At 46.9% G+C, this 44,360-nt stretch carries 28 protein-coding genes and 1 pseudogene; 16 read left to right on the top strand and 13 right to left on the bottom strand.

Annotation, left to right across the window (positions count from 1 at the left end):
* Positions 1-349: 349 nt before the first annotated feature.
* From nrdA to ACZ2XM_RS14885, 5 genes are all read right to left on the bottom strand, one after another.
* Complete coding sequence (nrdA, locus tag ACZ2XM_RS14865; RefSeq protein WP_490589792.1) at positions 350-2,629, bottom strand: class 1a ribonucleoside-diphosphate reductase subunit alpha; 2,280 nt, start codon at positions 2,627-2,629, stop codon at positions 350-352.
* Positions 2,630-3,320: 691 nt separating this feature from the next.
* A complete protein-coding gene (locus ACZ2XM_RS14870; protein ID WP_490589794.1) occupies positions 3,321-3,632 on the bottom strand; it encodes a YbeD family protein in 312 nt (103 codons plus the stop codon).
* A 194-nt stretch (positions 3,633-3,826) separates the two neighbouring features.
* The gene (gene rpoD / locus ACZ2XM_RS14875; protein ID WP_490589791.1) at positions 3,827-5,713 is read right to left on the bottom strand and encodes an RNA polymerase sigma factor RpoD; all 1,887 of its coding nucleotides are present in this window, start codon (positions 5,711-5,713) and stop codon (positions 3,827-3,829) included.
* A 627-nt stretch (positions 5,714-6,340) separates the two neighbouring features.
* The gene (locus tag ACZ2XM_RS14880) at positions 6,341-8,623 is read right to left on the bottom strand and encodes a DNA primase (protein ID WP_490589790.1); all 2,283 of its coding nucleotides are present in this window, start codon (positions 8,621-8,623) and stop codon (positions 6,341-6,343) included.
* A gap of 311 nt (positions 8,624-8,934) precedes the next feature.
* Positions 8,935-10,071 carry an outer membrane protein assembly factor BamD gene (locus tag ACZ2XM_RS14885; RefSeq protein WP_490589789.1) on the bottom strand — a complete coding sequence of 379 codons (1,137 nt, stop codon included), beginning with the start codon at positions 10,069-10,071 and terminating at the stop codon, positions 8,935-8,937.
* 512 nt (positions 10,072-10,583) lie between these two features.
* Between ACZ2XM_RS14885 and ACZ2XM_RS14890 the strand changes: the two genes are divergently transcribed.
* The 3 genes from ACZ2XM_RS14890 to ACZ2XM_RS14900 all read left to right on the top strand — a co-directional run bounded on the left by ACZ2XM_RS14890 (position 10,584) and on the right by ACZ2XM_RS14900 (position 13,483).
* Positions 10,584-11,789: an RluA family pseudouridine synthase gene (locus ACZ2XM_RS14890; RefSeq protein ID WP_490589788.1), complete on the top strand. Its 1,206-nt coding sequence runs from the start codon at positions 10,584-10,586 to the stop codon at positions 11,787-11,789.
* Between the two features lie 68 nt (positions 11,790-11,857).
* Entirely contained in the window at positions 11,858-12,832 is a 975-nt protein-coding gene (locus tag ACZ2XM_RS14895; protein WP_490589787.1) for a purine nucleoside phosphorylase YfiH/LACC1 family protein, read from the top strand.
* 87 nt (positions 12,833-12,919) lie between these two features.
* Complete coding sequence (locus ACZ2XM_RS14900) at positions 12,920-13,483, top strand: flavodoxin family protein (protein ID WP_490589786.1); 564 nt, start codon at positions 12,920-12,922, stop codon at positions 13,481-13,483.
* A 473-nt stretch (positions 13,484-13,956) separates the two neighbouring features.
* On the opposite strand, the gene ACZ2XM_RS14905 is transcribed toward ACZ2XM_RS14900, so the two are convergent.
* The gene (locus ACZ2XM_RS14905) at positions 13,957-14,955 is read right to left on the bottom strand and encodes a M20/M25/M40 family metallo-hydrolase (RefSeq protein ID WP_490589785.1); all 999 of its coding nucleotides are present in this window, start codon (positions 14,953-14,955) and stop codon (positions 13,957-13,959) included.
* Between the two features lie 660 nt (positions 14,956-15,615).
* Between ACZ2XM_RS14905 and ACZ2XM_RS14910 the strand changes: the two genes are divergently transcribed.
* From ACZ2XM_RS14910 to ACZ2XM_RS14920, 3 genes are all read left to right on the top strand, one after another.
* Entirely contained in the window at positions 15,616-17,145 is a 1,530-nt protein-coding gene (locus ACZ2XM_RS14910) for a c-type cytochrome (RefSeq protein ID WP_490589784.1), read from the top strand.
* A 130-nt stretch (positions 17,146-17,275) separates the two neighbouring features.
* Positions 17,276-18,877 carry a flavin monoamine oxidase family protein gene (locus ACZ2XM_RS14915; protein WP_490589783.1) on the top strand — a complete coding sequence of 534 codons (1,602 nt, stop codon included), beginning with the start codon at positions 17,276-17,278 and terminating at the stop codon, positions 18,875-18,877.
* Between the two features lie 35 nt (positions 18,878-18,912).
* Complete coding sequence (locus tag ACZ2XM_RS14920; protein ID WP_490589782.1) at positions 18,913-19,608, top strand: c-type cytochrome; 696 nt, start codon at positions 18,913-18,915, stop codon at positions 19,606-19,608.
* A 113-nt stretch (positions 19,609-19,721) separates the two neighbouring features.
* Here the strand turns inward: ACZ2XM_RS14920 and ACZ2XM_RS14925 are convergent, their stop codons facing one another.
* The 5 genes from ACZ2XM_RS14925 to tolQ all read right to left on the bottom strand — a co-directional run bounded on the left by ACZ2XM_RS14925 (position 19,722) and on the right by tolQ (position 24,583).
* Positions 19,722-20,390 carry a class I SAM-dependent methyltransferase gene (locus ACZ2XM_RS14925; RefSeq protein WP_490589781.1) on the bottom strand — a complete coding sequence of 223 codons (669 nt, stop codon included), beginning with the start codon at positions 20,388-20,390 and terminating at the stop codon, positions 19,722-19,724.
* Between the two features lie 189 nt (positions 20,391-20,579).
* Positions 20,580-21,905, bottom strand: a complete 1,326-nt coding sequence (locus ACZ2XM_RS14930; protein ID WP_490589780.1) for a translocation protein TolB — start codon at positions 21,903-21,905, stop codon at positions 20,580-20,582.
* Positions 21,906-22,178: 273 nt separating this feature from the next.
* Positions 22,179-23,198: an energy transducer TonB gene (locus tag ACZ2XM_RS14935; RefSeq protein ID WP_490589779.1), complete on the bottom strand. Its 1,020-nt coding sequence runs from the start codon at positions 23,196-23,198 to the stop codon at positions 22,179-22,181.
* A gap of 204 nt (positions 23,199-23,402) precedes the next feature.
* Positions 23,403-23,858, bottom strand: a complete 456-nt coding sequence (gene tolR, locus ACZ2XM_RS14940) for a protein TolR (RefSeq protein ID WP_490589778.1) — start codon at positions 23,856-23,858, stop codon at positions 23,403-23,405.
* Complete coding sequence (gene tolQ / locus ACZ2XM_RS14945; protein ID WP_490589777.1) at positions 23,855-24,583, bottom strand: protein TolQ; 729 nt, start codon at positions 24,581-24,583, stop codon at positions 23,855-23,857. Before tolQ ends, tolR begins: the two co-directional genes overlap by 4 nt.
* 562 nt (positions 24,584-25,145) lie before the next feature.
* Between tolQ and ACZ2XM_RS14950 the strand changes: the two genes are divergently transcribed.
* From ACZ2XM_RS14950 to ACZ2XM_RS14995, 10 genes are all read left to right on the top strand, one after another.
* Positions 25,146-26,441 (top strand): NCS2 family permease, encoded by a 1,296-nt coding sequence (locus tag ACZ2XM_RS14950; RefSeq protein ID WP_490589776.1) that lies wholly within the window; start codon positions 25,146-25,148, stop codon positions 26,439-26,441.
* 711 nt (positions 26,442-27,152) lie between these two features.
* On the top strand, positions 27,153-30,326 hold the full coding sequence (gene putA / locus ACZ2XM_RS14955) for a bifunctional proline dehydrogenase/L-glutamate gamma-semialdehyde dehydrogenase PutA (protein ID WP_490589774.1): 3,174 nt from the start codon (positions 27,153-27,155) through the stop codon (positions 30,324-30,326).
* A gap of 52 nt (positions 30,327-30,378) precedes the next feature.
* Positions 30,379-31,065, top strand: a complete 687-nt coding sequence (locus tag ACZ2XM_RS14960; RefSeq protein WP_490589773.1) for an aldehyde dehydrogenase family protein — start codon at positions 30,379-30,381, stop codon at positions 31,063-31,065.
* A 286-nt stretch (positions 31,066-31,351) separates the two neighbouring features.
* The gene (locus tag ACZ2XM_RS14965; protein WP_490589772.1) at positions 31,352-32,386 is read left to right on the top strand and encodes an alpha/beta fold hydrolase; all 1,035 of its coding nucleotides are present in this window, start codon (positions 31,352-31,354) and stop codon (positions 32,384-32,386) included.
* Positions 32,387-32,701: 315 nt separating this feature from the next.
* The gene (locus tag ACZ2XM_RS14970; protein WP_490589771.1) at positions 32,702-33,304 is read left to right on the top strand and encodes a DUF1543 domain-containing protein; all 603 of its coding nucleotides are present in this window, start codon (positions 32,702-32,704) and stop codon (positions 33,302-33,304) included.
* Positions 33,305-33,317: 13 nt separating this feature from the next.
* On the top strand, positions 33,318-33,623 hold the full coding sequence (locus tag ACZ2XM_RS14975) for a hypothetical protein (RefSeq protein ID WP_490589770.1): 306 nt from the start codon (positions 33,318-33,320) through the stop codon (positions 33,621-33,623).
* 161 nt (positions 33,624-33,784) lie between these two features.
* Positions 33,785-34,624 carry an HAD family hydrolase gene (locus ACZ2XM_RS14980; RefSeq protein ID WP_490589769.1) on the top strand — a complete coding sequence of 280 codons (840 nt, stop codon included), beginning with the start codon at positions 33,785-33,787 and terminating at the stop codon, positions 34,622-34,624.
* 421 nt (positions 34,625-35,045) lie between these two features.
* On the top strand, positions 35,046-39,227 hold the full coding sequence (hrpA, locus tag ACZ2XM_RS14985; protein WP_490598341.1) for an ATP-dependent RNA helicase HrpA: 4,182 nt from the start codon (positions 35,046-35,048) through the stop codon (positions 39,225-39,227).
* 276 nt (positions 39,228-39,503) lie between these two features.
* On the top strand, positions 39,504-41,879 hold the full coding sequence (locus ACZ2XM_RS14990; protein ID WP_490589834.1) for a sensor histidine kinase: 2,376 nt from the start codon (positions 39,504-39,506) through the stop codon (positions 41,877-41,879).
* 92 nt (positions 41,880-41,971) lie between these two features.
* Positions 41,972-42,889: a response regulator gene (locus ACZ2XM_RS14995; RefSeq protein ID WP_490589835.1), complete on the top strand. Its 918-nt coding sequence runs from the start codon at positions 41,972-41,974 to the stop codon at positions 42,887-42,889.
* A 327-nt stretch (positions 42,890-43,216) separates the two neighbouring features.
* On the opposite strand, the gene ACZ2XM_RS15000 is transcribed toward ACZ2XM_RS14995, so the two are convergent.
* Together ACZ2XM_RS15000 and ACZ2XM_RS15005 are read right to left on the bottom strand one after the other, a co-directional pair.
* Positions 43,217-43,513: a hypothetical protein gene (locus ACZ2XM_RS15000; protein WP_490589836.1), complete on the bottom strand. Its 297-nt coding sequence runs from the start codon at positions 43,511-43,513 to the stop codon at positions 43,217-43,219.
* Positions 43,500-43,785 (bottom strand): annotated as a pseudogene (locus ACZ2XM_RS15005) (BrnT family toxin). Before ACZ2XM_RS15005 ends, ACZ2XM_RS15000 begins: the two are co-directional and overlap by 14 nt.
* Positions 43,786-44,360: the final 575 nt, after the last annotated feature.

Below are 44,360 nucleotides of genomic sequence, written 5' to 3' on the forward strand. Positions count from 1 at the left end.
TAAAACACCAAATGCCTTATCAGCCTCAAGTAGCCCATATCACCACTTGATTCTGATTTAACAAGATGGTATCTACAGAAACCTTATTACAGGCGCTAATCACTTAAAAGTCTTTGCTGTTTGTCGAGGGACGAGGCACGGTCATAGTCATTAAGGATAGACTGCCCATGCCTCGCATATTTCTCAAGGTTTAAAAAGCTGCGATGTTAAGGCTAGCAAATCCCTCTAAATCTCCCTTTACAAAAGGGAGACTTCAAAGACTAAGAAATCCATCCCCAACCCTTCCTTTGATAAAGGAAGGGGGCTTTAAAGCAAGGGAGACTTCAAAGCAAACCTCTACAGCGACTGCTTAAAGCTTACAAGCGCCACCAGCACAGCCATCATCTTCCATATCTGCTTGCGCATCGTTAGCACCATCACGAGTGTTGTGATAGTACAGAGTCTTCACGCCCAGTTTATAAGCAGTCAATAAGTCTTTCAGCAAGACTTTCATTGGCACCCGTGAGCCTTCAAAGCGGCTTGGGTCATAGTTAGTATTGGCCGAGATACTCTGATCGATGAACTTCTGCATGATAGCAACCAGCTTCAAGTAACCGTCATTATTCGGCATTTGCCACAGCAGCTCGTACTGACCTTTTAAGTTTTCGATATCGGGCACGACTTGCTTAAGGATACCGTCTTTTGACGCTTTGATAGACACTAGCCCGCGTGGCGGCTCAATGCCGTTGGTCGCGTTTGCGATCTGGCTAGAGGTCTCAGAAGGCATCAAGGCTGACAGGGTAGAGTTGCGCAGACCATGAGTAGTGATCTCAGTACGTAGCGTTTCCCAATCAAGATGCAATGGCTCAGCGCAAACTTTGTCCAAGTCGGCTTTATACGTATCAATCGGCAAGATACCTTGCGAGTAGGTAGTATCGCCGAATGCTGGGCAAGCGCCTTTCTCTTTCGCCAATTTGTTTGACGCTTTTAAGAGATAGAACTGCAAGGCTTCAAAAGTCTTATGCGTTAAGCCAAGAGCGGCTTCTTCAGAATACTTCGTGCCATTTTTGGCTAGGTAATAAGCATAGTTGATTACGCCGACGCCTAGGGTGCGGCGCTTCATGCTGCCATTTTCAGCGGCTTTGACTGGATAGTCTTGGTAGTCGAGTAGGGCATCTAGCGCACGCACGATTAGCTCGGCAGGCTCTTCGATGTCGCTCACGTCTTCCACTTTACCTAGGTTGACAGCAGATAGCGTACAAAGGGCGATTTCGCCTTTTTCGTCATTGATGTTATCAAGAGGACTGGTCGGTAGCGCGATTTCCATGCATAGGTTGGATTGGCGAATCGGCGCAACCTTAGAGTCGAATGGACTATGCGTGTTGCAATGGTCAACGTTTTGGATATAGATACGACCGGTACTGGCGCGCTCTTGCATCATCATGCTGAACAGTTCGGTCGCTGGGATATGGCGCTTGCGAATGTTGCTGTCTTTCTCATACATTTCGTACAGACGCTCAAACTCGTCTTGGTCTTCAAAGAACGCGTCATAGAGACCAGGCACATCAGACGGTGAGAATAGGCAGATATCTTGGCCTTTGATCAGACGGGTATACAGCAGTTTATTCAGCTGCACGCCATAGTCCATTTGACGGACACGGTTGTCTTCAACGCCGCGGTTATTCTTAAGGACCAATAACGACTCAACTTCGAGGTGCCACAATGGGTAGAATAAAGTCGCTGCACCACCACGGACGCCGCCTTGTGAGCAGCACTTAACGGCAGTTTGGAACAGCTTATAGAAAGGAATACAGCCGGTATGCTGGGCTTCGCCGCCACGGATAGGGCTGCCTAGCGCACGGATACGTCCGGCGTTAATACCAATACCGGCACGCTGAGACACGTAACGCACGATGGCGCTAGTGGTCGCGTTGATAGAGTCTAGGTTATCACCACATTCGATTAAGACGCACGAGCTAAACTGACGCGATGGGGTGCGCACGCCCGACATAATAGGCGTAGGTAGGGAGATTTTGAATTCAGAGGTGGCATCGTAGAAGCGTTTGACATAGTCGAGGCGCTCAGACTTATCATAGCTAGCAAATAAGCACATGCCGACCAGCATATAAAGGAACTGCGGGCTCTCGTAAACGGTTTTAGTAACGCGGTCTTGTACGAGATATTTACCAGCCATTTGCTCGACAGCAGCGTAGGCCAGGTTCATATCGCGCCAGTGGTCGATATAGTCATCTAACTCTTCAAACTCTTCACGGCTGTAATCGGCCAAGATATGTTCGTCATATTTGCCAGCAGCAGTTAGCTTACTGACTTGGTCAAATAGGTGCGGAGGGGTAAATTGATTGTAAGCAATCTTACGCAAATGGAAGATAGCTAAGCGCGCAGCTAAATATTGATAGTCTGGCGTGTCTTCAGAGATGAGGTCGGCAGCAGCTTTGATGATAGTCTCGTGGATGTCACGAGTACGGATGCCTTCATAAAACTGAATGTGTGACTTAAGCTCGACTTGCGATACTGAGACATTGTCTAACCCATCTGCCGCCCAAGCGATAACTTTGTGAATTTTATCTAAATCGATTGGCTCTAGGCGGCCGTCACGTTTGGTAACTTGGATTTTATCAATATGGGTCATGGTAGTCCTCAGTAGCTGTCAAAATATATTGAGTAAACTTGTGGCTAGGGCATGGACCGGCAGCAATTAAGGCAGGTCATGAGCACGCTGAGCCGCTAAACAAGCTTACCAACACACTCTCGGCAGATAGTAGCGTAGTGGTAGTGGTGGTTTTAACGTTAACTATAAAAAGCAAAACAAAGGTCAAAACGAAAAATTATTAATAATACAAATCACTTGTCCGATATCTAGCACTCAGCGCTGGCATTATCTCTATTTAGCGAGTCGATAACGATGTTGCAAGGCCACCAATGGGTACCGCAATGCGCTAATAAGTCGCCAACCCTAAAGCATAAAATTTGCGCAATAGGAAGCCCAGAACCAATAGCATGATTTTTGCCTTGGACACAAGATATAGGGGATGTTTGATTTGGTAGACACAATATAGCGGTAAAATACTTGAAAAGCTAGATTGATTTTCAATTCTATTTATGTTTGCTAGGGTCACTTTTAGAGGGTAAAAGTGGGTAGCGCAGAGCTGATGGGGACTGGGTAAAAGTCAATAGGAGACAAAAAAAATATTAAATTAATATCTGGGCAGTATTCTATCAGCTTAGGCCTAAAAAGCATAAAAGAACTGCTCAAAATGACAGAGCAGTTCTCCTAATTGCCAAGCATCAAAAAAAGAGAGTAGGCGAATTTTTAAAGAAAGTTATACCACCATACGCACTGTTTTGGCAGCATCAAGTGCCGCATACAGCTCGTTGACTTGTTCAAGAGCCGTTAGATGCACGTTGACACGGGCAGAGTGAAAGCGGCCGGTCTTTGACGGAACCAATTGAATCGAGGCCAAATCAAACTCAGGGAACTGGCTACCCAAAATCAGCTTTAATTCATTAAGCAAAGTCTCTTGTTGGCCTTCGTGACCGATGATGCTCATCGGGTAGTCCATCGGGAACTCCCAAAGCTCAGGGTTCTGAATATCTGTCTTTTTGCCTTTGATGGGTTGGTCTTCGTTGGTCAAAGTACCAAAGTTTACTTCTTTGTCGGTATTGTTGTTATTGCTCATAAAAATCCTTAGTAGGTTGAGATATGTTTGGTTGCTTAGCGTTGTCTGCACCAGTAGGTAGCCAATATATAAATAGTCATACAGCCACAAAAAAGCTGAGACTAGCTCAGCTTCTTAGGTTTAGCCTTTATATCACTATAAGGTCGCGATTAGTCATTTTCAAGGAATGAGCGTAGGTGCTCAGAGCGTGATGGATGACGTAATTTACGCAGGGCTTTCGCTTCAATCTGACGAATACGCTCACGGGTCACGTCAAACTGCTTACCCACTTCTTCCAAAGTATGGTCGGTCGGCATATCGATACCAAAGCGCATTTTTAGGACACGGGCTTCACGCTCGGTTAGATTGCCCAAGACATCTTTGGTCGCTTCACGCAAGCCGGCAGCCGTCGCATCTTCAACCGGACTAGAGATCGTCTGGTCTTCGATGAAATCGCCCAAGTGTGAATCTTCATCATCACCGATTGGGGTCTCCATAGAGATAGGCTCTTTAGCAATCTTAAGCACCTTACGGACTTTGACCTCGTCCATCTCTAAACGTTCGCCTAATTCCTCAGGCGTTGGCTCACGGCCCATCTCTTGTAATAACTGACGCGAGACGCGGTTTATTTTGTTAATAGTCTCAATCATATGCACAGGGATACGAATAGTACGCGCCTGATCCGCGATAGAGCGGGTGATGGCCTGACGAATCCACCAAGTCGCATAAGTTGAGAACTTATAACCACGACGGTATTCAAACTTGTCTACCGCTTTCATCAAGCCGATGTTACCTTCTTGAATCAAATCTAGGAACTGTAGACCACGGTTGGTGTACTTTTTCGCAATAGAGATAACCAGACGTAGGTTCGCTTCTACCATTTCTTTTTTCGCACGACGGGCTTTGGCTTCACCGATAGCCATACGACGGGCGACGTCTTTCATATCGCGGATTTCCATGTCGAGCTGTTGCTCGTAATCACGGATTTTACGTTGTAATAGAATGACGTCATCGACGACTTTTTCGAGATGGTCCGCAAAGCCAGGCTTGCCTTTTAGGCGTTCGGTCAACCAATCGACGTTGGTCTCATTGCTTGGGAAAGTCTTACGGAATTCGGTACGTGGCATACGACCACGGCGAATTACCAAGCGCATAATTTGACGCTCTTGCTTACGCACATCATCGTAGACATCATGCATGATGGCCATAACTTGGTCAGACAGACGGTTATTTAGCTTCAGCATCATAAAGCGCTCAGCCAACTGGGCATAAGCCTCATCGGCTTGCGGGCTGCCACGACCAAAGTCTAATAAAGCTTGCTTGGCCGTATTAAATAAGCCTTCAATCTCTTCTAGACGTGCACGTACTTCTTCAGGATCGATACCCGTCGTTTCTTCTGCTTCGTCATCTTCGCCTTCGACGTCTACATCATCGTCGTCTTCATCATCATCGTCTTTTTCTTTGCTGTTTTTAGCTTTGGCTTTGATGACTGGGGCTTCTTCTTTTTCTTCCACGACCGCAGGCGTGCTCATATCTTCTGGGTCTAAAAACCCAGTGATGACGTCAGACAATTTCTTATCGCCATCTAAGACTTTTTGATACTCATCTAAGACGAACTGTACCGTACCTGGCCAGTAAGACATGGCATGCTGCACATCACGGATACCTTCTTCGATACGCTTAGCGATAGCAATCTCGCCTTCACGCGTCAATAGGTCAACGGTACCCATCTCACGCATATACATACGCACAGGGTCAGTGGTGCGACCCGGCTCAGTCTCAACCGCTGCCAATACGGCTGCCGCTTCATCGGCTGCCATATCATCATCGCTTGAGTCATCATTCATCAAGATATCATCAGCATCGGGCGCTGACTCAAATATTTTGATGCCTACATCGGTGAGCATCTGGACGATATCTTCGATCTGATCACTTTCGGTGATAGAGTCCGGTAGCTGATCATTGACCTCAGCATAGGTCAGGTAGCCTTGTTCTTTACCCATCTGGATGAGGGTCGCTAGCTGAGAGGTAGACTTGGAAACTGACTTATCGCTCATAAATACTCGCTTTGGTGAAGTCGGACACTAGACAATAAGGCACCGCGTTAAGAGCTATCAGCACAGCGATAAGACCCGCTGCGCGGCGTAACAAATAAGCTCAATAGGCTAGGGTGCGCCATTGCATAATGTGAGATTATGGGTTTATAAACTTGCTAATCATAGTCAAACGATAGTAGACAGCGGTCAAGCGTCAGAGAGTTGGGATTGCTTTATGCTGGCGTATCGCATGGATAGCCTAGCAGGAAGATAGCAATAAGGGGTCAGCTCTGACCGGCAGCTCAAATCGAAAAAATCAAACAATAACGCAAAAATTATCCAACTGATTATTTTAACATATTCTCTCAGCCCGAGCGCCTATAAAATCTAAATAGCGTGGCATTAGCGCTGAAAAAAATAATCTGTGTGCTAAAAAATAATCTGTGTGCTACGGAAGCCACGGATTAACAAATTCTGATATATATAAATTCACATATATAAAGACTCTTAGGTCTTATATATACGGTTACTGACTGTATGGGGGCTACGGGTTAATTTTTAAAGGCGCCGCTTAGACAATCTTAAAGATATAAGCGGGTTAGCCCAATAAAAATAGACTATATGCGCGATTAACCTATAGCCGCTGGCCTAACTGGGTCGTTCTGGCGCTGCGGGAATAGGCGCGTTTAATAAGGCAGCCTGCTCAGCCTCGCGGCGTTTATTCCAGTCTGAAAGCGTGTTCCAACGTCTGATTAGAATCTCTTTAACGAAGAAGTTTTTAGCTTGGCGGTGCTGCTGTTTAAGGGTGCGATAGAGCAATTGAATCATCAGCTCTTCAAACAGAAACTCAAGATCGAGGACCCCACGAGCGACCATATTGCGATAGAACTGCTGCCACTGCGCGGCGAGTAAGCTTTGCAAGTCTGCCGGCAGGTTGGCCAAGATAAAATGGCTGGCAGCATTGGTATCGTTCGGCAAATAAGGCAATAGCTTTTCTATCGTCGCTACCAACGTAGCTAAGTGGTCATCGTTAATGTCATTCCAAGAGGGCAGCGCAGGGACTTGCAGGCCGCTTTGCTCAATACGGTCAATCAGCTTGTCAGGAATCTGTAATTCGGCGACCCCAGATTTTTGCCATAAGCGCTGTAAGGGGCGATGGTCTAGGATAGTCGGTTGATACAGCAAGGACAGGTACAAGTTCATATTGAGCGTGAGCGTGCTATCAAAGTTTAATAACGCATCGTGCGCCGCTTTATTTTGTTCGCGTCGACCGCCCAGTTTTTGGTAGATATCGTTATTTAATAGCGAGCGGAAACTGCTGCCTTTGGGCAATTGATTGGTCAGCGCCCGCACCTGTGACATGAGCTTGGCTTTACCTTCGGCTAGGCTTAGGTCATGGCGCTCGCTCAAATAGGCAAACACATATTGCGACAGCGGCATAGCGTCACGGATTTGCTGGCGCATGGCATCGGCACTATTGGCTTTGATATAAGTATCGGGGTCATGTCCGCCCGGAAGGGTCAAAAAGCGCAGTTCTTTATCATCGCTCAGGATGGTCATGCTTAGCTCTAAGGTACGCCAAGCGGCTTTTTGCCCGGCACTATCGCCATCAAAGCATAACGTTAATATAGGGTTCATCGTCAGCAAGCGCGAGATTTGTGCTTCGTTAATGGCTGTGCCCATCGAAGCGACTGCGCCATAGATGCCCGCTTGATAGAGGGCGATAACGTCCATATAACCTTCGACGACCAGCCAATCATTGGCCCGCTGCTGGCGAGCTTCATAGTAGCCATAAAGCACATGCTGTTTATGAAAGACCGGTGAGTCGGAAGAGTTGATATATTTAGGTTTGACCGTGTCATCCAAGGCTCGGCCACCAAAGCCAATAGTACGGCCTTGATTGTCTCGAATAGGGAAGATGACCCGGTCGCGCAGTAGATTATAATCGCGCCCCGAATCAGAGCGGCGTACCAACCCTAAAGCCTTTAGCCCTTCGACATCGCGTGGGAATTGCTCTTCTAAATGCTGCCAGCCTGAGGGAGCGTAACCTAGCCCAAAAGTGTCTAAAGTTTGCTGGGTTAGCCCGCGCGAAGAAAAGTAATTTTTAGCCGCATTATTGTTGGCAAGGCAGCGTTGATAGTATTGCTGAATTTGCGTAAGCAGCTCGTATAAATCGCCTTCTTGCTTGGCCGCTGGCAGGTTATAGCCCCCTGTGGACTCGCCACCGAAGCTTGGCGGTGCAAAGCTCTGCTCATCGTATCCTTGACCACTGAAGCCTTGCCCGTCAAAACTTGGCCCACCAAAGCTCTGCCAATCGTCATAGGGAGGATTGTCGTCATCTGGAATATAGTAATCAGCAGGATAGTCGTCATAGCCATCGTTTATAGGCAAATTGGCTGACGCAGCCTCATTATTGCCCACAAAGTTATTGTTATTTTGTGCAGGCGAGTTGGCCTGTTGAGAGCTATTAGTAGGTTGGTTATTGGCAGTGTTATTAGTTGCTGGCGGGTTAGATGACGAATTAGCGGTTGGCTTAGTCTGTTGATTAGCAGACGGCTGACGGTTTTGTCCCCGTTGCTGCGAGGCAGGAGCACGCGCAGGTACGGAAGAACGCTGATATTTCACCGCCCGTTGTTCTTCTTGTGGGACTTCGATACCGGTCTGTTGTGACAGCTCTTTGACGGCTTCTAAAAAGGTTAGGTTTTCATACTCACGCAAAAAATTAATGGCATTGCCACCCACACTGCAACCAAAGCAGTGGTAAATGTTCTTTTGGGGATTGACGTAAAAGGAGGGCGATTTCTCACCATGAAACGGACAGCAGCCTTTATATTCTCTACCGGCGCGCTTGAGCGTGGTATGGCGGCCAATAATAGCGACCAAGTCGGCTTGAGAATTGAGTTGGTCGAGAATATGACTGGGAATGCTCATAAATCAACCATTTTTAGAGGCCAAAGGAAAAGACTTTAAAAATAACAGCCCTTAACACTAACAGGCATAAAGTCAAAAGGTTTGAATATAACAATTATTTTTAGCTATAGCGCAACAAACCTACCCTGAGACAGAGTAGGTTTGCATAATATTTTATATTATATAGAGTGCATTGTGACAAATAAAATCCGGTATAGGGTTTTTATTAGACTCACTGGCTATTATAAATCAACTAGTATAAATCAACTGGTTTATCTGTTTTTTACTAAGCAAGTTTTTTACTGAGCAGGTTTTTTTACTAAGTAGGTTGCTTACTGAGCAGGCACCATGCGTGTATCGGCACTGGCTTCTTTAGCCGCAGCGCTAGCGCTACCTTGACCAGAGACTTGATTGGTCGCGCTTGGCGGTAATCCTAGGCCGACATTGACGCCACGACCCGCATTATTCATAGGACCAGTAGCGGCAGCTGCGTCTGCAGAGGTTTGCGTGGTAGCAGGCAATTGCAGTTGAGCCGCATTACGGATGACCTGAGTCTTGGTCGCACCATTGTACTGAGTCGGGGTGTAGCTCTCAACGTTTTTACCATTACGGCCAAGTTTACCAAAAGTAATCTTGTTAATTAAGGAGCGATCACGTTTGGCATCTAAACGAACGCTGCCATTAGCCGCTAGCTTATCAGGGTAGTTAAGCTGTAATAGCGTCTTGTATTCATTAGCCAAATCCGTCAGGCCTAGTTTTTCGTTGCTATAGGCTAAGATCGCTAATGCTTCTGGCGTAGACTCACTGAGAGGATAATATTGGAATACCCATTTAGCACGGTTCGCCGCTGCGACATAGGCTTCACGTTCGATATACCAGTTGGCCGCTTTGATTTCACTTTCAGCAAACTGGTTATAGATAAAAGTCATACGCTGCGCGGCATCAGGAGCGTAAGGGCTGTTAGGATACTTGGCTAGTAGCTCTTGGAAGTTTGCAAAGGCTAAACGATAATAAGAGGTATCACGCTCGGCCTGATTGAGCGGAATCAACTTTAAGCCTTCTGATGAGCCTTCCATATTGGCCACGCCGCGCACATAGTGAGCATAGCTAACTTGCGGGTTAGAAGGGTAGAGACTAATAAATTGGTCGGCACTGGCCGCCGCATTTTCAAACTCACCAATATCATACTGGACATACATAAGTTCCAATAGCGCTTGCTCTGCATAGCGACCAGTAGGATAGAAGGTACGCAGATTGGTGAGGTTTTCAATAGCCGAAAGACTGCGGCCTTTTTCGAGTTGGCTAATGGCCGTTTGGTAGTACTCTTGCTCAGATTTCTCTGCAGTTTCAACCGTGTCTTTACTTTTATTAGTCAGGTTTTTAAAGGTTTGGCAGCCCGTCAAGCTCAAGCTTGCGGCCATCAAAGTAACGGCTGATAGAGATACTAATTTATTGCCAACAGGACGCATACATCTACTCCAACGCAACACAACGAAATCGAATGAATAAGGAAAACAGCTTAGCGCTGCTGATAAAATAATAACGATAAAAACAATAGAGATAACTATAACGATAGTCTAAATTATAACCTGACTTATGGGCGGTCTGCTGATAAAACCACAAACTGTTCAGCTATATATGCTGCGCAATGCTCAATCGTAACGACAGCAAAATCAGACTAAGCAGGGCCAAGTGAGCGTATAATAACGCCTACAGCCAATCTGCCTAACTCTATAACTTGCCCCTACAATAAGTCTTAAGCGCGGAGTATAACCGCGACTATAAGGCTAAATTATTACGTCGCATAGTGTAGCATGACCGTAACAGAGCCGCGAAGGCATTATGATAAAAGACACAGTAATGATAATAAATTGACACCCACGTGTGAGTTTAACATAGGGAGCAAGTAGGGGTCATGGTACACTAGCCCTATTTTATATCTCCATTTTACCGACAGGTATGACCAACTGAGCAACGATTTATGAGCCCACGTCCGACCAATGATGATGCGAACACTGCAATGAACCCCCTTGATGCCGCCAACACGCCTGCTGCTAATCAGCAAGAGAGCGAGCTTTTAGCCGATAGCCCTATAGACAATGAAGCGTTAGCTGCCGATTTTGACGAAACTGAATTCGACGAATCGGATTTAGACGATGATGGCGATCTTTTAGACGATGATGAGCTTGAAGATGATGCGGATGACGCTGTGGAGACGCCAACAGGTACCCGTGAAGTGCATGCTGAGCATGTGGTAACGGTAGAGCAGGCCGGCCTGCGTATCGACAAACTAGCCGCGCAGATGTTTACAGAATTTTCGCGGGCGCAATTACAAAGTTGGATTAATGACGGCAAGCTGCTGGTCGATGGCGCCGCGCAAAAGTCTAAATATCGGGTTAAAATCGGTCAAGCTTTAACGCTAGCCGCTACCCTAGAGCAGCATAGCGAAGACTTACCAGAAGATATCGACCTAGATATCGTTTATGAAGATGATGACGTCATTGTCGTGAATAAGCCAGTAGGTATGGTCGTGCATCCTGGCGCGGGTAACTGGACCGGCACTTTGGTGAATGCGTTATTGTTCCATTTCCCAGAGCAGCAGCATTTGCCAAGAGCGGGTCTGGTACATCGTATCGATAAAGATACCTCGGGTCTATTGCTAGTGGCCAAAACCAAATCCGCGCAGTTGGATCTCACCGACCAACTTAAAGATAAAACAGTCTATCGTCACTATCAATGTGTGGTTGCGGGAGGGGAGGAAAACCTCAAGCGCTTCCGCCATATTAATGAGCCTATCGGCCGCCATCGCAGCATGCGCACTAAGATGATGGTGACGGATACCGGTCGTGAAGCAGTGACGCATCTGATTAAAATCACTGGGCTAAATGAGAGCTATAGTCTAGTCGATGTGCAGCTAGAGACCGGTCGTACTCACCAAATCCGGGTGCACTTAAGTCACATTGGTCATCCCTTAGTCGGCGATAGAGTCTATGGTGGTCGTCGCCAATTGCGGGCCGGTATCACTGAAAAGCAACGCCGTGCAGTTATGAATTTCCCAAGACAAGCCTTGCACGCTTATACCCTTGGGTTTGTGCATCCTGTGACCGGAGAAGATCTCGAGGTAAGCGCCCCTATGCCCGCGGATATGATGCGGCTGGTGGAGCAGCTTAGCGATTTGGAAGAGTAGGTCGGCTAATGGTTGCTTGGGGTCGATGCTGTACGGTGCTGCAGAAGATAATTAAGGGGTAACTTGTTATGAACAGTCTTAATAAAGATAGTGTTATCCTTGACTTGCTCTCTATTGCGCAGGTCCTAGCGCAGGATGATGGGATGTTGGTATTGCAGACCCATACCGCTTTTGATCCGGGCATCGAAACGGCGCAAGTCCAGACGTCAACAGCAGCGCCACAGTCTAATCTCCCTAGCTACGGTGGCTTTAACCTTGGCCTGCATGTCGGTGATAATCCGGAGCAGGTACATCAGCACCGCAGTCAGTTATTGGCCGCTATCAATCAGTATCTTACTGAGCAGGGTAAAGCGCCTTTACAAGCGCTCCATTGGCTAAACCAAGTGCATGGTAATACGGTCATTCCTGTCGATGTTGAGAGGCCACAGATGCGGGCGAGAGACGCTGATGCCATGGTCAGCAAAGCGGTGCAATGCGGTCTTGCGATTATGACCGCAGACTGTGTACCGATTGTGCTGTATCAGCCAAGCTCAGGGCAGATAGCCGCTATTCATGCTGGTTGGCAAGGGTTGGCGAATGGTGTGATTGCTGAGACTGCCAAGACTTTTGCCAATAGACCTACTGAGCTTAGCCCTGCGGATACCGATACTAATACTAATACCTATACTGGCAATGAAATATGGGCTTGGATAGGGGCTTGTATTAGTCCTGCCAATTACGAGGTGGGCGGGGAAGTCGTCGATAAGTTAATGGCGGGTTGTGCTCATCGGCAAGGGCTGACGGCGGCAGAAACTTCAAGTTTAAGAGCGTCTATTTGCAAAGCGGTGGATAAGGCGGACCATACCGCTGAACTGGCCGATAAATACTGGTTGGATTTGCCTAAGTTGGCACGCCTACAGCTTGAGGCGCAAGGCATTCGCATGAAGGATGATAATGACATCCCTTGTAGTTATGCCGATCCGCATTATTATTCTTATCGGCAGCAGACCCACGAGCATCGTCCTGCGACTGGGCGCATGGCCCTTGTGATTGTGCGTTTATAACCCCATAACTGGCTCATGTTTTTAGAGTGGTTCGCTATTCACGCCACTATTACTACGATTTAAATATTTTTTAGAGACCAAGACGGTATGACTGATCCACAAAAATCCACCTCCATCGCCATTGTTTATCATAGTAATTACGGGCATACCCGGCGGGTCGCCCTTGCTATTGCTGAGGGTGCGCAAGCGGTACTAGGCGAAACCCAAGCTCGTGCGATTGATATCCATGAGGTCGATTGGGATTTTGTGGATGCAGCCGATATGATTGTCTTTGGTAGTGCCGTCTATATGGGCAGCGCGCCTGCTGAATTTAAGGCGTTTATGGATGAGACCTCCAAACGTTGGTATAACCGCGAATGGGAAGGTAAGTGGGCGGCAGGTTTTGCCAACTCTGGTGGATTGAGCGGCGATAAGCTGTTGGTGCTGCAGCAAATCTGTTTATTTGCTATGCAGCATGGCATGCACTGGACAGGTATGCCATTGATGCCTACGGGTCATACTGAAACCGATATGAATCGCTTGTCTAGCTTTTTAGGGTTGATGACCCAGTCGATGGATGCGCCGCCTGAAGAGACCCCTTGCCAAGGTGATATTGATACCGCTATTTGGTTTGGGAAGCATCTGGCCAAGACGATGTTGCAATATAGCTAGTGGTTGGCGAAGATAACGACTTAATAAACACTGTCCTATATAAGCACTGAGTGATCTGAAATCAGTAGCCACTAAAAAGCCACGCTATCATAAGCGTGGCTTTTTGCTGTCTGTCTGTCTATTTCGGTACGGTACGGTACGGTTTACCTTATAGAAATTATCTTATAGAAAATTATTTAGAAGGTTATTGCGCAGTTACTGCATAATTAGTGGTGACCGGGATAGGATGGTCCACCAGTTGAATAGCTTGGCAACCGCTCAAAAGGGTTATACCTGACATTAATGAGAGCAGCGCAACTACGTTAACCAATCGATTTATCACAGCATTTAACCTTTTTTATCGCACAGTAGAGAGCCCGATATTTAAGCACAGCTTGGCAGGCTCGCCAATCTTTAGTTGGTGTTGATAAAGTAACGATGGCTTGCGCTAAACGTACCCGTTGCCATAGGATTAACTAGAGCACAGCGCGCTGCTAACGCTTGGCTATTCTAGTGGGCGTGCTGTCACCAGCAATGATGCTAGTGGCACTTAAAGCAATGGCCTTAATAATCGCAGTCATATTCGGAATATCCAAGGTCGCTATCTCATCATCAACCGTATGATAATACGGCTCATTATCCATTTTTGAGGTCGAGATAGTATGTGCAGGTACGCCTTGAGCCGCTAAAGTAGCGTTATCAGAGCGATAGAACAAGTCTTTATCTAAATAAGGGTCAGGATGGAATTGGAAGTTAGAGCCTTGTAAATTTTCCTGCAATATCGCACCAAAGTCCGATTTATCAAAACCAGTAAGGTAGGCAGAATTTTTGCCCCATTTACTGGTCGTACCAATCATCTCGATATTGAACATGGCAACGACTTTATCAGGGTCGATAAGCTTAGAGAAAGCTTGTGAGCCAAAGCCTCCCACTTCTTCACCAGAGAAAGCCACAAAGACGATACTGCGCTCATTGTCATTGTGTTTCTGATAATATTTCGCCAGTTGAATTAAAGCTGTGACCCCTGACGCATCATCGTTTGCGCCATTATATATTTTATCCTTATACTTATCCTTACCAGCACCTTCAGCGCTATCCTCAACCCCCAAATGATCGTAATGAGCAGAAAAGATTACTAATTCTTCTGGACGACTTTTGCCTTTTATAAAGCCAATCACATTACTGGCGGGGATAATAGCCTCAGCACCGTCAATCTCATAATTTTGCTCATAGCCTTTTAAATCAGCAAAGGGTTGTAGCTCTGCGGCTTGAAATTGCTCTGCAATATATTGCGCTGCTTTCTGTGCGCCTAGCGTGCCATCTTGGCGACCTTGCATATCATCTGCGGCTAAGGTGGTCAATATTTGCTGCGTCGATTCAGTCGTGATAGCTTGCGCAAAAGTCTGCTCGGCGGGCTGAGTATTGAGATTTGTGGTACAGCCTGCCAACAATAAGGCGAGGGTTAGGCAATAAGGGCGTGGGTTGGATAGCATAAGGGTAGCGAGGCTCTGTTAATTAGAAAAGGTTAATTATATAGTGAATGACACATTCATAAAAGCGATTGTAGCACCGTTTATTCCTAGCAGCGGCAAAAATATTCTTAGCACTTAGTGAAGAAATAATACCGTGGGTAATATGTAAATAATTAATTTAAATAAGTTACTTTAACCGCTCAAACGGCAAATTATGTTTACAACAAAAATTAATTGGCGTAACGTTTATCAGGTAGCGATTAAGCTTTATAACAAGCGCTCCTACAAGGATGGGCCTCTTTAAAATGGATTTTGAATCGACGTCAGTTTGACGCAATCCGTTCACTATTTTACTTAGATATTTCTTAGAAAATTAGAAATCATTGAGCTATTTAGTCATAACTGAGCGCAGGCTTGGCTCATTCTATAGCTCTCTTCGTAAGATAGCATTCATTTCCAATGGCTAAAAATCATTGCTTCCGTGGTTACTACTCTAATTAGCTGTGTTGATTTCACAGTACCTTTTTAACTGCCCTTATTTAATCGGGCGGGGTAGGCTCAGCTTAAATAAAGTGCACCATCACCTCTTTTTTATGTTTTATATGCGTGGTTATTGTCGCCACGAGTTTATGCCAGCCAGCCAAGCTCTTAGAGCCTATGCGCCCGCTAGATGAGGAAATTATGAAGCCGACTTCCGCAAAACTGTCCTTATTACCTAATATAGCTATAGCGCCCACTCCGCCCCTGCGTAAGGCTCTGCATGTTCTGGTGTCCGCGCTGCTATTAGGGGCTGTCTCTGTACCCGCAATGGCTGCGACCCCTGCCATTATTGAGAAGGCGGAACCTATTCCTGCGGTTAGCCCAGCCAATAGTGACTTGGTCAATCGCGGTGCTTATATCGCTCGAGCGGCAGACTGTATGGCCTGCCATAGGGAGGACTATGCGGGTGGGGTAGGTATTGAGACGCCTATGGGCAAGGTATATGCCACCAATATTACTCCGTCTGTCCGTTATGGTATCGGCAACTATACCGAGCAAGACCTCAAAAATGCCTTAAAAAAAGGCCGCGCCCCCGATCATCAGCTCTATCCGGCTATGCCATATCCTTCCTACAGCGGCATGACGGATGAGGATATTCACGCCTTATTTGCCTATCTACAAACCGTGCCTGCGGTGGATGAAGCGTCCCCTCATAAAACCGAATTGCCCTTTCCTTTTAATATTCGCACGCTCATGAAATTCTGGAACGTGATCAACGTCCCTGCTTGGGAAGCACGCACGGACTTAGATGCGACCCAACAGCGCGGCGAATATCTGGTTAATAATCTTGAGCACTGCGCGACTTGCCATACCCCGCGTGATAGCACTATGGGCTATAACAAAAGCTTGTATATGGCAGGGGCACAGTTGGGCAATTGGCATGCGCCCAATATTACCCCTGATGAGAAGAGTGGTATAGGGTCATGGAGTGAGACTGATATCGCTACCTATCTGCGTACCGGTCACTTAGAGAATCGTGCCTTTGCAGGCGGTCCTATGGGTGAGGCGGTGGCTCATAGTACCCGCTATCTCACAACAGAAGACTTACGGGCGATTGCCTCGTATTTAAAAGTTATCCCAGCTGTGCAAACAGAAGACACGCTACAGCCCCTCAATACCGCCAATCTTCCAAAAAAAGTGAATGATGAGATTACCTTTAACCTTATCGATCAGATGAAGCATATCGAGCAAGCTAAGCTCCAAGCTGGGTCGGCTGCGGGTGGTACGGTCGCTGCCACTTCCGAGGCGCTATATTTGGCTAAATGTGCCAGCTGTCATGGTGTTGATGGTTATGGTCAGCCCGAAGCTCGTTATGCACCTATCGTCGGTATAAGCACGCTACGCCGTGACCAACCTAACGCCGTGGTGAATGTCATCGCTCATGGGATCGAAGGGGCTACCAATACCAGTCCGCAGATGCCAGGCTTTAAAGACGAGCTCAGCGCTGAGCAGATTGCAGGCCTCGCTAATTATGTGCGGGTCACTTTTGGCGGTATGAGCGGCAGCCAGGTCACAGCGGAGCAAGTCGATAATATTATGACCGCGCCTGCGGATGTGCCTTTCCTGATTAAAAATGCTGGCTGGCTAGCATGGTTGGGCATTATAGCTGTGGTACTGCTGCTAGGACTGCTCATTTGGTGCTTGCTGCGCCGAATGGGTGATGCTAGATAGGGCCAGCGGGGCACAAAAAAGATTGTGAAGATCGTTAGTCAGTATGTGAAGACCGTTATTAAGTATAGAACGGATTATAAAACCAAGAGTAATAACCGGTCGGACAGCAAGCGATAATAAGGATAAGAATATGAACACTATGTTTCAATCACCGACCCGCCGCCAGCTGCTGAGCATGATAGGCAAGACTGCGGGGGCGACCGCTATGTATCAGGCCATGACTACCTTAGGCTTTGCCTCAGAGTCCAGCTTTAAAGAAGAGATGGCACTGACAGGGGCACCACCGGGCGCTAGTATCATTATCTTAGGAGCAGGGCTGGCAGGACTAACGGCCGCTTATGAGCTCCGTAAGGCGGGCTATCAAGTTAAAGTACTCGAGTTTCAAAATCGGGGTGGCGGGCGCAGTTGGACTTTAAATAGTGGCGATAAGTTTACTGAGCTCAGCGGCGAAGAGGTCTCATGCGATTTTGTCGAGGGCAATTATCTAAACCCAGGCCCTTGGCGTCTGCCCAGCCATCACTATGCTGTGCTGCACTATTGCAAGAAGTTTGGCGTCAAGCTAGAGCCCTTTATCCAGACCAATGATCGCGCCTATTTGCACCGCACTGGGCATTTTAAAGGCGTGCCGCAGCGGTTGGGCGATGTCAAAGTCGATATTCGCGGCTATGTGTCTGAGCTATTATCCAAGTCAGTCAACGTAGGCGGCTTAGATCGCTCAGTGACTAAAGAGGATAAAGAGAAGTTGCTAGAGAATCTCAAAGACTGGGGGGCGCTCAATAAAGACTACCGCTATGTGCAAAGTCAACGGGTCAGTAACTACCGCGGCTATGGCGTCTACGCTGGGGGTGGGCAAATGCCAGGCGCCGTCTCCTCACAGCCCATTCCCTTTAGTGCTTTAGTACAGTCTGGCGTCTGGGCGGATATCTCGGATAATTTTAATGTGGTCAACCACCACCCGACCATGTTTCAGCCGGTAGGGGGTATGGGTAAAATTGGCGATGCTTTCACCCGTGAATGCCAAGAAATGATTACGCTCAATGCACGTGTGACCCGTATCCACCAAGATGCTAGCGGAGTCACCGTGGATTACGTCGATAGTAATGGCGCTGACAGTGCCCCTAAGACCGCCCGTGCCGATTGGTGTATTTGTACCATCCCTCTCACTGTATTGAGCCAAATTCCTATCAACGTCTCTACGGCAATGAGTCAGGCTATCGCTGCTGTACCGTATGATACCTCTTTTAAAGTGGGGCTCGAATTCAACCGACGCTTTTGGGAAGAGGACGAGTGGATTTATGGCGGCGTATCCTACACCGATATGCCCATCACGCAAATCTCTTATCCGTCGCAAGATATGTTTAGTGATAAGCCGGGTGTGTTGCTAGGGGGTTATGGCTTTGGTCCTACTTCCTATAAATGGAGCACCATGACCTCTAAAGAGCGCGTGGCTGCAGCTGTGGCTTATGGCAAGCATATCCACCCCCAGTATAAAAAAGAGTTTCGTACAGGCACCTCGGTCGCTTGGCACCGTATCCCCTGGACGCTAGGGTGTTACGGCATTTGGAGTGACTCTAGTCGTGAGCAATACTACGATACGCTATGCAGTATTGATAATCGTATTGCCTTAGCGGGCGAGCATTGCTCCCACATTCCTGCTTGGCAGGAGGGCGCGATATTGTCGGGCTTAGACACGGCCAATCGGCTACATAAAAGAGCGAAGTTGGCGGTATAGCCAGCAGCCATAGTTTATGAAATAAAGAGGCTTATATGACTTATTCTACTTATCGCTTTGGCAGTCGGACTTTTATTCCTAACAAGTTGGCGCTCGCTATCCTATGTGCCGCCGCTGTACTTGTGGGACTGCCGGGGTGCTCGTCTCATGAGCAAGACCAAGTAATTCTAGCGGATGGTGGCAACACTATGGATGGCAATAATGCGCCTACAGCCTTTGGCGTCAATGCAGAAGCGTTTGATGTGCAGGGCAGTCGCAATAGTGGCGCTTGGGGCAGCGTCTATATGAATAAAGCTGAATTGAAGGGGACGCAAAGAGACATCGTAGATTATGACTCAATCCCTGCTTTCGCTGATGACCCTGAGTTGAAGACGTGGCAGGTGAAATTTGGTAGCGAAAATGCCTTTGATGGTACCGATGGGGCTAAGCTTTATCATGACTCTTGTGCGGGCTGTCATATGCATAAAGGGGAGGGCGCTATTGGCGCTGGGTACTATCCCCCCTTGGCCAATAATACGAAAATGGAGTCGAAGTATTATATTATCGATATCTTAATTAATGGCTTCCGTGGCATGCCCTCTTTTCATTCGATGATGAATGAAGAGCAGATGGCAGCCGTGACGCAGTATGTGGTCACGGAGTTAAATGGCTATAAGGACACGGTAACGGCTGCTGATGTGGCGCAGCTCCGCCATGATGATCCGCCGGGTGGCGACCCTTCTGATCATTAAAACTGGTCGTATTTACCTTGGCTAAAAAAGGCGCCGTATATAAATAGCGGCGTTTTTTTTGCAGTAATTTTTAATATAAAGGCTGTCTTACCGATACTAATAAGGCATTGGTATTACTCAACCAAAGTATTAACAGTAGCAGCAGTCGCTTCCCCCCAGTAATGATACCCCACAATACTGACGCCCTGCGTAAATCCTTGCTCACCCAATACCGTAAACCCTGCTTGGGTTAGTAACTTTTCAATATCTCTATCCAAATGACAGCCGCCGGCTAGTGGCTTCCAAACGGGAGTAATGGCTTGCTGTATTTTACCCACTAGCTTGGGCTGTGGGGCTAAGCCATGCTCCGCATAGTATAACTTGCCAGCAGGTTTGAGCACTCTGCGGATTTCGCTTAAGGCTTGGCTAGGGTTGGGGATAGAGCATAAGGTAAAAGTCATCACGACACTATCTACACTATTATCTGCAAGCGGTAAGGTTTCTGCAGACAACGGCTGCGACACCAACTCAATACCTACGGCAGCAAAGCGCTGTCGGGTCAATGGCTGTAGATGAGGGTCGACTCCTATGACTCGTTTCACATTTTGTGGGTTATAAAACTTGGCATTCAGGCCGCTACCCACGCCAATCTCTAGCACCACGCCACTGGCTTTGGGAACGACCAAAGCTCTTTGCTGGCTAACGCTCTCTAAACCGCAAGCCTTATCGATTAAGATTGGCAAGACTTTATTATCATAGAGACTTTTTAGGGTAGTTAGGCCGAAAGCCGATTTTGCAGTCATGATAGTTCCTAAGTGGGGTCTCTACGGGATGAAGGCTGGCGTTAGTTTGTTATCCAGTAATTTTTTAATAAATAATTTTTATTCAGTATAGCAACTATCATACTAAGCTACTGTCCCATAAAAAAAGCGCCTTATATAAATAAAGGCGCCATTTTGTGATAATCATTGCATTAAAAATATAGATTTAATTCACTTTGGCGTAGCCGACCAAACCGGAGAGCGCACGGTACCAGCAACTGATTTATACAAGGTATCGCCACCGCTAAGTGATTTGATGGTCAGCACAGCTTTGCCACCTTGCTTGGTCGAGTACACCACGCGCTTACCATTGGGAGAGAAACTTGGCGCTTCATCGATGCCGGTGCTGCCGAGATTGGTCACGATAGCCCCTGAGGTATTCATAATCGCCGCTGAGCTGCCACTTAAGAAAGCAATCTGTGTACCATCCGCATTGTACTGGGGACGCACGGCATAACCGCCTTTAGACACCTTAGTCACTTTACCAGTAGCAAAGTCATAACGGTTAATCTGCGGTTTGTTATTGCCACCTGGGTCCGAGACATAGAGGAAAGACTTGCCATCAGGAGAGTAATTGGGCGTTACGTCAGCGTAGGGCGAGCCAATGATTTTCTGTGCGGCGCCGCCTGAAGTGCTAATACGGTAAATGTCTGCCGTCCCCTCATGACTGCCTGAGAATAAGATACTGCCGCCATCTGGAGAGAACGAGGGGCTCATATTGCTGCCCTTCAGGCCAGCGGTGAGGACTTGCGGACGTGAGTTGGCAGTAGTGACGTTTTGTATGTAAATCATCGGATAGCTGTTCGGCATATGCACGGTATAAGCGATACGGTTGCCATCGGGGGACCAAGCTGGTGAAAAGATAGCGCCTTTAATAGGGGGGCTAATCGGCATGACGTTTTCGCCGTCCGCATCCATCACCATCAATTGCGAAGTCTTATCTTTGACACTGCCTGACTCTTGAATATAGGCAATACGGCCTGAAAAGTCGCCCGGTGTACCGGTGATGAGTTCATAAATCTTATCTGCGATAACATGGCCGGCATAACGTAGGCTGGCTCGGTCGTTATTGGCCGTTAGCGTTTGCTCACCGCCTAGACTGCGCCCTGTTTTGACATCAATCACTTCAAAAGTGGTGACGACTTTGCCTTTATTAGACTGGGTGCTGCCTACCGCTAAGTAAGGGATGCCGGTCTTTTGCCAGACGGGTAAGGTACCGGTTAGCTCGCGGCTGCTATGCGGCTGTTGCGGTAAGTTCTGACTGGTGGCGCGCAGTTCGGTTTGGCTTAAGTTATTGAGGACGACAGGCGAGATGGCGGTATCGCCCGCAAACGGCACAAAGGCTACTTGGCTTTGTTGTTTCGGCGCCACATAAGTGAATTCTAATTCAAGCGGGTCTTCTGCTTGGGCTATTACTGGCATCAACGTCATGCTGCCCAAGACGACTAAGCCGAAAGAGGCAATATCTTTCGCCATATTATGGGGAGTTTTTTTCATAGAGAATTACCGTTTATTAATATAGTTTTCTAATGGGGAGTATGCAGAATGTTGCTTACTGATTTTGCTTACTATAGCAGATAAATTATTAGATTTCGTCAAAGGCATGTAGTTGAGCAATAGTATTATTGTGCGGGATAAGGGGATAAGTTAGGCCGTCATAATAGCTCCTATGACCCTCAGCAAGGAGGCATTACCATTAGCATCAACGGGCTGTTAATGCTAACTGGCTATTCCTATTAACAGGCTATGAATGCTAATTGGCTATGAATGCTAACTGCCCTTAATCTTCACCCGAATCGAAGCAAAAGCTTTCGGATTGCTGGTATCGATAGGTAGAGGGCTGGCCGCAAAAGCAGCACTCTCAGCCGCCGCATTGACCTCAGGGCTAGAGCCACTGGCGCTGGCGGATAACACATTACCGTTGGCATCCAAACGCAGCGATAAATTGGTAAAGTCACTTTCACTACCATAAGGGGGAGTAAAGTGGCTTTGAATTTTATTCACAATATCGTTTTTATAGGAGCTTACAGAGCGGCCACTACTGCCGGCACTATTACTACTGCTATTAGAGTTGCTAGTAGGACTGCCTTGACTGCTGACCTTGGCTTGACCATCCGCGAGATCAATAGAGATACGATCTGAGTCTTTGGACTTATTGCCCGTCTTCGCCTCGGGGCGTTTTGGGCGTTGCACGGTCGGTTGACTGGCTTCGATACGCTTTAGTTGATTGACCCTTTCTTGTCGGATTTGCTCGCTCTGGCGGGCTTGGTCTTGAATAGCTTGCTCATCATTTTGCCAAGCTTGGTCTATCTGTGCGGCCAATTCTGCCATTTTGCGTTCGTATTCGGCTTCAGCCTCTTGCACTTGCTGTTGGTATTCCCGCGTGACCATAATACCGTCTTCAGTCGGCATATCGGAAGGGGCATCAGAACGGACAAAGACAGGCACGCGTCTAGAGCCACTACTGCTAGCTGATGCACTACTGCTACTTTGACTGCTAAAGCTCTCGCTGCTCTCCATCGGTGCAAACTCAGAGTCACCTGCGCCAGAGGCTCCCATCTCCGCCATAGCGGCACGGTTGGCTAAAATCTGACCTTGCATCTCTGCCAACTGCTCAGGAGAGACCATAGTGGCCTCAATACCTGGCGGAGTCTCTAGGGTAGGTGCTTGATGGGTATAGAGAATAAAGCCAATCAGCAGTCCATGCGCCAAGACACTCAATAGTGTCGGCAGCGTGATGCCATCCCCTTCAGGCGGGGTAGGAACAAAGACGGAGGGGCCTTGAATCATGTAACGCTTACCTTTCCCATAGTCATTAGCGTTAGGGCAATAGACCCTGCATATGACTATAATTGATTGACAACGATGGATTGACAATGATTAATGAACAGCGAGGTTAGCACTTCGCCATTTACTTTACTGTGGCAGTCTCGCTAGTTTGTTATTGACCAGCTTGAACTATTTTAAACCCTATGACCTTGATTGAAAACTGGATTACAAGCCAGGCTCTGGTAAAGGTTTACCCGTTAATAAGCCTACTTTTTTAATCCCTGCTTGCTGCAAACTGGCCATCAATTCCATAATCGAGCCATACTGATTGTTTTGGTCGGCATTAATCATGACTTGCAGCCCTTCAGTGCCCGAGTCTTGGCTTTGCAGGCGCGAGAGGGTGTCGATGAGTTCAGGCTGGGTGATAGGCTGGTCGATATTATTCTCATAGCTGATAAAAATCTCGCCATTGTCTTTTAGCGATACGATCACCGGCAACTGACTGCTGCTACTGATGGTATTGGTCTGTTCTTTTGGCAAGTCCACATCTACACCTGTGGTCAGCATAGGGGTCGTAATCATAAAGATAACCAGCAACACCAACATGACATCGATATAAGGGACGACGTTCATCTCCGCATTGAGTGCTTTTCTTTCACGGCGATAAGGGCTGGTCTTCATAGCGAGCTTACCTGCGCAGGTTGCTCTTGTGGGACAGCTTGGGCCACAGGAGCGGGCGTGGCTGCGGTCTCACGTAGTAGCATCCCCGTCATCTCTTCGCAAAATAGCGCGCGTGAGTCATAGATACTGTTGGCTTTGGCGGTAAAGTGGTTATAAGCCAACACGGCTGGAATAGCGGCAAATAGACCCATAGCTGTAGCAATCAAGGCCTCTGCAATACCAGGGGCTACGGCAGCTAGGCTCGCTTGTTCGGTCTGCGACAATCCCAAAAAGGCATTCATGATGCCCCACACCGTACCGAATAGACCCACATAAGGCGCTACCGAGCCGATGCTGGCGAGGGTAGGCAGGCCTTTTTCTAGCAAGTGCTGTTGACGACCCAGACCGACGCGTAATTTACGCTCGACGCCATCGATAATATCGGGCTTAGGTTGACGCTTTTTATGCATCTTCAAGTATTCTGAAAAGCCCACATAGAATATTTGCTCAAGCCCTTGACGGTCTGGCGAGTTCTGGACGCCTTGGTACAATTTTGCCAAGTCCTCTCCGGACCAAAACCAAGACTCAAATTGTTGGTCAAAGTTTTTGGCCGTACCTAGCCGCGCACTTAAGCGAAAGATCATCACCCAGCACAGCAGTGAGGCCAGTAATAATAGCCCCATAACGATCTGTACCAACAAACTAGCTTGGGTAATCAGCTCAATGATATTTAACGATTCAGGCATGCAAAAGCTCACTTTTGAGAGGGGTTGGGTAAAGCAATAATCAGGATAAAGGATAAACCAAATAGCAACCGGCTAGTGTACTGCTAAATAAAGACAGCGTCATCTATAAATATGCATAGACTCAGATTATGCCGACTATTATGTCGCGTATTGTACTACCATGCCTAATAAAAGCGGTAGCAGTTAATTGGCCTATATTTTGCAGATAGCTTGTATATATAGATAGTTTGTAGATAGCTGGCATACAAATGGCTTATAGGATTAAGGTGGCTATGATATTTAATCTAACCAGTCATAGTGCGTACAAGCGGGCAAAATGTTTGTATAATGGCGCGCTTTTATATCCTTAAGACAGAAATCAGTAAGTAAGTTGAGACCGATAGTATAACGTATAGGTTTACAGTATTTTTAGACCCAGCAGTGGCTGAAAGGCGCACAATTTATTTATCTCAATTATTCCAACGTTATGTTACTATTTGTTACCCATCCTTAATACACTGGCTGCGAAACCATCCTTGCAGTTGTATTGTTTGACTAATTTAATAAAAGCTAGGCGTCACTTATGAATGCAATTGAACGTTATTTTGGGATTAATGGCAGCAATACCACCGTTAAAACCGAGGTGATGGCAGGGATTACGACCTTCCTGACCATGGCATATATCATTTTTGTTAACCCGAATGTCTTGGCAGAAGCCGGCATGGATAAAGGGGCGGTCTTCGTTGCGACCTGTCTAGCAGCAGCGGTTGGCTGTTTTATCATGGGTATATTTGCGAAGCTACCCGTGGCGTTAGCACCAGGAATGGGGCTGAACGCCTTTTTTACTTATGGCGTCGTCCTAGGTATGGGCTACACTTGGCAGACGGCTCTTGGCGCGGTCTTCTTATCAGGGTGTGTCTTCATCCTATTGAGTCTCTTTAAGATTCGCGAATGGATCATTGATGCTATTCCGGGTACTTTGAAAAAGAGTATCGTCGCAGGTATCGGGGCTTTCCTAGGGTTTATTGCCTTACAAAGTGCAGGTATTATTGTTGCTCGTGAGTCCACCTTGGTCATGCTAGGGGATATGACGTCTTTTGGCCCGGCTATGGCCGCTTTAGGCTTCTTCATCATCGCAGCCTTAGCGCATAAACGTGTGCCTGGTGCGGTGATTCTCGGTATTTTGATTATTGCCATCATCAGCTTAATATTTGGTCAAACGCAGTTCGGCGGTATTATGTCGATGCCACCGAGCATTGCGCCAACGATTATGCAATTGGATATCGCAGGTGCCTTTAACGTAGGTATGATTGCGGTTATCTTTGCTTTCTTATTTGTTGATTTATTCGATACTACAGGCAGCCTGGTGGGGATTACCACCAAAGCGGGCTTGATTGGTGCAGATGGCAGAATCCCTAATATGGGCCGAGCTTTACTGGCGGATTCTACAGCCACAGTGGCTGGGGCTATGCTAGGCACTTCCTCAACGACCAGTTATATTGAGAGTGTCTCAGGGGTAGCCTCTGGTGGTCGTACGGGTCTAATGGCGGTGACGGTTGGGGTAATGTTCTTACTCAGCTTATTCTTTGCCCCATTGGCCGGTATGATTCCTGCCTATGCGACTGCTGGTGCTATCTTTTACGTGGCCGTCTTAATGATGTTCTCACTAAAAGAAATCGATTGGGAAGACATTACCGAAGCCGCTCCTGCAGCTGTGGTGTTATTGTTTACCCCGCTAACTTACTCAATTGCAGATGGTATTGCTCTTGGGTTTATTACTTATACGGTCATCAAAGCGGCCACGGGTAAATTTAATGAAATCAGTATCGCGGTTTGGGTATTAAGCGCGGTATTATTGGCTAAAATTATTTTCTTATAAGCTTTGCCAAAAGCCCTGTTAGTATGCTAGGAAGCCCTCTGTCACTGTGGTTGATAGGGGGCTTTTTTATTCGCTACAAGTATTGCTATTAGGGGGGTGTAGCCTAGGTGTGAAAAAAATTTAAATATTTTTTAGCGACTATGCATATAACGTATAGTTTGACTAGAATTTTCGTGATACTATGCGGTCAGTTAAGCGCATCACCTCAACTGGACGAGGTAGCAGTACCCAGTCCTTAGAGCCGAAGAGGTTTTTCTGACAGTGAAATAATACCTTAGCGTTAATTCGCTAATTACATTACCTGTTAAGTCTGTACTGGTAGCTGTTCTCACCTATACCGACTTAATCTGCGTTATGTTCCCCCGTATTCACTATCACCATGAAGAAGGCGTTAATGCCGCTTACGTTGATCTACTGTATGAGACGGCTATTTTTAGCCCCTTTGCGCGTGCCATAGGCTCAGTGAGCCAACTGCCCCGTATCTGGCTGACATTGGCACATTCATCTTGATTGACTATGTTGTTTAATTGCCTTTTTATCTATCGTTATTGCTCAAATCGACAGTGCTCTGTTAATACTCTTGTTCCCATTGCTTTCGCAAATACTTGGGTGAGTGTATCTATTATGAAAAACTTTGTTTGAGTATAAAGACTTCTAAAAGGGCAACTAAATATAACCTTATGTTATTTATTGACTAAGCATGGAGTCGGTATGCCCCCAATCGAGCAATTCACCCCCAAAAACCCAATATTATTTTCGCCAGTAGAGTTATTAAACCCTGCCTATATTGAGCAGAGTCCTGCGACTTTGTTATCCCGTGTCTCCCCGTTATATAGCGTGGATGAAGCTACTTGGCTCAGCCAATTATTGCCGCTGGCCAAGCCTACAGATGCGGAAAAACAGGCGATCTCTGACCAGACCGCAAAGCTGGTCAGCCATGTCCGCCAAAATGACAAAGCCGTCAAAATGGTCGACTCGCTATTACTAGAATATAGCTTGGATACCCAAGAAGGTATCTTGCTGATGAGTCTGGCCGAAGCGCTGATTCGTGTGCCAGATAATGCGACAGCTGATGCGCTGATCCAAGACAAGATGAGCGTCGCCGATTGGAAAAAACACTTAAAAGACAACAACGGTTTCATCGTCAATGCTTCCACTTGGGGCTTGATGATGACCGGCCGTGTGGTCAGTATTGATAAGAGCACGACCGCCAGTGGCTTTTTAGACCGCATGACCAAAAAAATGGGTGAGCCAGTCATCCGTGCGGCCATGCAAAAAGCCATGCGTATCATGGGCCATCAGTTCGTGTTAGGCGAAACTATCGAAGACGCCAACCGCAATAGCCAACCGTACCGCAAAAAAGGCTATACCTATTCCTTTGATATGCTAGGTGAAGCGGCGATTACCAATAAAGATGCCGAAAAATACTTTGCTGACTACCTGCATGCGATTAAAGCCACGGCCAGTATCAAAGTCAACGAAGGTATGCCGAAGCCGTCAGTCTCTATCAAGCTGTCTGCCTTGCATCCGCGCTATGAAGCCACTCAAGAAGCACAAGTTTTAGGGTTGCTGCGTCAGCGTTGCTTGCTGCTCATTGAAGCTGCTCGCGAAGTGAATGTGGATCTGAGTATCGATGCAGAAGAAGCCGATCGCCTAGAGATTTCACTAAAACTTTTTGAATCGCTATACCGTGATCCGCTCACTGCTGGTTGGGATGGCTTGGGCTTAGTCGTGCAGGGTTACTCTAAGCGCGCTATTGCTATTTTTGCTTGGTTGGCTAGCCTATCTAGAGAAGTGGGTGACCGTATCCCTCTACGTTTGGTCAAAGGCGCTTATTGGGATACAGAGATTAAACTGGCACAGCAAAAAGGGCTGTCTGGCTATCCGGTATGGACCCGTAAAGAAGGCACCGATTGTGCTTATCTTGCCTGCGCTAGATTCCTATTAAGTGAGCATCTACGCGGTCTGATTTGGCCACAGTTTGCTACCCATAACGCGCATACTTTAGCTTCGGTTATGACCATGAGCACGCACAGAGACTTTGAGTTTCAGCGCTTGCATGGTATGGGCGATGCGTTGTATGACCATATCTTGCAGACCTATCAAATCCCAGTACGTATCTATGCTCCAGTAGGCGCGCATAAAGACTTGCTCCCATATTTGGTGCGTCGTTTGTTAGAGAATGGTGCCAACAGCTCGTTTGTCCATCAGCTATTAGACAAATCTTATCCTATTGAAAAGCTAACCATACATCCGTATGACAAGCTAACGGCCAATGCGACCTTGCATAACCCGCAAATCCCACTACCATTAAATGTTTATGGCGACCGTCAGGCGAGTTTTGGTCCCAACATCTATGTAGAGTCACAATGGATTCCGTTTAAAGCGGCTATTGATAGCTACTTGACGAACACTTGGACGGCGGCTTCTGTCATTGATGGTGCTACCGATACCAATACGCAAAACAGTCAAGAAGTGCGGGCGCCATGGAATCATAATGTGCTCGTTGGGCAAGCCCATTACGCTGATGCAGAACAGGCGCGTCAAGCGGTGACTGCGGCCATCGCTGGACAAGAAAACTGGCAACAAGTACCGGCCACTGAGCGTGCTAGTATCCTACGCCGTATTGCCGATCTGTTTGAAGAAAACTATGCAGAATTCATGGCGTTATGTCAGTTAGAAGCTGGCAAGACCATGCAAGACAGCATCGATGAGATTCGTGAAGCCGTTGATTTTTGTCGCTTCTATGCCGATGAAGCCGAGCGTTTAGAGGCTGATGTTAATACCTTTACTGATCTAAATGGTCAAACGGTCTCTCAGCGACTTAAAGCGCGCGGTACCTTTGTCTGTATTAGCCCTTGGAACTTCCCATTAGCGATTTATACCGGTCAGGTGGTCGCCGCATTAGCTGCCGGTAACACGGTCGTGGCTAAGCCTGCTGAGCAGACCAGTCTGATTGCTTACTTTGCCGCCCAGCTTATGTACCAAGCGGGTGTGCCTCACAGTGCCTTGCAGTTGGTAATCGGTGGTGGTGAAGTCGGTGGCGCATTGACGGCAGCAGACCATATCTCTGGCGTTATCTTTACCGGTTCGACCCAGACTGCGCAGCGTATTAACCAAAGCTTAAATGCGGAGCGAGCTACGGCCAGCACCTCAGCAGAATTGCCTATTCTCATCGCTGAAACCGGTGGTCAGAATGCCATGATCGTTGACTCAACCGCCTTGCCAGAGCAAGTGGTTCAAGACGCAGTATTATCTGCCTTTGGCTCTGCAGGCCAGCGCTGTTCAGCTTGCCGTATCTTATGCGTACAAGACGATATTGCAGATGGCATTATCGAATTGTTACAAGGGCATATGGCCGAGCTGGTGGTGGGCAATCCGTTAGCCATCACTACCGATGTGGGTCCGGTCATTGATCAGGATGCCAAAGAGGGCCTAGAGCGTCATATCGCCCGTATGGAAGCAGAACCTACTGCGACTATTATTGCGCAAACCGCACTGGGCGCAGAAGCGGCTAGCGAGCAGGCGTCAGCGACTTATGTCTTACCTACCGCTATTGAAGTGCAGAGTATCGATGTGATTGCGGGTGAGCATTTCGGCCCTATCTTGCACGTATTACGCTATAAAGCTGGTGAAATGGATAACTTAATCGATGCCATCAATGCGACGGGCTTTGGCTTAACTTTAGGTATTCATACCCGTATCGAGCGTATGGCTGAGCATATCGAACGCCGTGCGATGGTGGGTAATACCTATATCAACCGTAACCAGATCGGTGCAGTAGTCGATGTCCAGCCTTTTGGTGGTTGTGGCCTGTCAGGTACGGGTCCTAAAGCGGGTGGTCCTCATTATGTGGCACGCCTAATGCGTTGGGAAGAGGCGTAGATAGTCTACAGACCCTTAACTCTATTATTGCTAATTTAATAGGAGCCTTATTATGGCGACCGAATTCAAAAAAAATCATGCAAAAATCTGTGAAGAATGGCGTTTACTGAGTGCCACTGATCGTACGGCATTTTTGCAAGCGGCTAGCCCGCGTTTAGCACTACTTACGGGTAACGCTAATAAAGCTAAGCGCTTATTCGCCCATCTGCTTGAGCAAGCGCCTAAGCTAGATGCCGTAATGGCTATGAATGGCGCGACCGGCGAGTCCAACGACTTATACCTAGACGCTCGTGGCAAGACTATGGTCATCGGGACAGAAAATGCCAAAACTTTGCCGGTATTAGGGCAGATGGTAGCAGCGCTGTTGGCCGGTAATGAGGTGATTTTACATTATCCTAGTCAGCCTGAAATCTGCGTAGAAGTGGTGGATATCTTGTACAATGCCGGTATTAAAGAAGATGTGATTAGCATTGCTAATGACTCGCAGACCACTATTTTGCTGCACATGGATCGTCTAGCTCAAGTCGCTGCTGTGGGGACCCCTGCAGAGATGCAAGAGCTAGCGTCTGAGCTGGCTAAAACCGATGGTATCCTGACGCAAATGATTGCGGTCACTGACGTTAGTGGCTGCCGTGAGATGTTGACACCGGACTACCTCTATCGCTTTGTCACTGAGCGCGTGAAGACGATTAATACTACAGCTATCGGTGGTAACGCCAGCTTGCTAGAGTTGGTTTAATCGTAAAGCCTTTCACGGCGTAGTTTAGAGCTAGTTACTGTACGCTCACCTAGGTTTTACTGAGGCGCACATCAGTGTGCTTTACTGGGCTGAGTGTATAGTGTTTAAATAAGGCAATGGTTGTTGGCTGCATTCGCGGCGGCACCATTGCCTTTTTTTATGCCAAATTTTTCGTGCTATTGTCGTTAATTAAGGACACACCCTAGTGACTCTATAGCCAATATTGAATGAATTGACTATATTAGTCTGGCCATAGTGGCACTAACATACTCAGGGACGCCCAAACATGCTACGACGGCTCAGCTCCATACTCTTAGGTCTATTACTCAGTATTGTGGTGATAGCTGCGCTAGCGTTCGCGCTGTTGCGTGCACCCGACCGTAGTGTGGCTGACCTGTCGCAGTGGCAATTGCCTGGCAGTGAGTTCATAGACATAGCAGGCACCCAAGCCCATGTGGTGCAATCTGGATTATGCCAACAGCTCAAAAATAACAAGACTACTAAACATGTAGGTCCAGTTGGTATTGAGCCGCCTGTCGTAGTGTTATTGCACGGTACCTCCGCCAGTCTCCACACTTGGAATGGGTGGGCGGAGCAGCTGGATAAGGATTATTGTGTTATCCGTATGGATTTGCCTGGTTTTGGCTTGACGGGACCTTTTGCAGATAAGGCTAAGAGCTACCATAGCAATCATTACGCGGATTTCGTCATGCAGGTATTGGATCAGCTGCACGTTACTCGTGCCAGCTTCGTAGGTAATTCACTAGGCGGCAAAGTGGCTTGGCTCAGCGCCGTCAATTATCCTGAGCGGGTCGATAAGCTGATTTTAATCGATGCTGCGGGGTATCCGGCCACCCCCAAACACGTACCGATTGGCTTTAAACTGGCGAAATATCCTAAGCTTGACCCGCTCATTAAACGAGTATTACCACGCTCGGTCGTAAAGAAAAGTTTGCTTAGCGTCTACGCCGATGATACTAAGGTCACCGATGAGCTGGTCAACCGCTATTATGAGCTGACTCTACGCGCAGGTAACCGAGGTGCGTTAGGCCGGCGGATGCGTGAGTTTGATAGTCCAGGACAGCAAGCACGTATCAAAGATATCGCCGCACCAACTTTAATCCTCTGGGGCGGGCAAGATGATCTCATCCCACCGGAGAATGGCGAGCTTTTTCATCAAGATATTAAAGGCAGTCAGCTGGTGATGTTTCCGGACTTAGGGCATGTGCCGCAAGAAGAGGATGCTATAGCCACAGCGGCAGTTGCCAAAGCATTTTTAGACGGTGAGTCAATTAGTGCCGGCGCGTCAGGTAGTAAATGACACGCAGTTATTAAGCAATACACGATGATTAAGTGACACAATAGTTCTTAACTATTTTATTGGATTAGTTTTATTGAGTTAATGATTCAATACGGCCGTATCGGGTCGTATTTTTTTGCTTCATAATTTCCCTTAGCGCCTCAATCTAGCTGGGCTATTGCGCCTATCTAGTTATGTGGCTATTCATATAGACATTACTCTGTCTTAAGGCTTAGTAACGTTTTTTGACGGACTTCACCCGCTATAACCGTTAGAATTTCTGAATAATATAAATTTGTTATTAATAAAAATTAGCACAGTAGTCATGGAGGCAGTATGCCCACACTTTTTATGGTTCAGCTCGGTGGTCGACCCAAAGGCCGTTTGATTGAGCAGCACGATATGTTCTTTGGCATAGCTGATGACTTAGTTGAGCTTATTCCTGCTATCAATGAGCATTGGCCAGAAGTGAGCAATAAATGGCATGTGGACTCTTATCGTGCCGTGACCCGTGTGGATGGCTATCGTATTGATTGGCTGGCTACAGCAGAGTCAAGTGATCCTCATGAAAGCACAGTAGATGACGCCACAGACTTAAAGCTGTTTTTTATTAATTTGGGCGGTTATCTGCCCGGCGATTTTGAAGAATACCACCATAAGCTGCTTATCGTGGCGCCGACCCAAGCCGAGGCTGTTAAACAAGCCAAGCAAAGTGCTTTCTATAAAAAATACAGCTTTAAAGATAAAGATACGCCGTTTGATGCTGCCTCACATATAGATGATAAGCATCAAGTGGATATCGATGAGATTTATAACGTCAATGAGTTGCTGCCCACAGGAGCCTTGCAAATCACCGCGGATACGACAGGCATAGAGTCGAGAGAAGATAAGGTCTATATCGGATATTTAAGCATTAAGAATTTAAGGAAGTTGTCATAATATGGCTCTTAATATGTATTATAAAAACGGCCTGATTCGCAGAACGCGCTGCCAAATCCCAGATGATTTAGTGTCCACTCTTTATCAGGTGCATGATAATGCTAAGTTTCCGCAACTGACTTGGTTGATTGATAATCTTTATGAGCAGCCGCAGATTCAACCGGATATTGCTCAGGTCTTGGCCGATGAGATGGTCGCGTTTGAGCGGTTAATACTGTCGCTACATTTGCCTTTTCCTATGCTGCAACTGCAAAAGTTACAGACTTTCTTTAACACCGCGGCTGAGAAACAACAGGTGATTATCACCAGTAGCGAGTAGACAGCTCAAATTAAGTGAGCATAGTTAAGGCAACAGAGTCAAAGCGGCATTTAGGCCGTTTTCATTTTAGTAAAAAGTACTCAAGTAAATACTCAAGTAATAGTATAAATAAGTAATAAAAAATCCAGTTAATTTAATGAATTTGAAGAAGAAAACCTTTTATGAGCCATTTATTTACTCCCAAAATCATCTTTTTTGATATAGACGATACCCTAAGCCGTGATGGCATTATTGCCCCGCATAACCAAGCGACTTTAGAAGCGCTAGCAGACACTGATATCAAACTGGTGATAGCCACAGGTCGCGCCAAGCCCATGCTGCCAGACGATATTCTGGACCTGCATGATAGAGGGGTGCTCGACGCTATTATTTGTATGAATGGTCAGTATAGCTTTTGCAAGCATTACCACGAGGATGACGATGCAGAGGTAAGCCCGCAACGTAGCGACGAGGCTGTGATTCAGCATTATCCTTTGACGCTAGCGCAAGCCGAGCAAATCGTACAAATCTGTCAGCAGGAGCAGGTCGTCTATAAACTTGATTCTACAGACTATATTGCTTGGTCAGTGGCGCATGAGCGCATCAAAGCTATGATGGTAGAGCGTAGCTATTTTATTGTCGATCCTGATTTCTACAAGACCAATGCTACCTATCAGTGTTCGGTGATTTTCAAAACTGAAACCGATAAAATGCAACATATCGACTTTACTAAATACGGCTTAAAGCTGGTGCATTGGCATAATATGGGCGCTGATATTATTCCAGTGGATGCCTCCAAGGCGCGGGCGGTACAAGATGTCTGTGATTACTATGGGATAGCAGTTGCCGATGCCATGGCCTTTGGCGATGGTATGAACGATTTAGAAATGTTTGATTTGGTCGGTTGTGGTGTGGCGATGGGCGATGGTCAACCGGCATTGATTGAGCGGGCTGATTTGGTCACAGGCTCTATCGAGGAGTTTGGTATTCAGGCGGTGCTGGATAAATTTTTGGTGGTTTAACCTATTGTTCCCATAGTGCTAATTCATCGTCATCTAATGGTAGAAAAAATTCTGGGTTCAGTTCTTTATCTATATACTTGCCGGCCTAACCATTATCTATCATAGCCAGATAAAGGGGTTTGCCTTGATTCTGTCGCCATTCACCCTCATATTCTACCCACCTATAAAATTAAAATAGCCTAAGCCAATGCCTGATTCTGCTCCGGAAACCTTACCAAATATGCCAAATGATACCGCCGCTGAGGCAACTACAATCGATGCAAACAGTGATGCAACAATTAATTCGACAACAAGCTCGAATGCTACTGATAAAACCACGACTGCTGCCCAAGATATGGGTTTACCAGCAGAAGGTTCATCGGTGGTAGCGTCCACAGCTGAATATGATAATTCAATAGTCAATCCCTCTAACGCTATCACTATGCCCAATTACCAGCAGTTGGCTGACTTGCCCGTATTGGCGAAAGACAGACATTTCTTAACCCGCCTAGAACGTGACCTAAAGCGTGAGGCAAACCGCAAGCCGGCTCATAAAAAAGGTGAACAGAGTAAAGACCATAATAAACAAAAAACGCTCGCCGACAAACAAGCCCAATACGACAAGGCAAAACAACGCTCGCAGCAAGCGGTGCAAGAGCGTATTGATAGTATCCCAGAGAATTTAGCAGCAAAACTTAACCACGACCTACCGGTGAGTCAACGTGCCGAAGATTTGGTACAGGCTATCTTAGACCATCAGGTCATTATTGTAGCGGGTGAGACCGGGTCGGGTAAGACAACGCAGTTGCCTAAGCTGGCTATGCTGGCGGGTCGCGGGATTACCGGTCAGATCGGCCATACGCAGCCTCGACGTCTGGCTGCTCGAAGTGTCGCTAACCGTATTGCTGAAGAGTTAGGTGAGCCGCTAGGGGAGACGGTCAGCTTTAAGATTCGCTTTAATGAGCAAGGCACTGCAAAATCAGTCGTTAAATTGATGACGGATGGTATCTTACTAGCTGAATTAGGTCACGATCGCTTCCTCACCAAATACGACACTATCATTATCGATGAAGCGCATGAGCGTAGTCTTAATATTGACTTTATCATGGGCTATCTGAAGAATTTACTGCCCAAGCGTCCTGACCTAAAAGTAATTATTACTTCGGCGACGCTCGATACTCAGCGCTTTAGCGAATACTTTTCGCATTATGATGCTCGGACCAAACGGACTATTAATGCGCCAGTTATTGATGTGGAAGGGCGCAGTTATCCGGTGGAAGTCCGCTATCGTCCGTTGACTGATGAGCCGGTCACCAGCTCAGATGATGATAGCTATGATGACTTCGAAGACAATCTACCGCGTGCTGTCGTAGCCGCTGTCGAAGAGTGCTTTGAAGATGCCAATAGTAAAGGTCATCCTTCACAAGCTGATATCCTTATCTTTGCCGCTACTGAAGCGGAGATCCGTGAGCTCCAAGAAGTATTGGTAAGACATGGCCCGCGCCATACTGAAGTCTTGCCATTGTTTGCCCGGCAAACTTATGCAGAGCAGCAGCGTATTTTCTCGCCATCCGGTCGAGGTCGCCGCATCGTTATCGCGACCAACGTGGCAGAGACTGCTTTGACCGTACCTGGTATCCGCTACGTCATCGATTTAGGGTTTGCGCGTATCTCTCGCTACTCGTATCGCTCACGCGTCCAACGCTTACCCATTGAAGCGATTTCCCAAGCCGCAGCAAATCAGCGTAAAGGCCGTTGTGGTCGTGTGGCGCCCGGTGTCTGTATTCGCTTGTATTCTGAGGAAGACTTTACCAGCCGTCCTGAATTTACCGAGCCTGAGATTCTACGTACCAACCTAGCGTCCGTCATCCTACAAATGGCAAGCTTGCGTCTAGGCAGTGTCGATGACTTTGACTTTATTGAGCCGCCAGACAGCCGCTTGATTAAAGATGGTCGTAAGTTGCTCGATGAATTGGGTGCTATTACTGCGAAAAATAGCGACAGTCAAAAACCAATTAGCAAACAGACCCTGAATGAGATCAAGCTGACGCGCACCGGTCAAAAGATGGCGCGGATGCCGATTGACCCAAGGCTGGCACGCATGTTAGTCGCCGGTAGTGACTTTGATTGTATGCGCGAGATGCTGATTATCGTGGCGGCATTAGCGGTACAAGACCCACGTGAACGCCCAGCAGAAAAACGTGCTCAAGCGGATCAAAGACATGCGGTATTCCGTCAAGAGGACTCGGATTTCTTATTCTACTTAAGTTTGTGGAAGAGCGTCTTTGAGACGGATAAAGATGGCAATAAATTATCCAGCAGCCAGCGTAAGCAATTCGCCAAAAAGAACTATTTGAGCTTTCCGCGACTGCGAGAATGGCAAAAAACCTATCGCCAACTCGAGCAGATGGTCACGGAATTAAAACTCACGGACACGCCAGCTAAAACTAACGCTAAAAGCAATGCTAAAAACAACAACAGCTCAGCGGCGGAATTGATACTCATCGATAGTGTGGATGAGGAACAACGCGCAGTCAGGTATGCCAATCTGCACCGTGCGCTACTTACAGGGCTGCTATCTGTTATTGCTCATAAAACGGAAAACCGTGGTGAGTATCTGGCCGCTCGTCAGCAAAAAGCTAAGATATTCCCAGCCAGTACGGTGTTTAAACAAGTGCCACCGTGGGTCATGGCGTTTGAAATCGTCGAGACCTCGCAAGTATTTATGCGTACAGTCGCGAAAATTGAGCCGGAGTGGATTATCTCGGCGGCAGGCGATTTGGTTAAATACCATTACTTTGAGCCGCATTGGTCGAAGAAGTCGGGCCGCGTGAAAGCCTATGCGCAGATTAGCGTGTTCGGCCTTATCGTTATAGCCAAGCAATTGACCAACTACGAGCAGGTAAACCTTGAGGAAGCCCGCGAAATCTTCATTCGCGATGGTCTGGTTACGGGTAACTTCGGTCGCCAAGCGCCTTTCTTACAGCACAATATGGATAAGATTGCCCAGGTTGAGCGCATCGAGGACAAATTACGCCGTCGTGATTTGCTAGTAGATGAAGAAGCGCTATATCAGTTTTACGATCATAAGATTCCTGAGCATATCGCTAGCCGTAAGGCCTTTGAAGACTGGCGCGCGGAAGTGGAGACGACGGACAGTAAGTTTCTGTTCTTCACTGACGAGGATGTCCTTAACGAAGCCGCACCGACTACTGGTGAATTTCCAGAAGTCTGGCAGTTGGGAGATTTAAAATTACCCTTAAAATACGTCTTTGATCCAGCGAGTGAAGACGATGGTGTGACCATTCGCGTACCATTAGCCGCTTTGCCGCAGTTGGATGCCGTAGAGTTACTTTGGGGCGTACCAGGTTGGCGCTATGAGTTGGTGCTACAGCTATTGCGCTCACTGCCGAAAGATATCCGTCGTCAAATTGTCCCGATTCCCGATACGGCGGACAGTTTATTCGATGAGTTAGAGTATCAGCAGCAGAATAGCCAACAAGTCGGTCTGCTCAAGCAGTTGTGCCAAGCCTTGCAGCGCCGCGGTATTGTGGGATTAACGCCAAAAGACTTTAATCCGTCGAGTATCGATCGCTACCTGCAACCGCAAATCTGTGTGGTCGATGATAAAAACCGTCTGATTGAAAAAGGTCGCGACTTAGAGACCTTGCAGATTCGCCATGCTAGCGAGACCAGCCAAGCCTTGATGAGCGAAGCCGATATGCACGGCATGCATACGAGCTTCCCTGAGCACTTTAGATTTAGCAAAAACCGTCATAGTGCGGGCGTGGTGATGAAGCAGTTTGCTGCCTTAGTCGCTGATGAGGCGGGTGAAGCGGTCTCTATTCATCAATTTACCGATGTGAATGCTGCCCTTAAAGCGCATCGTAAAGGGGTGCTAACGCTAATCAAGTCGCAATTGGGTGCCAAGCAAAAGCAGCTGACTAATCAAGTGGATAATGCCTTTAAGTTGGCTTTTGCACCACTCGGCAATATGGACAAGTTAAAAACTATCCTTGTCGATGCGACCTTAGATGCAGCGCTTGAAACCCATGCCACACGTTTTGACCATCAAGATATACTGCCAGACAATGCGGATAAACTGACCGAAATCTTGGCGGATAAGCTGCCGATGAGTGAGGCGGATTATGCGCAGACCGCTAAGTCGGTATTAGATAACTTCTTACTTGAAGGTCAGACCATTATTAAGCTGCTGAAAAACGTCTATACTCGTTGGCAACGTATCCGTCAGCGCTTATTGATGTTAGACCGTGAAATATTTGGGGAGTCTATTGACGATATTGAAGATCAGTTAGAAGACCTACACTTGTCTGATTTCGTCTATCGCATGGACTTTGAGCATTGGCAGCAGTATCCGCGCTATTTAGAGGCATTGGAGATTCGTATTGATCGCCTTGAGCACAATCTAGATAACGACTTGGATGCGGTCTATGAGTTGGACGTGCATATGGAGCGCCTTGCTGGCCGTGCCGCTGACGAAAAAATCAGTGAGTACCGTTGGTTGGTCGAAGAGTATCGCATTCAATTGTTTGCGCAACCGATGAAGACCCGAAGTGCGGTCTCGCCAAAACGCTTAAATAAAGTATGGGAAAAATTAACCTAAACTTTATGACTAGCTAGTGGCAGCTAACAATTAACAGATGAACGGACGAATATCGTGCAATTAAAATTGTGCGATATTTTTTTGCCGTTCGTTTTTATTAATCTACCTTCTATCATCAAACTGTCATATTTACCCTTTACCCTGACGCCTAATTATAACGGCTGCGGCTCAGCATCACTGCTAGCACGGTCAGCCTGCTTGACATGGACTTTGAACAGTGTTGATTGTCTACCTAGCGATAGGTGACCCAGTAGCTCCTAAATAGGGTCAAAACACATGAGACAGATCAGTCCCACGAGTATTGCCAAGCGCTTTGGCAGTATTACCACCCGTATGCTAGTAATCTTAGCGTTGGCCTTTATGTTGATTACGTTGATGGTGAATTGGGTCATTGAGACCTATGCCAAACCGCGTGTCGTTGCCATGACCTCAGAGTCTATCGAAGGCATTGGTAACGAAGTTATCAACAGTATTATGGCGAATATTAGTCGCGTAGATGGTATAGCCAAGGCCACCAGCGCTATCAGCGGTGGCCTGCCAAAAGACCAAGCTATTTATCAAGATACCTTAGGGAACTTGATGAATCAAACGGACAAGAATATCGTGGGCGGCGGGGTGTGGTTTGATCCAAATATGTATCAATCTGGTCAAGAGCGTCAGTCCTTTGTCTGGGCGCGAGATAACTCAGGGGTGATGCAGCGCACGGAGCGCTATAACGCCAAAGAGACCGTGTTTAACCCTTACTATCGTGACTCGTGGTATATCCCTGCGCTCTATGCACGCCATGACCACTGTGTTTGGAGCCGCGCCTATATTGACCCAGCCACCAAATCTCCTATGATGACCTGTGCGAAAGCGCTGTATAACAGTCGCAATCAGGCGTTTGATGGGGTCATCTCCTTCAACCTTATCTTAGATAATCTCGATGCCGCTATGCAAGTGTGGCGAAAGAAAGTAGGGGGTTATGTCTTTTTGATCGACTTGGACAACCGCTTTTTAACTTTTCCTGATAAGTCCTTAATCACTTATGAGTCGCGTGCCAATCCACAAGGCGAGATGCTAAGTGTCGAGGCGTTCGCCAAAGCACAGCCCGGTTTTGCCCCTATCGCTGAACACTTAATGGCCATCAATGATGACTTGTTGGATAAAGCCATTGCGACCGATGAGAGTCGCTATAACTTCGCAGCCAATAGCATTGTCAGTACTACCAATGCGGGTCAAATTAGCCCGCAAGAATCTAAATTGCTTTCAGCACTATTGCTGCTCAATGGCAAGCAATCGATGAACTTTGTTGAAAGTCATTTGGTAGATACTGTGGCCGTCCCTAACGACCTTATTTTGAAACAGCCGTCTACCGCCTTTATCTTCCGCATGCCCTTCACTTATTGGAAGATGGTCATCGTTAAGCCAGACAGCGCGCTAACGAGTGTGGCAAATGGTTTGTCTAACCAACTACTGCGCTACATGCTATTCGGCTTTATCCCTATCCTACTCATGACGGCTTGGGCTTTCCGTAACTACTTTACTCGACCGCTACGCCATATGGCAGAAGCTGTAGCAGATATGGGTGCCTTGATTGAACGCAAGCAATATCAACAGTTAGGCGCACATAAACTACCGACATCCAATGTGAGTGAAATCCAAATTATCAGTGAGCAGACCAATCAGTTGATTGACCGTGTCGTGGAAAACGAAGGAGCGCTTGCCGAGATTAATGTGTTGCTAGAGAAAAAGGTCGTGGAGAGAACGCAAGCCTTACAACAAGCTATGGATGAGCTCAAAGCCTCACAAGTCCAGCTGGTTCGTTCCGAAAAAATGGCAACGCTAGGACAAATGGTGGCTGGCGTGGCGCATGAGGTGAACACGCCGTTAGGTTATGTTCGCAGTAACATGGAGTTGGTCGGGGAAAATCTATCGCGCTTTGATGAGCTGACTCAGCATACTGAGCAATTATTAACCGTGCTAAAAGATGCAGACGCTAGCCAAGAAGAGCGAGATGCTGCTATTACTGCTACCTTGCAATGCTGTGCGGAAATCAAAGAAGACGAGGTCAGCGAAGATTTAGCAGGCTTGGTCAATGATGGTCTATTCGGGGTCGACCAAATCGCTGAACTGGTGCTTAGCCTGCGTGACTTCTCCCGAATCGATGAGTCAAAGATTAAAGATATCGATATTAATGACTGTATCAATAGCTCGCTGGTCATGGCGCGTAATAATCTAAAGACTTTGGATGTGATTACAGAATTAGGTGACTTACCGCCGGTGCAATGCAACCCCTCGCAGATTAACCAAGTACTGCTTAACCTGTTTAATAATGCTGCCCAAGCTATCCCTAGCGATAGAAAAGGTCAGCTCACAATCGTTTCAGCGCTTGCAGATGAGCATACCGTGACTATCAGTGTGACCGACAATGGCAAAGGTATGGCTGAGGAAGTATTGGCACGTATGTTTGAGCCGTTTTTCACGACCAAAAAAGCAGGCGAGGGTACGGGTCTAGGGTTAGCGATTTCTACAGAAATTATGGAACAACATGGGGGCAAACTAGAAGCACAGTCTAGCATCGGTGAAGGCACAAGGTTTGTGATGACGCTACCAGTTGCTCAGACGTCTTCTCAGGCACAGCAAGCCCCTAAGGCGCTATTTGAAGCTTAGCGATAACCAGCCGCGTTATTAATGCTAACTCTAAATTAGCTTTGGTTAACGTGGTCATCTCTTTACTCTACTTAAATCAAAAAGGTCTACCCATGTCAAAACCTAAAATTGCTTTTATTGATGATGAAGAACGTATCTTACGCAGCTTAAAAATGCACTTTCGTCAGAGCCATGATGTCTTTATCACGACGGACCCTGCTGTGTTAATTGACTATGTCCAGAATAATGACGTATTGGTGGTCATCAGCGACCAGCGTATGCCTGATAAGCAGGGCACTGAAGTGTTGCGCGAGGTCAGAGAGGTTTCACCCAATACAATTCGTATTCTGCTGACTGGTTATGCAGACTTGAACGCCGTGGTGGACTCAGTGAACGAAGGTGAGATCTATCGCTATATCACTAAACCCTGGCAAAATGATGAGCTCAAAAAAGTAGTCAATAAAGCCACGGAAATCGCGCTACAAACTAAAGATATTGATCATGAAATAGACGAAGCGGTTAGTATGAGTCGCAACCGACATATTCTAATATTAGACGATGATAAAGAGGTCTTTAAGCAGATGAAGGAGCATTTCTCACCGGGCTACAAGGTGAGTTGGGCGAGCAATTTAGAGCAAGCGGCTGAACTGCTGCAGCGTGAGAGGTTTGGCGTTGCTATTGCTGATGTGAGCTTAGGGGGTGAGGATATTGCTCCGGTCGTCTATGCCCTAAAAAACATCCAACCCGACCTTATGATGCTGATGCTGACCGAATTTAAAGACGCGCATCTGATCATTGATTTGATTAATAAGGGACAGATTTATCGCTGTCTGCCACGTCCGACCAACCTCGCCATTATGAGCATTAGCCTAGAGCGCGCTTATCGTGAACACGAAAAAATGGTGCAGCAGCCGATATTGGCGGCCAGACATCATGTGGAAGAGGCGCCGGAGGTTGCAGGTTTAGACTTTTCGAGCAAACTTAAAAGCTTCTTTGCTAAGTTAAAATTTGGTCGGTGGAGTAGGGCTTAGGGTGGTTTTTAATTGTTGGGGTGAAATTTTTTCCTTGGGTGGAAACCCACTGACTTAAGAGGTTTTTATTAATAATTAAGAGAACCCCCTCCTGGCCTCCCCCTAACAACAGGGGGAGGAATGTTCTTTTTTAAAACTGGATTGTATTTTCATTGGTTTAGGCGGTGCGCTAGGTCTATACGGTACAAACCCAGAGGTTTAAAAGAGTGTTGTGTAGGCTGGCGCTTTAGCCCAGCATTGGTGGAGAATAATTTCAACTTTTCCGTGGGTGTTACCTACGTTACGGACTAGGAGATACATAAGGATGGCGCTATGAGGTTTATAAACCTAATGATCTAAAAGATACTCCTCTAAGGCATCATTAATCATATCTTGGTAGTTGCCACCTGTCTCTTTGGCTTTATCTTGGAATCTAGCAATAATACTAGGACTCACAAGGCTTTCATTGGTAGTAGGGTCATTTGACAATATGCTGCCACGAATGGCTCCAGACCATCCTGTCGCTTCCGGTATATCAGACAAATCAATATCCTTGTCTGGAAGCGTAGCCAGTCTTTGTAAGTTTGCTTCTTGCTCAGCGGTCAAAGACGGAAGTTCATTAGATTTATATCTAACCATGTTCATAACATCTCCTTTCAGCTTTCGTAGCACGTCGTGCTGATATGATTCGGATGATTTCACCACCCTCCACCTCTCTTTGAGTATGAGCGACTAGCAATAAAGTAACCCCATTCACTTCACCAATAGCTTGCCACCTCTCTTCACCATTCTCAAATCTATCTTGGCGGCGCAAACAAAAAGGGATCAAAGAATACGCGAGCCGCTTCTTCGAATGATAAGCGATGTTTAAGGCGGTTACTAACATTTTTCTGTTCATCCCACTCAAATTCAATCATTAGAGAGTGTCTCTTGAAAATAATTGTAGGTTTGTAGAGGTTACTAAAATTAATTGTCAGTTTATAGCTATATCTGAATTCATATTAGGTTGCTTTAAGTATAGCGGCCATTGTTACGTTCTTCCATTCCTGTGTTAACCCCCTCCTGACCTCCCTCTAACAACAGGGGGAGGGACATTATTTTGCAAAACTGGATTGTATTTTCGTTGGCTTAAACAACGGGGTAGGTCTATATGATGAAAATTCACAGACTTAAAAAGTGCTATGTAGGCTGGCGCTTTAGCCCAGCATTGACGGAGGATAACTTCAACTTTTCCGTGGGTGTTACCCACGCTACGGATTCTGGAAAATCTAGAATATTAATCATGAATTCTCGTAGGATTGCTACAAAATACATAGGATGGCGTTAGTTCTAAAAACTCTCGTAGAGAAGTTTTTTAAATGTAACCCACCGTTGTTATCAATCTTAATTGCTCGGTTACGCTTCGCTAACCTCACCCTTGTATCTTGATTGATGATAAATCTCATGAGTTCTTGGTACAATTTATCATCGAATCACGAGCATTGTGAGCGTG

The sequence above is a fragment of the Psychrobacter sp. CoH-33_TS_01 genome (genome assembly GCF_058189395.1).

What these genes read in the sequence shown, in the direction of transcription:
- ACZ2XM_RS14915 (WP_490589783.1), top strand. Translation starts at nt 17,276, where the DNA reads ATGAACACTATGTTTCAATCACCGACCCGCCGCCAGCTGCTGAGCATG.
- ACZ2XM_RS14975 (WP_490589770.1), top strand. Translation starts at nt 33,318, where the DNA reads ATGTATTATAAAAACGGCCTGATTCGCAGAACGCGCTGCCAAATCCCA.
- nrdA (WP_490589792.1), bottom strand. Translation starts at nt 2,629, where the DNA reads ATGACCCATATTGATAAAATCCAAGTTACCAAACGTGACGGCCGCCTA.
- ACZ2XM_RS14970 (WP_490589771.1), top strand. Translation starts at nt 32,702, where the DNA reads ATGCCCACACTTTTTATGGTTCAGCTCGGTGGTCGACCCAAAGGCCGT.
- ACZ2XM_RS14995 (WP_490589835.1), top strand. Translation starts at nt 41,972, where the DNA reads ATGTCAAAACCTAAAATTGCTTTTATTGATGATGAAGAACGTATCTTA.
- tolR (WP_490589778.1), bottom strand. Translation starts at nt 23,858, where the DNA reads ATGAAGACCAGCCCTTATCGCCGTGAAAGAAAAGCACTCAATGCGGAG.
- tolQ (WP_490589777.1), bottom strand. Translation starts at nt 24,583, where the DNA reads ATGCCTGAATCGTTAAATATCATTGAGCTGATTACCCAAGCTAGTTTG.
- rpoD (WP_490589791.1), bottom strand. Translation starts at nt 5,713, where the DNA reads ATGAGCGATAAGTCAGTTTCCAAGTCTACCTCTCAGCTAGCGACCCTC.
- ACZ2XM_RS14885 (WP_490589789.1), bottom strand. Translation starts at nt 10,071, where the DNA reads ATGCGTCCTGTTGGCAATAAATTAGTATCTCTATCAGCCGTTACTTTG.
- ACZ2XM_RS14920 (WP_490589782.1), top strand. Translation starts at nt 18,913, where the DNA reads ATGACTTATTCTACTTATCGCTTTGGCAGTCGGACTTTTATTCCTAAC.
- putA (WP_490589774.1), top strand. Translation starts at nt 27,153, where the DNA reads ATGCCCCCAATCGAGCAATTCACCCCCAAAAACCCAATATTATTTTCG.
- ACZ2XM_RS14935 (WP_490589779.1), bottom strand. Translation starts at nt 23,198, where the DNA reads ATGATTCAAGGCCCCTCCGTCTTTGTTCCTACCCCGCCTGAAGGGGAT.
- ACZ2XM_RS14895 (WP_490589787.1), top strand. Translation starts at nt 11,858, where the DNA reads ATGAACAGTCTTAATAAAGATAGTGTTATCCTTGACTTGCTCTCTATT.
- ACZ2XM_RS14910 (WP_490589784.1), top strand. Translation starts at nt 15,616, where the DNA reads ATGAAGCCGACTTCCGCAAAACTGTCCTTATTACCTAATATAGCTATA.
- ACZ2XM_RS14880 (WP_490589790.1), bottom strand. Translation starts at nt 8,623, where the DNA reads ATGAGCATTCCCAGTCATATTCTCGACCAACTCAATTCTCAAGCCGAC.
- ACZ2XM_RS14925 (WP_490589781.1), bottom strand. Translation starts at nt 20,390, where the DNA reads ATGACTGCAAAATCGGCTTTCGGCCTAACTACCCTAAAAAGTCTCTAT.
- ACZ2XM_RS14990 (WP_490589834.1), top strand. Translation starts at nt 39,504, where the DNA reads ATGAGACAGATCAGTCCCACGAGTATTGCCAAGCGCTTTGGCAGTATT.
- ACZ2XM_RS14980 (WP_490589769.1), top strand. Translation starts at nt 33,785, where the DNA reads ATGAGCCATTTATTTACTCCCAAAATCATCTTTTTTGATATAGACGAT.
- ACZ2XM_RS14890 (WP_490589788.1), top strand. Translation starts at nt 10,584, where the DNA reads ATGAGCCCACGTCCGACCAATGATGATGCGAACACTGCAATGAACCCC.
- ACZ2XM_RS14900 (WP_490589786.1), top strand. Translation starts at nt 12,920, where the DNA reads ATGACTGATCCACAAAAATCCACCTCCATCGCCATTGTTTATCATAGT.
- ACZ2XM_RS14905 (WP_490589785.1), bottom strand. Translation starts at nt 14,955, where the DNA reads ATGCTATCCAACCCACGCCCTTATTGCCTAACCCTCGCCTTATTGTTG.
- ACZ2XM_RS15000 (WP_490589836.1), bottom strand. Translation starts at nt 43,513, where the DNA reads ATGAACATGGTTAGATATAAATCTAATGAACTTCCGTCTTTGACCGCT.
- ACZ2XM_RS14930 (WP_490589780.1), bottom strand. Translation starts at nt 21,905, where the DNA reads ATGAAAAAAACTCCCCATAATATGGCGAAAGATATTGCCTCTTTCGGC.
- ACZ2XM_RS14960 (WP_490589773.1), top strand. Translation starts at nt 30,379, where the DNA reads ATGGCGACCGAATTCAAAAAAAATCATGCAAAAATCTGTGAAGAATGG.
- ACZ2XM_RS14950 (WP_490589776.1), top strand. Translation starts at nt 25,146, where the DNA reads ATGAATGCAATTGAACGTTATTTTGGGATTAATGGCAGCAATACCACC.
- hrpA (WP_490598341.1), top strand. Translation starts at nt 35,046, where the DNA reads ATGCCCAATTACCAGCAGTTGGCTGACTTGCCCGTATTGGCGAAAGAC.
- ACZ2XM_RS14965 (WP_490589772.1), top strand. Translation starts at nt 31,352, where the DNA reads ATGCTACGACGGCTCAGCTCCATACTCTTAGGTCTATTACTCAGTATT.